62 protein-coding genes (2 of these 62 running past the window's edge) are annotated in these 54157 nt (G+C 67.9%); 25 read left to right on the forward strand and 37 right to left on the reverse strand.

The features are described from left to right. The 6 genes from ACSG06_RS06230 to ACSG06_RS06255 all read right to left on the reverse strand — a co-directional run. A protein-coding gene (locus tag ACSG06_RS06230) for an acyl-CoA dehydrogenase family protein (protein ID WP_440989401.1) crosses the window boundary here: on the reverse strand, positions 1 to 80 show its start. Its footprint begins 1063 nt before the window's first position; the window shows 80 of its 1143 coding nt (coding positions 1-80); it begins with the start codon at positions 78 to 80; its stop codon lies beyond the left edge, outside the window. A gap of 78 nt (positions 81 to 158) precedes the next feature. Next, positions 159 to 950 (reverse strand): helix-turn-helix transcriptional regulator, encoded by a 792-nt coding sequence (locus ACSG06_RS06235; RefSeq protein WP_440989402.1) that lies wholly within the window; start codon positions 948 to 950, stop codon positions 159 to 161. Positions 951 to 1176: 226 nt separating this feature from the next. Continuing rightward, positions 1177 to 2412, reverse strand: a complete 1236-nt coding sequence (locus tag ACSG06_RS06240; protein ID WP_440989403.1) for an alanyl-tRNA editing protein — start codon at positions 2410 to 2412, stop codon at positions 1177 to 1179. Positions 2413 to 2513: 101 nt separating this feature from the next. Further along, complete coding sequence (locus tag ACSG06_RS06245) at positions 2514 to 4688, reverse strand: DHH family phosphoesterase (RefSeq protein WP_440989404.1); 2175 nt, start codon at positions 4686 to 4688, stop codon at positions 2514 to 2516. A gap of 47 nt (positions 4689 to 4735) precedes the next feature. Further along, the gene (locus ACSG06_RS06250; RefSeq protein ID WP_440990293.1) at positions 4736 to 4996 is read right to left on the reverse strand and encodes a DUF7521 family protein; all 261 of its coding nucleotides are present in this window, start codon (positions 4994 to 4996) and stop codon (positions 4736 to 4738) included. A gap of 87 nt (positions 4997 to 5083) precedes the next feature. Then, entirely contained in the window at positions 5084 to 5431 is a 348-nt protein-coding gene (locus ACSG06_RS06255; protein WP_440989405.1) for a winged helix-turn-helix domain-containing protein, read from the reverse strand. 151 nt (positions 5432 to 5582) lie between these two features. Between ACSG06_RS06255 and ACSG06_RS06260 the strand changes: the two genes are divergently transcribed. Further along, on the forward strand, positions 5583 to 5783 hold the full coding sequence (locus ACSG06_RS06260) for a DUF7835 family putative zinc beta-ribbon protein (protein ID WP_440989406.1): 201 nt from the start codon (positions 5583 to 5585) through the stop codon (positions 5781 to 5783). Positions 5784 to 5818: 35 nt separating this feature from the next. Here ACSG06_RS06260 and ACSG06_RS06265 read toward each other — a convergent pair whose 3' ends face one another. Then, positions 5819 to 6082, reverse strand: a complete 264-nt coding sequence (locus tag ACSG06_RS06265; protein ID WP_440989407.1) for a hypothetical protein — start codon at positions 6080 to 6082, stop codon at positions 5819 to 5821. Between the two features lie 118 nt (positions 6083 to 6200). On the opposite strand from ACSG06_RS06265, the gene ACSG06_RS06270 reads away from it, so the two are divergent. Beyond that, the gene (locus ACSG06_RS06270) at positions 6201 to 6938 is read left to right on the forward strand and encodes a metal-dependent hydrolase (protein WP_440989408.1); all 738 of its coding nucleotides are present in this window, start codon (positions 6201 to 6203) and stop codon (positions 6936 to 6938) included. Positions 6939 to 7138: 200 nt separating this feature from the next. On the opposite strand, the gene ACSG06_RS06275 is transcribed toward ACSG06_RS06270, so the two are convergent. Beyond that, positions 7139 to 8194 (reverse strand): PAS domain-containing sensor histidine kinase, encoded by a 1056-nt coding sequence (locus ACSG06_RS06275; protein WP_440989409.1) that lies wholly within the window; start codon positions 8192 to 8194, stop codon positions 7139 to 7141. A 72-nt stretch (positions 8195 to 8266) separates the two neighbouring features. After that, positions 8267 to 8974 carry a mechanosensitive ion channel family protein gene (locus ACSG06_RS06280; protein WP_440989410.1) on the reverse strand — a complete coding sequence of 236 codons (708 nt, stop codon included), beginning with the start codon at positions 8972 to 8974 and terminating at the stop codon, positions 8267 to 8269. A gap of 190 nt (positions 8975 to 9164) precedes the next feature. On the opposite strand from ACSG06_RS06280, the gene ACSG06_RS06285 reads away from it, so the two are divergent. Beyond that, a complete protein-coding gene (locus tag ACSG06_RS06285) occupies positions 9165 to 9557 on the forward strand; it encodes an OsmC family protein (protein ID WP_440989411.1) in 393 nt (130 codons plus the stop codon). A 33-nt stretch (positions 9558 to 9590) separates the two neighbouring features. On the opposite strand, the gene ACSG06_RS06290 is transcribed toward ACSG06_RS06285, so the two are convergent. Beyond that, positions 9591 to 10442 carry a ubiquinol-cytochrome c reductase iron-sulfur subunit gene (locus tag ACSG06_RS06290; protein WP_440989412.1) on the reverse strand — a complete coding sequence of 284 codons (852 nt, stop codon included), beginning with the start codon at positions 10440 to 10442 and terminating at the stop codon, positions 9591 to 9593. 148 nt (positions 10443 to 10590) lie between these two features. Here ACSG06_RS06290 and ACSG06_RS06295 point away from each other — a divergent pair, with 148 nt between their 5' ends. Further along, positions 10591 to 11076, forward strand: a complete 486-nt coding sequence (locus ACSG06_RS06295) for a DUF5799 family protein (protein ID WP_440989413.1) — start codon at positions 10591 to 10593, stop codon at positions 11074 to 11076. On the opposite strand, the gene ACSG06_RS06300 is transcribed toward ACSG06_RS06295, so the two are convergent. Continuing rightward, complete coding sequence (locus ACSG06_RS06300; protein WP_440989414.1) at positions 11073 to 11219, reverse strand: DUF7557 family protein; 147 nt, start codon at positions 11217 to 11219, stop codon at positions 11073 to 11075. The genes ACSG06_RS06295 and ACSG06_RS06300 overlap by 4 nt on opposite strands. 36 nt (positions 11220 to 11255) lie before the next feature. Beyond that, on the reverse strand, positions 11256 to 12233 hold the full coding sequence (gene leuB, locus ACSG06_RS06305; protein ID WP_440989415.1) for a 3-isopropylmalate dehydrogenase: 978 nt from the start codon (positions 12231 to 12233) through the stop codon (positions 11256 to 11258). A gap of 302 nt (positions 12234 to 12535) precedes the next feature. Here leuB and ACSG06_RS06310 point away from each other — a divergent pair, with 302 nt between their 5' ends. From ACSG06_RS06310 to ACSG06_RS06320, 3 genes are all read left to right on the forward strand, one after another. Next, the gene (locus ACSG06_RS06310) at positions 12536 to 13063 is read left to right on the forward strand and encodes a hypothetical protein (protein WP_440989416.1); all 528 of its coding nucleotides are present in this window, start codon (positions 12536 to 12538) and stop codon (positions 13061 to 13063) included. A gap of 73 nt (positions 13064 to 13136) precedes the next feature. Then, positions 13137 to 14384 (forward strand): acyl-CoA thioesterase/BAAT N-terminal domain-containing protein, encoded by a 1248-nt coding sequence (locus ACSG06_RS06315; RefSeq protein WP_440989417.1) that lies wholly within the window; start codon positions 13137 to 13139, stop codon positions 14382 to 14384. Further along, positions 14381 to 14818: a RidA family protein gene (locus ACSG06_RS06320; RefSeq protein WP_440989418.1), complete on the forward strand. Its 438-nt coding sequence runs from the start codon at positions 14381 to 14383 to the stop codon at positions 14816 to 14818. Before ACSG06_RS06315 ends, ACSG06_RS06320 begins: the two co-directional genes overlap by 4 nt. 4 nt (positions 14819 to 14822) lie before the next feature. Here ACSG06_RS06320 and leuD read toward each other — a convergent pair whose 3' ends face one another. The 7 genes from leuD to ACSG06_RS06355 all read right to left on the reverse strand — a co-directional run bounded on the left by leuD (position 14823) and on the right by ACSG06_RS06355 (position 22173). Beyond that, positions 14823 to 15437 carry a 3-isopropylmalate dehydratase small subunit gene (gene leuD, locus ACSG06_RS06325; protein ID WP_440989419.1) on the reverse strand — a complete coding sequence of 205 codons (615 nt, stop codon included), beginning with the start codon at positions 15435 to 15437 and terminating at the stop codon, positions 14823 to 14825. Beyond that, positions 15430 to 16860: a 3-isopropylmalate dehydratase large subunit gene (gene leuC / locus ACSG06_RS06330; protein WP_440989420.1), complete on the reverse strand. Its 1431-nt coding sequence runs from the start codon at positions 16858 to 16860 to the stop codon at positions 15430 to 15432. Before leuC ends, leuD begins: the two co-directional genes overlap by 8 nt. After that, positions 16860 to 17159 carry a DUF7989 family protein gene (locus tag ACSG06_RS06335; protein WP_440989421.1) on the reverse strand — a complete coding sequence of 100 codons (300 nt, stop codon included), beginning with the start codon at positions 17157 to 17159 and terminating at the stop codon, positions 16860 to 16862. The genes leuC and ACSG06_RS06335 overlap by 1 nt, the downstream gene beginning before the upstream one ends. Positions 17160 to 17161: 2 nt before the next feature. Continuing rightward, positions 17162 to 18226 carry a ketol-acid reductoisomerase gene (ilvC, locus tag ACSG06_RS06340; RefSeq protein ID WP_440989422.1) on the reverse strand — a complete coding sequence of 355 codons (1065 nt, stop codon included), beginning with the start codon at positions 18224 to 18226 and terminating at the stop codon, positions 17162 to 17164. Further along, positions 18223 to 18843: an acetolactate synthase small subunit gene (gene ilvN / locus ACSG06_RS06345; protein WP_440989423.1), complete on the reverse strand. Its 621-nt coding sequence runs from the start codon at positions 18841 to 18843 to the stop codon at positions 18223 to 18225. The genes ilvC and ilvN overlap by 4 nt, the downstream gene beginning before the upstream one ends. Continuing rightward, positions 18840 to 20618: a biosynthetic-type acetolactate synthase large subunit gene (ilvB, locus tag ACSG06_RS06350; RefSeq protein WP_440989424.1), complete on the reverse strand. Its 1779-nt coding sequence runs from the start codon at positions 20616 to 20618 to the stop codon at positions 18840 to 18842. The genes ilvN and ilvB overlap by 4 nt, the downstream gene beginning before the upstream one ends. Before the next feature lie 346 nt (positions 20619 to 20964). Next, positions 20965 to 22173 (reverse strand): LeuA family protein, encoded by a 1209-nt coding sequence (locus ACSG06_RS06355; RefSeq protein WP_440990294.1) that lies wholly within the window; start codon positions 22171 to 22173, stop codon positions 20965 to 20967. Positions 22174 to 22436: 263 nt separating this feature from the next. Between ACSG06_RS06355 and ACSG06_RS06360 the strand changes: the two genes are divergently transcribed. After that, the gene (locus tag ACSG06_RS06360) at positions 22437 to 22889 is read left to right on the forward strand and encodes a ferritin-like domain-containing protein (protein ID WP_440989425.1); all 453 of its coding nucleotides are present in this window, start codon (positions 22437 to 22439) and stop codon (positions 22887 to 22889) included. On the opposite strand, the gene ACSG06_RS06365 is transcribed toward ACSG06_RS06360, so the two are convergent. The 4 genes from ACSG06_RS06365 to ACSG06_RS06380 are packed head-to-tail and all read right to left on the reverse strand — an operon-like array spanning position 22886 to position 27227. After that, positions 22886 to 23881: an ABC transporter permease gene (locus ACSG06_RS06365; RefSeq protein ID WP_440989426.1), complete on the reverse strand. Its 996-nt coding sequence runs from the start codon at positions 23879 to 23881 to the stop codon at positions 22886 to 22888. The genes ACSG06_RS06360 and ACSG06_RS06365 overlap by 4 nt on opposite strands. Beyond that, entirely contained in the window at positions 23878 to 24690 is an 813-nt protein-coding gene (locus ACSG06_RS06370; protein WP_440989427.1) for an ABC transporter ATP-binding protein, read from the reverse strand. The genes ACSG06_RS06365 and ACSG06_RS06370 overlap by 4 nt, the downstream gene beginning before the upstream one ends. Further along, the gene (locus tag ACSG06_RS06375; protein ID WP_440989428.1) at positions 24687 to 26615 is read right to left on the reverse strand and encodes a NosD domain-containing protein; all 1929 of its coding nucleotides are present in this window, start codon (positions 26613 to 26615) and stop codon (positions 24687 to 24689) included. The genes ACSG06_RS06370 and ACSG06_RS06375 overlap by 4 nt, the downstream gene beginning before the upstream one ends. Positions 26616 to 26618: 3 nt before the next feature. Further along, positions 26619 to 27227 (reverse strand): nitrous oxide reductase accessory protein NosL, encoded by a 609-nt coding sequence (locus tag ACSG06_RS06380; protein WP_440989429.1) that lies wholly within the window; start codon positions 27225 to 27227, stop codon positions 26619 to 26621. Positions 27228 to 27527: 300 nt separating this feature from the next. On the opposite strand from ACSG06_RS06380, the gene ACSG06_RS06385 reads away from it, so the two are divergent. Both ACSG06_RS06385 and ACSG06_RS06390 read left to right on the forward strand, forming a co-directional pair. After that, positions 27528 to 27929 carry a type II toxin-antitoxin system death-on-curing family toxin gene (locus ACSG06_RS06385; RefSeq protein ID WP_440989430.1) on the forward strand — a complete coding sequence of 134 codons (402 nt, stop codon included), beginning with the start codon at positions 27528 to 27530 and terminating at the stop codon, positions 27927 to 27929. A 30-nt stretch (positions 27930 to 27959) separates the two neighbouring features. After that, positions 27960 to 28130, forward strand: a complete 171-nt coding sequence (locus tag ACSG06_RS06390) for a hypothetical protein (RefSeq protein WP_502306428.1) — start codon at positions 27960 to 27962, stop codon at positions 28128 to 28130. A 93-nt stretch (positions 28131 to 28223) separates the two neighbouring features. Here the strand turns inward: ACSG06_RS06390 and ACSG06_RS06395 are convergent, their stop codons facing one another. Continuing rightward, on the reverse strand, positions 28224 to 29351 hold the full coding sequence (locus tag ACSG06_RS06395; protein WP_440990295.1) for an oxidoreductase: 1128 nt from the start codon (positions 29349 to 29351) through the stop codon (positions 28224 to 28226). A gap of 309 nt (positions 29352 to 29660) precedes the next feature. On the opposite strand from ACSG06_RS06395, the gene ACSG06_RS06400 reads away from it, so the two are divergent. Beyond that, on the forward strand, positions 29661 to 29963 hold the full coding sequence (locus tag ACSG06_RS06400; RefSeq protein ID WP_440989431.1) for a DUF5779 family protein: 303 nt from the start codon (positions 29661 to 29663) through the stop codon (positions 29961 to 29963). Position 29964: 1 nt separating this feature from the next. On the opposite strand, the gene ACSG06_RS06405 is transcribed toward ACSG06_RS06400, so the two are convergent. From ACSG06_RS06405 to ACSG06_RS06415, 3 genes are all read right to left on the reverse strand, one after another. Beyond that, positions 29965 to 30645, reverse strand: coding sequence for a VOC family protein (locus tag ACSG06_RS06405; protein ID WP_440989432.1), 681 nt, complete (start codon positions 30643 to 30645; stop codon positions 29965 to 29967). A gap of 42 nt (positions 30646 to 30687) precedes the next feature. After that, a complete protein-coding gene (locus tag ACSG06_RS06410; protein WP_440989433.1) occupies positions 30688 to 31584 on the reverse strand; it encodes a right-handed parallel beta-helix repeat-containing protein in 897 nt (298 codons plus the stop codon). An 84-nt stretch (positions 31585 to 31668) separates the two neighbouring features. Beyond that, complete coding sequence (locus ACSG06_RS06415; RefSeq protein WP_440989434.1) at positions 31669 to 32517, reverse strand: class I SAM-dependent methyltransferase; 849 nt, start codon at positions 32515 to 32517, stop codon at positions 31669 to 31671. 113 nt (positions 32518 to 32630) lie between these two features. On the opposite strand from ACSG06_RS06415, the gene ACSG06_RS06420 reads away from it, so the two are divergent. After that, entirely contained in the window at positions 32631 to 33317 is a 687-nt protein-coding gene (locus ACSG06_RS06420; protein ID WP_440989435.1) for a hypothetical protein, read from the forward strand. Between the two features lie 6 nt (positions 33318 to 33323). On the opposite strand, the gene ACSG06_RS06425 is transcribed toward ACSG06_RS06420, so the two are convergent. Further along, positions 33324 to 33818 (reverse strand): hypothetical protein, encoded by a 495-nt coding sequence (locus tag ACSG06_RS06425; RefSeq protein WP_440989436.1) that lies wholly within the window; start codon positions 33816 to 33818, stop codon positions 33324 to 33326. 90 nt (positions 33819 to 33908) lie between these two features. Continuing rightward, positions 33909 to 35210, reverse strand: a complete 1302-nt coding sequence (gene aglM, locus ACSG06_RS06430) for a UDP-glucose 6-dehydrogenase AglM (RefSeq protein WP_440989437.1) — start codon at positions 35208 to 35210, stop codon at positions 33909 to 33911. A gap of 168 nt (positions 35211 to 35378) precedes the next feature. Between aglM and arcD the strand changes: the two genes are divergently transcribed. Further along, positions 35379 to 36863: an arginine/ornithine antiporter ArcD gene (gene arcD, locus ACSG06_RS06435; protein WP_440989438.1), complete on the forward strand. Its 1485-nt coding sequence runs from the start codon at positions 35379 to 35381 to the stop codon at positions 36861 to 36863. Positions 36864 to 36915: 52 nt separating this feature from the next. Beyond that, positions 36916 to 37329, forward strand: a complete 414-nt coding sequence (locus ACSG06_RS06440; protein ID WP_440989439.1) for a JAB/MPN domain protein-containing protein — start codon at positions 36916 to 36918, stop codon at positions 37327 to 37329. A 46-nt stretch (positions 37330 to 37375) separates the two neighbouring features. Here ACSG06_RS06440 and ACSG06_RS06445 read toward each other — a convergent pair whose 3' ends face one another. Beyond that, the gene (locus ACSG06_RS06445) at positions 37376 to 37585 is read right to left on the reverse strand and encodes a ribbon-helix-helix domain-containing protein (RefSeq protein WP_256297519.1); all 210 of its coding nucleotides are present in this window, start codon (positions 37583 to 37585) and stop codon (positions 37376 to 37378) included. A gap of 95 nt (positions 37586 to 37680) precedes the next feature. On the opposite strand from ACSG06_RS06445, the gene ACSG06_RS06450 reads away from it, so the two are divergent. Continuing rightward, positions 37681 to 38001, forward strand: a complete 321-nt coding sequence (locus ACSG06_RS06450) for a hypothetical protein (RefSeq protein WP_440989440.1) — start codon at positions 37681 to 37683, stop codon at positions 37999 to 38001. 21 nt (positions 38002 to 38022) lie between these two features. Here ACSG06_RS06450 and aglJ read toward each other — a convergent pair whose 3' ends face one another. After that, positions 38023 to 38994 (reverse strand): S-layer glycoprotein N-glycosyltransferase AglJ, encoded by a 972-nt coding sequence (gene aglJ / locus ACSG06_RS06455; protein ID WP_440989441.1) that lies wholly within the window; start codon positions 38992 to 38994, stop codon positions 38023 to 38025. 97 nt (positions 38995 to 39091) lie between these two features. On the opposite strand from aglJ, the gene aglF reads away from it, so the two are divergent. The 8 genes from aglF to rfbB all read left to right on the forward strand — a co-directional run bounded on the left by aglF (position 39092) and on the right by rfbB (position 46053). Next, positions 39092 to 39868 carry a UTP--glucose-1-phosphate uridylyltransferase AglF gene (gene aglF, locus ACSG06_RS06460; RefSeq protein ID WP_440989442.1) on the forward strand — a complete coding sequence of 259 codons (777 nt, stop codon included), beginning with the start codon at positions 39092 to 39094 and terminating at the stop codon, positions 39866 to 39868. Next, the gene (glmU, locus tag ACSG06_RS06465) at positions 39869 to 41059 is read left to right on the forward strand and encodes a bifunctional sugar-1-phosphate nucleotidylyltransferase/acetyltransferase (RefSeq protein ID WP_440989443.1); all 1191 of its coding nucleotides are present in this window, start codon (positions 39869 to 39871) and stop codon (positions 41057 to 41059) included. A gap of 125 nt (positions 41060 to 41184) precedes the next feature. Then, positions 41185 to 42246, forward strand: coding sequence for a GDP-mannose 4,6-dehydratase (locus tag ACSG06_RS06470; RefSeq protein ID WP_440989444.1), 1062 nt, complete (start codon positions 41185 to 41187; stop codon positions 42244 to 42246). Continuing rightward, on the forward strand, positions 42243 to 43190 hold the full coding sequence (locus ACSG06_RS06475) for a GDP-L-fucose synthase family protein (protein WP_440989445.1): 948 nt from the start codon (positions 42243 to 42245) through the stop codon (positions 43188 to 43190). The genes ACSG06_RS06470 and ACSG06_RS06475 overlap by 4 nt, the downstream gene beginning before the upstream one ends. Further along, the gene (locus ACSG06_RS06480; RefSeq protein WP_440989446.1) at positions 43183 to 43683 is read left to right on the forward strand and encodes an NUDIX domain-containing protein; all 501 of its coding nucleotides are present in this window, start codon (positions 43183 to 43185) and stop codon (positions 43681 to 43683) included. The genes ACSG06_RS06475 and ACSG06_RS06480 overlap by 8 nt, the downstream gene beginning before the upstream one ends. Positions 43684 to 43786: 103 nt before the next feature. Next, complete coding sequence (locus ACSG06_RS06485) at positions 43787 to 44860, forward strand: glucose-1-phosphate thymidylyltransferase (protein ID WP_440989447.1); 1074 nt, start codon at positions 43787 to 43789, stop codon at positions 44858 to 44860. Then, positions 44857 to 45036: a hypothetical protein gene (locus tag ACSG06_RS06490; protein ID WP_440989448.1), complete on the forward strand. Its 180-nt coding sequence runs from the start codon at positions 44857 to 44859 to the stop codon at positions 45034 to 45036. Before ACSG06_RS06485 ends, ACSG06_RS06490 begins: the two co-directional genes overlap by 4 nt. Positions 45037 to 45129: 93 nt before the next feature. Then, positions 45130 to 46053: a dTDP-glucose 4,6-dehydratase gene (rfbB, locus tag ACSG06_RS06495; protein WP_440989449.1), complete on the forward strand. Its 924-nt coding sequence runs from the start codon at positions 45130 to 45132 to the stop codon at positions 46051 to 46053. Positions 46054 to 46059: 6 nt separating this feature from the next. On the opposite strand, the gene ACSG06_RS06500 is transcribed toward rfbB, so the two are convergent. The 6 genes from ACSG06_RS06500 to ACSG06_RS06525 form a co-directional block, all read right to left on the reverse strand. After that, on the reverse strand, positions 46060 to 47145 hold the full coding sequence (locus tag ACSG06_RS06500; RefSeq protein WP_440989450.1) for a glycosyltransferase family 61 protein: 1086 nt from the start codon (positions 47143 to 47145) through the stop codon (positions 46060 to 46062). 165 nt (positions 47146 to 47310) lie between these two features. Further along, positions 47311 to 48036 carry a GNAT family N-acetyltransferase gene (locus tag ACSG06_RS06505; RefSeq protein WP_440989451.1) on the reverse strand — a complete coding sequence of 242 codons (726 nt, stop codon included), beginning with the start codon at positions 48034 to 48036 and terminating at the stop codon, positions 47311 to 47313. 49 nt (positions 48037 to 48085) lie between these two features. Beyond that, entirely contained in the window at positions 48086 to 49048 is a 963-nt protein-coding gene (locus ACSG06_RS06510; protein WP_440989452.1) for a glycosyltransferase family 2 protein, read from the reverse strand. A gap of 97 nt (positions 49049 to 49145) precedes the next feature. Then, entirely contained in the window at positions 49146 to 50276 is a 1131-nt protein-coding gene (locus tag ACSG06_RS06515; protein ID WP_440989453.1) for a DegT/DnrJ/EryC1/StrS family aminotransferase, read from the reverse strand. A 56-nt stretch (positions 50277 to 50332) separates the two neighbouring features. Beyond that, positions 50333 to 51301, reverse strand: a complete 969-nt coding sequence (locus ACSG06_RS06520) for an NAD-dependent epimerase/dehydratase family protein (RefSeq protein ID WP_440989454.1) — start codon at positions 51299 to 51301, stop codon at positions 50333 to 50335. Positions 51302 to 51384: 83 nt separating this feature from the next. Continuing rightward, positions 51385 to 52356 (reverse strand): GDP-mannose 4,6-dehydratase, encoded by a 972-nt coding sequence (locus tag ACSG06_RS06525; protein WP_440990296.1) that lies wholly within the window; start codon positions 52354 to 52356, stop codon positions 51385 to 51387. Positions 52357 to 52459: 103 nt separating this feature from the next. Here ACSG06_RS06525 and ACSG06_RS06530 point away from each other — a divergent pair, with 103 nt between their 5' ends. Both ACSG06_RS06530 and ACSG06_RS06535 read left to right on the forward strand, forming a co-directional pair. Then, the gene (locus tag ACSG06_RS06530; RefSeq protein ID WP_440989455.1) at positions 52460 to 53422 is read left to right on the forward strand and encodes a glycosyltransferase family 2 protein; all 963 of its coding nucleotides are present in this window, start codon (positions 52460 to 52462) and stop codon (positions 53420 to 53422) included. A gap of 2 nt (positions 53423 to 53424) precedes the next feature. Beyond that, positions 53425 to 54157 carry the 5' portion of a class I SAM-dependent methyltransferase gene (locus tag ACSG06_RS06535; protein WP_440989456.1) on the forward strand. Its footprint extends 29 nt past the window's final position, so 733 of the gene's 762 nt are visible here — the first part of the coding sequence; it begins with the start codon at positions 53425 to 53427; its stop codon lies beyond the right edge, outside the window.

Genomic DNA, 54157 nt, shown 5'->3' on the forward strand with positions numbered 1-54157 from the left:
CGGGCCACCGGCCGTAGCTCCTCGGCCGCGAACTCGCGGACGACGTCGCGGACGGCGGCCTGCTCCGAACTCAGATTCATACCCCTGCCTTCGGGGGCGAGTGGAAAAAGTTGCCCCATTCCCGCGGCCGTCACGTGGGCCGGCCGACGGGTGCGGGCTCAGTCGTCGACGAGCGCCTCGGCGGGTGTGGCCCGGTCCCAGACCCGTTCGAACACCGTCGCCCCCCAGTCCGCGGCAGCGTCGGACTCCCTGACGAGCTCGGTCTGTGGGTCGTACGTGCCGTCGAGTCGCGGGAGCGAGAGGTAGACGCCGGACTCGGTGACGGTCATCGCGAACCCGACCTCGGCGACGCGGATGTCGACCAGCTCCGCGAACGGCGGTGGCTCCTCCGCGTTCGCGTCGTCCTCGGGCGTGAGCTCGAGGATCTCGGGGTCGAGCACCAGTCGGGCGGAGTCCGGGTCGCCCTCGAGCAGGGCGTCGGCGAAGCGGTCGTCGTAGACGGGCGCCAGCACCGAGACGTGGTCGGCGTCGGCGATGGCGGTGCGCACCCGCCGCGCAGCACGGAACGGGTCCGTCTCGGGCGAGTCGACCACCTCACAGCCGGCGAGGTGGTGGAGTTCGCGTCGGTCAGGTTCGGGCAGGACGTCGAGGTCGTGCTCGTCGAAGTAGGGCCGGGTCCCGTCGACGACGGACTCGACCGTCCCGACGCGCTCCAGCAGGTCCGCGACGGCCCGACCCGTTCCGGTGAGCGCCCAGCGGCCGTCGTCGCGCTCGTAGCAGAAGCCGCGGTCCGAGAGACGGCTCATCGCGTCGTACACCGCCGACTCGCTGGCCGTGGTCGAACACACGACAGCCTGTCGCTCGCGCGGCTCGCTGGCGAGCGAGATGAGCACCTCCTGACGGGAGCGCGAGCCACAGACGAACTCGACGCGTTCGGTCGGACCGACCATACCGGGACTCACGTCGCGGCGGGCATATGTGTTTTCTTCTCGGCTAGATTACCAAACTTTCCAGGGGCGTCGGAACGTTCCAGCCCTGCCCGGACGTTGGCCGCAGGCCGGAATGATAACCTTTAGACAGCAGCTTACGGTACTCTCCAGTGCTGTCTGTCGGTGCTTCCGGCGTACGTCCCCTCGTCGTACGCCTTCGACACCAACTCGTGCCGAGCCGGGGGGCTCAGGCACCCTCGTTCCGGAGTCCCTCGGCGACCGTCGCCGGCGAGGCGTCGATCCCGCCACCCTGTGCGAACGCCCCGCTGCCGCCACCCCCACCGCCGTAGTCGGCCGTCACCGACTCCACCACGGCCGACGCGTCGTGGTCCGGCCCCGCCGCGACCGCGACGAACGTCCCTCCCGACTCGCCGACCGAGACCACGACATCTGCATCCCGCCCCGCTGACGCCTGCAGTGGTTCCCGGCAGTCGTTCGCCTCGACGCCAGCGACCGTCGCGACCAGCCAGGTACCTCCATCCCGCTCGAACGGTTCTGCCCCCGCGAGTGCCGACTCCACCAGACGACGCCGGGCCGACGCGAGCGCCGACTCCAGTTCCTCGACCTGCCCCGAGAGCCGGGTCGCCGCTTCGGCGAGGTCTGCCGGTGCAGCGTCGAGCGCCCGGCCCGCGTCGAGCACCGCCCGCTTCTCCGCCGCACGGTGCTGGATGCCGCGTTCGCCGACCGCGAACTCGATCCGCGTCATCCCCTCGCCGGGGTTCGACCGCGAGAGCAACGTCACCGGGCCGATCTCGCGCGTGTTCCGGACGTGCGTCCCGCCGCAGGCCGCCACGTCCCAGGGCCGTTCGCGTGGCTCGCCCGGCACCACGTCGCGCTCGCCGACGCTGACGACGCGCACCTCGTCGGCCCCCTCGAACACGCCCTCCTCGGTCTTCGTGTTGAACGCGACGAACTCGTCTGCGCGCAGCTCCGACAGCGGGACCGACTTCCAGCCCACCTCGCGGGACTCCCACACCGCCAGGTTCGCCAGCCGCTCCAGCTCGACCAGCGTCTCGTCGGTCACGTCGGTCGATGTCGTCAGGTCGACCCGGACCTTCTCTTCGTCGATGCCGAACCCACCGTAGCCCAGGTCGTCACAGAGGCGTCGCGCCGCCCCGTACAGCACGTGGCTGGCGGTGTGGGCCCGCATGCAGTACATCCGGAACGTCCAGTCCACCTCGCAGAGCACCGACGACCCCTCCCGGAACCCGGGCTCCTCGGCCAGCGTGTGGACGTGCTCGCCGTCCCGGTGCTGGACGTCCACGACCGGCACGTCGCCGACGGTGCCCCGGTCGCTCGGCTGCCCCCCGCTCTCGGCGTAGAAGTAGCTCGTCTCCAGTCGGACCTCGCGCCCGTCGACGCCCGTGACCGTGGTCTCGAAGCGCGTCGTGTACGGCTGGCTCGCGGCGAGTTGCCCTGTCATCACGGGGTTTCACACGGTCGGGCGAGAAAAGCGTGCCGCCGGTCGGGGGTCACCGGTTGCTCACGGTTCAGCACACGAAACGACGGTGGAGAACGCCGTTCTCAGGCGAAGGTGTTCGCGATGGCAGCAACGCCCGCGTTCAGCACGCGGTCGCGCTCGCCGGTCAGGAACTCGACGTGACCGTCGCGGCCGCCGACGACGCTGACGCCGCCGTCTTCGACCTGTTCGGCGATCTCGTCGCCGACGGTCCGGACGTCGATGGGCGCGGTGCTCCGGACGTGGAGCTCGTCCTCGCCGAGGCCGATGGTGACGAGTTCCTCGTCGGTGTCGGCGGCCTCCGCGCGGTGGAGGGCGTCGAGCAGGAGCTCCGTCGGCGGGAAGTCGAACCGGTGGCTGAAGGCGTCGGTGTCGAGGATGGCGAACTCGACGCCCTCGGCCGAGCGCGTCGAGAGGTTGCGCCGAGCGGTCCGGAGCTCGCGGTCGAGCTTGGTGCGGAACTGCTCGCTGACGTGGCCGGCGAGCCCGTCGGCCTCCTCGAACAGGATGTCGGTGATGAGCTCGCGCTTGTCCTTGTAGGACTGGTAGTAGGCCTCGAGCCCGACGGCCTCGCGGAGCTCGTCGGTCTCCTCGGCGGTGTAGCCGGCCTCGTCGGCGAGGTCGGTGTAGGCCTCGGGGGTGTCCTGCCAGTAGCTCACCGCGGGGAGGTGCGCGAGGTCGTCGCGCACGTCGTCGTTGACGTGGACGGCGACGTTCGCCGCGAGCGTGGTCGTCGTCACGTCGGTGACGTCGCCCGCGAGGTGGGGGTCGACGATGCCGCCGAGGTCGCCGACGACGTCCTCGTCGGGGTAGCCGGAGTCGACGACCAGGCACTCGGCACCGTACACGTCGAGCAGCTCGTAGCCCTCGCGGGACTCGAGCGTGCTGCCCAGGTCGACGAGGACGACGAGCGGGAGCTGCTCGCCGTGGCGCTCGCGTGCGTCGAGCATGTTCGTGACGTCGTCGGTGGCGGCGTCCATGCCGTAGACGGTGTCGTCGAGCGGGCGGCGCTCGCAGAAGTGGTACTGGGCGTCCTGGCGCTCGTGCTCCGCGGCGACGAGCGGGAGGACGGCGCGCTCGATGGCGGCGCCGGCGACGTAGCCGTCGGCGGTGGCGGTGTGACGGACGACGACCGGGCGGCCCTGGATGACCGCGCGGCGGATCTCGGTCGCGACCTCGCGGATCTCGTCGGCGACGGCGGCGACGGCGTCGTGGTCGGCGAGCAGGTCGACGCTGCCGGGGTCGGCCTGCTCGTCCAGCGCGGCGTCCATGCGCTCGGCGACGGCGGCGGCCTCGTCGCCCTCGAGGGTCGTCAGGACCTCCGTCTCGAGCTGGACCTCGTCGTGGTGGCGCTCGACCTCGCCCTCGAGACGGACGACGTCGTCGACCTCCACGTCGGGGTAGGCGCGGACGCCGGCCTCCTCGAAGGCGGCGACCTCGACGACGCCGGTCTCGTCGCGGATCTCGAAGACGGTCGGGCCGGAGGTCTGGCGGACGCTGACGATCTCGCCCTCGATCCGGACGACCTGTCCGATGAGGTCCGAGACGTTGTCGACCGTGCTCCGGGCGAGCTCGGAGTGCTCGTCGACGTCCTCGCTCTCGTCTGCACCGTCTGTCCCGGTCTCGGTGTCTTGCGCGTCGGTCTCTTGCGCGTCGGTCTCTTGCGCGTCGGTCTCGGTTGCCGGGGTCGTCTCGCCGGTCTCGTCGCTCCCTTCGGCCTCGCCCTCGGAGGGCGCCTCCTCGGTGGCGTCCGATTCGGTGGACGCGGGACTCGCGTCACTCTCGTCCGGCGTCCGGACCTTCTGCTTCGCGGCCGCGTTTCCCCCCGCTGTGACCGGTTCGGCCTCCTCCTCGTCCGGCTCCTCGGGGAGCTCGTCGCCCTCCGGGGTCTGGACGAGCTTGCCGCGGAAGTCGGACTCGCGCTGGCGGATGGACCAGCCGAGGTCGACGTTGCCGTTGTCGCGGATGTCGGTGACCTGCACGTAGACCGTGTCGCCGGAGTCCCAGTCGAGACTGTCCAGTCGGCGGTCGAGTTCGCTCCGGTGCAGCAGGCCGGTGACGGAGGTGCCGATGTCGACGAAGACGCCGAACTCGGCGAACCCGTCGACCGACCCCTCGTAGTAGCGGCCGGGCTTCAGCTGGTTGGCTCGGTTGCCTTCGAACGTGAAGACGACGTCCTCCTCGTGACTCGAACAGATGTGCCCGTCGACGGAGGCACCACAGATGATACAGTTACCCATTTGACCGAGTAGAGTAGACCCGGCCTAAAACGGTTGTCGAATCTGTGTCAGCGATAGAGCGAGAGGTACAGCATGCTGAACCCGACGATGAACGGGATCGTCTCCGCGACCTGGAAGTAGGTGGCGGTCTGCGCCGTGGCCGCGCGCGTGATCTGCGTGCTGATGGTCGTGAGGGCGACGCCCATGCTGATGAAGGCGAAGCCGATGAACGCCGATTCGAGCCGCTTGCCGCCCTTCTGGTTGTACGCCTGGAAACTGATGAACGTCAGTCCGAGCGCCAGCGCGAAGAGCACGAGGCGCAGGGCCATCAGCAGCACGTCCGCTACGGCACTCAGCTCGACCACCGGCGCTCACCTCCGGCTGGTCGTCGACGCTGGCGGTCCCGACGTGGTGGCTCACCGACCGAGCTCGTCCCAGAGGCTGGAGAAGCGGTCCGGCAGGTTCTCCTTCCGGTAGATGCGGATGTCGTACTCATCTTCTTTGAGCCGAATGACAGTCGCGTCGAAGTTCGACTTGAACGCGTCGTAGTGGTTCCCGTCGCGGGCTACGAGCGTCTCCGACGTGATCAGATCGTGTTCTTTGAGCATCTCGATGCGACGGTAGACGGTCGGTAACGAGAGGTCACAGAAGTCGGAGACCTCCTTCGCCGAACGTGGCTCCTCGCTCACCGCTGCGAGGACTTCTCGCGCCGTCTCGTCCCCGATCGTATCGAGTATCTCTTCGATTGGCCGCTCGTCGTCCACGAGTCTACGTGACCCGTTCGTGACTAAAAGGTTATGTCCGATACGTTGTCGTGACCGAACGGCCCGTAGATAACTGCCTCCGATAACTCGGTTATTACAACCGATGAAAACACTAACTGGACGTTATATGGGTAGCCGATAAGGGACATGTATGGCAACGACTGACGACTCAATAGACGGGTTGACCGAACACTGCGAACACTGCGGTAGCGAGACGCTCCACAAGGTCTCCGTCCAGATCATCACGGAGAGCACCAAGAAGGAGAACGCCCAGTTCTCCCGCGAGCCGTACCGCGTGAAGGAGTGCCAGACCTGCGGCGAGCGCTCCAGCCAGCGGATGAACAACGCCTGACCCCTTCGGCCAATCCCACACCGGAGCCGTGGCGGTCACTCGAAGACCGGGGAGTCGGCCGCCAGCGACTCCACGTCTGCTGCCATCTCCTCTGCTTCCTCGGGGAAGAGGGACACCTGCACCTCGTTCCCCGAGTCGTCCTCGAAGACGAACTTGAGTCGTTTGTCGCCGAACTCCCGTACCTCGACGGACTCGACGTCGAACAGCTTCGCCGAGGCGGACTTGTTCGTCGGACCCACGTTCTTGATGCTTCCGTCCTTCAGTTCGACCATGAACTCGTCGAGTTCGAGAGCGAGCATGGGTGACGGTTCTCGACACCGCCCCATAGTCGTAGGTGGTCGAACCGGCTCCTGCCGTCGATTCCCGACGACCCTCGCGCGTACCTTGAAGTAGCCGCCGGACGAACTCTGGAGTGCCATGGAACTCACCTGGTACGGACACTCGACGTTCGGTGTGACGGTCGGAGAGACGGAACTGCTCATCGACCCGTTCTTCGACAACCCGAAGACCGACACCGACCCGGAGGAGCTCGATCCGGACTACGTGCTGCTCACACACGGGCACGCCGACCACATCGGCGACGTGGACCGCTACGAGGGCACGGAGCTCGTCGCCACGCCGGAGGTCGTGGAGTACTGCCGGGACGAGTTCGGCGACTACGAGGCCGTCGGCGGCATGGGCATGAACATCGGCGGCACCGTCGAGTGCGGTGACGCCTACATCACGATGCACCGTGCCGACCACACCAACGGGATGGAGACGGGCTACGGCACCTCCGGCGGGATGCCGGCGGGCTTCGTCATCTCCGACACGAAGCCGACGCAGGTGGCCGACGAGGAGAGCGAGACGTTCTACCACGCGGGCGACACAGGGCTGATGACCGAGATGCGCGACGTCATCGCGCCGTACCTCGAACCAGACGTGGCCGCGGTCCCCATCGGCGACCACTTCACGATGGGCCCGTGGCAGGCCGCCATCGCGGTCGACTGGCTCGACGTGGACTACGCCATCCCCATCCACTACGACACCTTCCCGCCCATCGAGCAGGACCCCGACGACTTCGCCCGCGAGGTCCGGGGCACCGGCACCGACGCCGAGGTCGTCGTGCTGGAGGGTGACGAGAGCTGGAACCTGAGCGAGAACCTGCTGGACTGAGCCGCGGACGACCTCGTTTTCCGACCTCGTTCGACTATCTACCGCAAACGGATGAGCACCGCGATGGCCGCGACACGACCAGGACGACCGTGAACGGTCTCGGGGAGGAGAGCGGTACGCGGTAGCGGGACCGCGTTCGAAGCCGGTCGAGCAACGGTGAGGCACAGGTTCACCGCACGGACGCGGCCGGTGCTGGTGTGCTACTGCTCGAACTCGATGCCGGTGAACTCGAAGGCGAGGCCTCCCTCGGGAGGCTCCTCGACGGTCACCGTCCAGTCGTGGGCCGAGGCGATCTCCTCGACGATGCCGAGGCCGAGACCGGTGCCGTCTGGTTTCGTCGAGAACCCGGTCTCGAACAGCTGCGCCGGCTCCAGTTCCGGGTCCGTCAGCCCAACGCCGTCGTCCCGGACGGCGATAGTGTCACCGGACGACGCGACGGTGACGGTGAGGTCGTCGGTGGTCCCGGCCGGCTCGTCCGGGGCTCCGTGCTCCACCGCGTTCCGGAACAGGTTCTCGAACAGCTGTCCCAGTCGGCTCCAGTCGGCCAGCACGATGCCGGAGGTTTCGTTCTCGAGCGACGCCCCGTCCGTCTCGACGTTGTTCCACGACTGCGAGACGAGCGTCGATAGCGGCGTCGGCTCCAGCGCCTCGGTCCGTTCGCCCTCGCGGGCGAGCGTGAGCAGCTGCGTCGTGAGGCGGTCCATCCGGTCGAGACTGCGCTCGATCTCCTCGAGATGGTCGCAGTCGCAGTCCTCTCGGGCGAGCTGCAGGCTTGTGGCGGCGACGCTGAGCGGGTTCCGCAGGTCGTGGGAGACGACCGAGGCGAACTCCGCGAGCCGTTCGTTCTGCCGTTCCAGTTCGGCCTCGTGGGAGGTGCGCTCGGTCACGTCCCGGTAGACCCAGATGTTCGCCTTGCCCTCCGGGAGGTCGTACGGGATGTAGGTCCGTTCGAGCGTCCGTCCGTCCGCCAGCACCAGCTCCTCGCCGTGGACCGGTTCGCGCTCTTCGAGCAGTTCTGCGAGCCGCGGGACGAACGCGTCGGGCTCGGCGAACCGGTCGACGAGGCGCTCGCCCGCCGCCTCGCAGTCGGTCCCGACCAGCTCCTCGGGTTCCCGCGGGATGTCGAGCAGTTCGCAGAGGCGGTCGTTGACGAGCAGGATCTCCCTGGACGCATCCTCGATGAGCACGCCCTCCGGTAGGTTCTCCACCAGCGTCTCGAGGACGAGGTCCGAGGACTCCAGGGAACCGTCGGTCATGAGACACTGATTCGACACGAAACGGAATAACCGTTCTGCCCGTACGAGCGGGGCGACCCGCCCTCGTGGCGGCTACTCGTCCGCGTCGTCCTGGTCCGTGTCGCCGTCGACCGCGCCGGCGAGGTGGTCCTTGCTCACCCAGCCGACCGCGAGGCCGAGCGCGATGGCGAAGCCGAGCGCGAACGCCTGGATGATGGGGAACGCGATGCCGCCCGCACCGGTCGAGGACGCCAGCGCGCCGAAGCCCACCGCGATGGCGATGAGGTAGACGAACACCTGGACGGCCGCACCGAACAGCGCGCCGACCTGTCCGTCGCCCAGTTCGGAGTCGCTCATGCGGTCCTCCACGAGGTCGGCCAGCCAGAACCCGAGGACCACGACGAGGACCGCGATGATTGCCGTCGGGAGGAACTCGACGGCCCCGTTGAACGCCGCGGCGACCCGCCCGATTCCAAGCTCCTCCATCACCAGCAGGCCGACGAGCAGGTAGATGTACAGCGAGGCGAACTGGCCGAGCAACCGGCTCAGGTCCCGCCCTGGCAGGAACTCGCCGATGGGCGAGTCCTCGGCCAGCTCGTCCAGCCCCATCCGTCGGGTGACCCGCACGACGGTGCGCGAGACCAACATCGCGGCGAGGAAGCCGACGACGAGGTAGATGAGCGCGTACAGGAGGTTCGGCGCGATACCCTGGAAGTCGGTGACGATGCGGGAGAACACGTTGTCCAGCCACCTGACGATCGCATCCGGCGTGATCTGGAGGGGGAGCCGGGTCGGAATCACGCCGACCACCCCACCGTCTTCGATACGTCGTGACCGTCGTCACACCACGTCTTGACTTGAGCTATCATGGCCCGTCATGGTTGTATTCGGTTCTGTAATTAAAGTTTTCGAACACGATGGCGCTGAGACAGAGGTGCCGTCACCCGCAAGAACAACTATCAAGGCGCTGCCGGGCAACGTCACTAACGCAATGTCCAAAGAAGTCCACAGCGTCTCCGAGGAGGGCTACAGCACCGAGAACACGATCCGCGACTTCGAGACGACGGTCGACGCGACCGGCGAGGCCGCGCCCGACACACTCGAGGCGCTGCTCGCCGCCTACGCCTCCTGCTACGTCCCGGCGCTCCGCGTCGGCGCTGAGCAGCGCCAGGCAGGCGACCTCGGCCGCATCGAGATCGACTCGACGGGCGAGCTCAACGACGACGACAAGCTCGCGTCGGTCCACTTCGACATCAAGGTCGCCGGCGACATCGGCGACAAGGGCGACGCCATCGTCGAGCGTGCCCACGAGCTCTGCAAGGTCGGCGACGCGGTGAAGGCCGAGCTGGTGGCCGAGGTCGACATCGAAGGCGACGCGTTCTGAGACCGGTTCCACTCGGAACTCCCACGGTCCGTCTCAGCCGTCCGTGTCGGGGCGCGGGAGGGCGGTGAACGACCGTTCGACGATGTCGAACGGGTCGTAGACGGACTGGTGGCAGCCGCAGTAGCTCTTGTTCGCGGCCCCGAACTTCGGCGCGTCGGAGCTGTCCTTGAACCCCGGGATACAGCAGAAGTGGGTGCACTTGTTCAGGAAGGCGATGAAGCCGTCGACGGTGCTCTCGGCGAGCCACTCGTCCTCAGCAGCAGCCTCCTCGACCCGCGTGCTACGGACAATCTGGATGGGGAGCGTCTCCTCGCTGTCGACCTCCTGTGAGCGCCAGGTGCAGTTCGCGGGCTTGCCGTAGCCGTCCTCGCCGATGCCGTTGCCCCACTCCGCGTAGTCCTCGAACTGGTCGACGTGGACGCGCTCGCCGATGCTCGTCTGCTCGCTCTGCCAGTCGAGACGGGTGTTCGCGCTGTAGCGCATGTAGTTGTCGTACTCCCCGTCGGGCTGGACGTTCTGGAATGTCTGGCAGCCGCAGTACTGGAACCACTGGGTGGAGTAGGTCACGCCGCCGAGCTCCATCTCGGCGATGGTGACGGTCGTTCCGTCGTCGAGCTCGCGCTCCTCGGACTCGGGCCAGACGCCCTTCAAGTAGCCCTCGTCGTCGAGTTCCAGCGGTATCTGTGGGAGCCCGCGCGGGGCGGGGCCGTCGGTGTTCTTCGCCGCGCGGTAGGTGACCGTCCCACCGCCGGAGCCGACGCCGGTCGTGGTTCCCTCGACGGCGGCACCGGCAGCGGTCGTGATGGCGGCCATCGTCGCGCCGCCGGCGACGCCCTTGACGAATCGTCGTCTGTCGCTCTCTGTCGGATACTTGTCGGAATCCATGGGGACCACTCGAAGACGAGTCGGCACGGGGACAAGTATCGTGGCGAGGGTTCCCAGCTGCTGTCAACCGGGGGAACTTTCTTGGCCGACGTCGCCGAGAATGCGCGCGAGCGCAACCCTGATACGGATGCTCACGAAAGGTCGTGACATGCACAACCGCTGGACGGACCAGGTGGTCGGCGAGCGGATGACGGTCGACAAGGAGTTCACGCAGGACGTGGTGAACTCGGAGTTCTCCAACCAGGAGTGGGACCTCATCATGAGCGCTGTCGAGTTCGAGATCGAGAACCCGGAGTCACCGGCGGATGCCCGCATCGTCGCGAACACGGAGAAGGTGGCGACCATCGTGCCCGAGCTCGACGACATCAACGCCCAGATGCAGGCGATGGGCGGGGCGCCCGGCGGTGGCTCTCGCGACCGCGGTTCGGGCGGCAGCGGTCTCGTCGACTCCGTGAAGTCCGCGCTCGGGATGGGTGGTGGCGGGGACGACGAACCCGACCAGGAGCGCATCGACGCCGCGAGCGAGCTGGCGGGCCGCTACGGCGAGGAGCTCCAGGCGCACCTGGAGTCGAAAGGCCGCTGGGAGGAGATCTGTGCGGTCGCGGCGCAGACACCGTCCGGGGACGAGTCCTAGCCGTCGCCCGACCGGAACATCGTCAGCTCCTCCGCCTCGTAGATGTTCATCAGCTCGGTGACGAGCTCGTCGTAGCTCTCGTCGTCGACGCGGAGGCTATCGAGTCGCTCTACGGTCTTCTGGCGGAGTTCGATCTCTGGCATACGATAGCATACGTCGCCCCGGGTGAAAACGCTTCCTCAGAGCCGGGCGAGCACGGCATCGGCGACGTCCGCCGTGGTCGCGTCACCGCCGAGGTCCGGTGTCCTGGGGCCGTCGGCGAGCACGTCCTCGACGGCGGTGCGGACGCGGTCGCCCTCGTCGTCGTAGCCGAGGTGCGAGAGGAGCATCGCCGCGGAGAGCAGCGTCGCGGCCGGGTTCGCGACGCCCTCGCCGGCGATGTCCGGGGCGCTCCCGTGGACCGGCTCGAACAGCCCGTTCTCCGGGCCGACGTTGGCCGAGGGGAGCAGGCCGAGCCCGCCGACGAGGCCGGCGGCGAGGTCCGAGAGCACGTCGCCCGCGAGGTTCGGGCAGACGACCACGTCGAACTGTTCGGGGTCGAGGCAGACGTGGGTCGCGAAGGCGTCCATCAGCACCTCCTCGGTCTCGACGCCGTGCTCGTCGGCGACGGAGACGACTGCGTCGCGGAACCGGCCGTCGGTCTCGCGCATCACGTTCGCCTTGTGCGCGACGTGGAAACCGTCGATGCCGCGTTCCGCGACGTAGTCGCAGGCGAACTCGGCGAGTCGCTCGGATGCCGAGGTCGTGACGACGCGCGTGAGCGTCGAGAGGTCGTCGGAGAGGCGGTCCTCGTGGCCCGCGTAGACGCCCTCGGTGTTCTCGCGCAGGAACACGAGGTCTGTCTCCGGGCGCAGTGCGTCGACGCCGGGATATGCCCGTGCCGGCCGGACGTTGACGAAGGAGTCCACGGCCTCGCGGAGCGGTAGCACGACGTCGGCGGCCGTCTCGCCCGCCGCGCCGAAGATGGTCGCGTCGGCGTCGGCGACGAGGTCGTACGTCTCCGCTGGGAGTGCGGTGCCGGTCTCGGCTTTCGTCGCGTCGCCGGCCTCGCCGTGGACGAACTCGAACTCGCCCACCGCGTCGAGCACGTCGACGGCGGCCGGGACGACCTCCTGGCCGATGCCGTCGCCGGGGACGACGGCGATCTTGTCTGTCATGGCGATAGGGACTCGCCCTGCTCAAATCAGGATTCCGGAAGGGGCCACATCATCCAGTGGGGCACCTGGGGCTGTCCGACCCCAAGCTTTTTATCCCTGGGCGGGAAATAATTACATGCAGGAGCGGTGCGAATAGAAATCGGTGGTTTCTTGTATCAGTCTCCAGTAGCAACTGTTCCCGGTAGCGAGCCGGGGGCGAAGACAGGCACTCTCCCCCGCTGACGACGGTGTACCGCCCGCTACCGAGCGACAGCCACGTCGCTCGCCGACGAAGCAACGAGACCGCAGCGCCCACATCACACATGTACGACACGACACAGGACACGGTAACCGTTCCGAGCGACCCGACCGAACTCGCCGCCCGCGACGACGTCGACGAGGTCACGGACAGATTCCCGCACGGCGACGAGGACCACTGCGAGGCCGACTACGCCGGTCGAACCATCGTCGGCGTCACGAACGACGACGGCGAGGTGCTGCTCGTCACCGACCGCGACGCCAGCCACGCGGTGCTCCCGAGTCCGAAGGTAGCGCACGACGGCGACTGGACCGGGACGGCCCGCGAGGAGCTCGCGGAGATCGCCGAGATGGACATCCGGGTCACGTCCGTCGAGCGCGTCCGACACGCCGAACACGTCCTCGAGGGCGACGACGAGGTCTTCGACGAGACCACGCACCTCGTCCTCGCCGCCGAACCCGTCGCCGACGACCCCGAGCTCCCCGACCTCGAGGCCGAGCACTGGTCGCTCGAGTGGCACGACAGCTACCCCGACGAGCTGCTCGAGGACGGTAGACCCGAGACCGAGGACGTTCGACTGTTCGTCGACTGACCGTCGGCAGCACCATCCCGGCCGCGGTGCGGCGCCAGCACAGCCCACGATCGCCACCCGACCAGCCACAGCTATGTCAGAACTCCCACCACAGGACGACCGCACAGCCGACGACCAATCTGGCACCGAAACCGACGGTGCGCTCAGCATCCACGCCCCGCCGGAGAGCGCGAACGACGAGGCCATCCCGGTCGAGGTGACCGGCCTCGAACCCGGTGAGTCGGTCGAGTTCCGGGCCGAACTCCACGCCCACGATGGCGTCACCTGGCGCTCCGAGTCGACGTTCACCGCCGACGAGGACGGGACCGTCGCCCTCGCCGCCCACGCGCCCGAGGACGGGAGCTACGACGGGGTCGAACCGATGGGCTGGTACTGGTCCATGGCCGCCACCGACGGCGAGACGCGATTCCCGGCCATCAGCGACGAACCGACCATCGAGATCGACCTGCGAGCGACCGCGGGCGACCGACGCGCGACCCGGACCATCACCCGCCGCGTCTACGACGACGGCGTGACTGGTCGACCCGTCGACCACGACGACGTCGTCGGCACGCTCTACGAACCGCCGGGTGAGGGGCCGCATCCGGCCGTGCTCGACCTGCACGGCTCCGCCGGCCGGCTCTCTGACTCGACCGCGAAGGCCCTCGCGAACGAGGGCTACGCCACGCTCGCCATCGACTACTTCGGCGACGGCGAGCCCATCCCCGACGACCACCGACGCGTGCCACTCTCCTACTTCGACACCGCGGTCGACTGGCTGGGCGATCAGCCCGGGGTCTGTTCGGGCCCGGTCGGCCTCGTCGGCGCGTCCCGGGGAGCCGAGCTCGCACTCCTGCTCGGTGCCCGCCGGGACTGGGTCGGCGCGGTTGTCTCCTACGCCGGCAGCGCCATCATGTGGGACACGCCCTCGGGCGAGCCCGCCTGGACCGACGACGGCGAGCCGGTCCCGCACGTCGTCGCCGACCCGGTGCCCGGCGCGTCCGTCGAGCAGGGCCTCACCGACGAGCAGGTCGAGCGTGCGACGCCCCACGTCGAGGAGACGGACGGCCCCGTCCTGCTGCTCTCCGGCGGCGCAGACCAGGTCTGGCAGTCGCGGTACCTCTCGGACCTCGCGATGGAGCGACTGGAGCGGGCCGACTTCCCGCACCGGTACGCACACCACACCTACGACGGCGTCGGCCACTTCATCGGCCGGCCGTACTGCCCGATGACCGGTGTCGGTCCCGCCGACCGGGCGAAGGCGACGGCCCACGCCGCAGCCGACTCCTGGCCGCGCGTGAAGGCGTTCCTCGCGGATGGACTCCGGAGGATGGACGAGTGAAGAAGACGGTCATCGCGCCCGGGCAGGGCGTCGTCGAGTCCGACGAGCTCGACGAACCACAGACCTCACTCGCCGTCGCGACCCACCGCAGCGACTGCGTCCACGTCGAGTGCAACGGGCTCGTCTACCCCGAGGGCGACGTGCGCGAGCAGACCCGCGAGCTGTTCGGCCTCGTCGAGAAGCTGCTCGGCGAGTTCGACGGCACCCCGAACGACCTCGTCATGCTCCGCTGGTACGTCGAATCGGGCGAGTACACGCCCGCGACCCGTGGCACGGTCCAGGAGGTGCAGTCGGCGTTCGTCGACCGGCCGCACTACCCGGCCGGCTGTGTCGTCACGACGCCGGAGATACCGGTCGACGGCGCGCTGCTCGAACTCGACGCGACCGCGACGATTCCGGACGACGGCTGGACCGTCGAGACGATAGAAGAGTAGCCGGTCAGGCGCTGTCGACGTACGGCAGGCTCGCTGCGGTCTTCTCGACCTCACCTGCGTTCGCCTTCATCAGCGCCGTGGTGTCCCAGACGCCCTCGACGAGCGCCTTGCGCTGGGCGTCGTCCACGGTCACGTCGACCGTGGTGTCTCCGTAGGTGACCGTCTCCGCGGCGACGTCGACGTCGATGTCGCCGTCGGGGTTCTCGTCGACCCAGTCCTGGATGGCCTGGATCGTCTCGGCGTCGGCGGTCACGGTCGGCACGCCGAGCGCGAGGCAGTTGCCCGCGAAGATCTCCGCGAACGACTCGCCGATGATGGCGTCGATGCCCCAGCGCACGAGCGCCTGCGGGGCGTGCTCGCGCGAGGAGCCACAGCCGAAGTTCGCGTTGACGACCATCACCGAGGCGTCGCGGAACCGGTCCTCGTTCATCGGGTGGTCCTTCTCCTCGTCGTCCTCCGTGAACCGCTGGTCGAAGAACGAGAACTGGCCGAGGCCGTCGAACGTGACGACCTTCATGAACCGCGCCGGGATGATCTGGTCGGTGTCGATGTCGTTCCCGGGCACCGGGATGCCGGTGCCGGAGACGTGCTCGACCGTTTCGGCGGGTCCGTCAGTCATTCCTGACCACCTCCGCCGTCTCGAGGTCGCGGACGTCGGTCACTTCGCCCTCGATGGCGGCGGCGGCGACCATCCGGGGGTTCATCAGGACGGTGCGGCCGTCCTTGCTCCCCTGGCGGCCGACGAAGTTCCGGTTGGAGGAGGAGGCACAGGCCTCGTCGCCCTCCAGCTGGTCCTCGTTCATGCCGAGGCACATCGAGCAGCCGGCGTTGCGCCAGTCGAAGCCGGCGTCCTCGAACACCTCGCGCAGGCCCTCCGCCTCGGCGGCGCGCGCGACGCGCTGGCTGCCCGGGACGACCATCGCGCGGACGTCCGGGTGGACCTCGCGGCCCTCGACGACGCCGGCCGCACGGCGCAGGTCGGGCAGGCGGGCGTTCGTACACGAGCCGAGGAACGCGACGTCGATGGGGTAGCCGGCCATCGTCTCGCCGGGTTCGACGCGCATGTGCTCCTGGGCGCGTCGGGCGGTGTCGACCTTGTCCTCGGGCAGGTCCGCCGGGGCCGGGATGGGCTGGGTGACGCCGACGCCCTGGCCAGGCGTGGTGCCCCAGGTGACCACCGGCTCCAGCTCGCTGCCGTCGATGGTGACGACGTCGTCGTACTCCGCGTCGTCGTCGCTGGCGATGGACTCCCAGTACGGCTTGAGCTCCTCGAACTTTTCGGGGTTCTCCTGGAAGTACTCGGTCTCCTGCAGCCACTCGAAGGTGGTCTCGTCCGGGTTGACGTAGCCCGCGCGGGCGCCGCCCTCGATGCTCATGTTGCAGATGGACATCCGGCCCTCCATGTCGAGGTTCTCGATGGCCTCGCCGGCGTACTCGTAGACGTAGCCGACGCCGCCGTCGGTGCCGAGCCGGCGGATTATCTCGAGGATGACGTCCTTCGCGCCGACGCCGTCGGGCAGCTCGCCCGTGACCTCGATCTTCCGCACGTCCTTCTTCTCCATGGCGACGGTGCCCGTCGCGAGCACGTCGCGGATCTGGCTGGTGCCGATACCGAACGCGAGCGCGCCGAACGCGCCGTGGGTCGAGGTGTGGCTGTCGCCGCAGACGATGGTCTTGCCGGGCTGGGTGAGCCCCTGCTCCGGCCCGATGACGTGGACGATGCCCTGGTTCCCGGAGTTCGGGTCGGAGAACTCGATGCCCGCCTCGCGGACGTTCTCCTCGAGCTCGGACATCATCCGCTCGGCGGCGTCGTCGGGGTAGGGCCGCGACTGGTCGGCCGTCGGGACGATGTGGTCGACCGTGGCGTGGGTCAGCTCGGGGTACGCGACCGCCATGTCGCGCTCCCTGAGCATGCCGAACGCCTGCGGGCTCGTCACCTCGTGGATGAGGTGCAGGCCGACGAACAGCTGCGTCTGGCCGGTCGGGAGCTCCGTGACGGTGTGGCGGTCCCAGACCGTGTCGTAGAGCGTGCCCTCGGACATCAGTACTCCTGCCGTCCGGTGCCGCGCTCGCCACCGCGCTCGAACACGCGGTTGGCGGCGTCGTCGTCTGTCGTGTGGCGTACGTCGGCCATGACCTCGCTGTCGCCGTCGTCCGGCTCGCCCGCGTCGAAGGGCCTGGCGTCCTCGCGCACCGGGTCGCGGCCGCCGTCGGCCACGATGGTGACGCCGTGCTCGAACACCTGCCCCATGCTCTCGCCGGTGAACGGGTTGGTGTGGCTCACGTCCGCCATCGTTCGGTTGTCGGTGCGGCTCTCTCGGTCGGTGGTGCGTTCGGTCATTGTCAGTCGTCCGCCTGTGGCGGGGTCGCGTCCTCTTCTTGCTCGTTCGGTGCGTCGTCGGCCCACGCGAACAGCCCGCGCAGCTCCTCGCCGACGGCCTCGATGTCGTGGGCCTTCTCGGCCTGCCGGAGCTGGTCGTAGCTCGGGCGGCCGGCCTGGTTCTCGGTGATCCACTCGCGGGCGAAGGTGCCGTCCTGGACCGCCTCCAGCACCTCCTCCATGTTCTCGCGAGCGTGCTCGTCGACGATGACGTCGCCGCGGGTCAGGCCGCCGTACTCGGCGGTGTCGGAGACCGAATCCCACATCTCGCCGAGCCCGCCCTCGTACATGAGGTCGACGATGAGCTTCATCTCGTTCATGCACTCGAAGTACGCCATCTCGGGGCTGTAGCCCGCGTCGACGAGCGTCTCGTAGCCCTGCTTGATGAGCGAGGTGACGCCGCCACAGAGGACGGCCTGCTCGCCGAACAGGTCGGTCTCGGTCTCCTCGCGGAACGTCGTCTCGACGACGCCGGCGCGGGTGCAGCCGATGGCCTGTGCGTAGGCGAGTGCCTCCTGTGTCGCCTCGCCCGTCGCGTTCTGGTACACCGCCAGCAGTCCGGGCGTGCCCTCGCCGGCCTCGTAGTTCCGGCGGACGAGGTGGCCCGGCGACTTCGGCGCGATCATCGTCACGTCGACGTCCTCGGGGGGCCGGATCTGGTTGTAGTGGACGTTGAAGCCGTGCGCGAACTGGAGCGTGTCGCCCGCGTCGAGGACGGGTTCGATCTCCTCGTACACGGCGGGCTGGACGGTGTCGGGGACGAGCACGGACACGATGTCGGCGGCCTCGGCCGCGTCACGTGGCGTCTCGACCTGCAGGCCGTCGGCCTCGGCGGCCGTGCGGGAACTGGAGTCCTCGCGCAGGCCCACGACCACGTCGACCCCGCTGTCGGCGAGGTTCTGTGCGTGGGCGTGGCCCTGGCTGCCGTAGCCGAGTACGGCGACGGTCTTCCCGTCGATGTAGGTCGCGTCGGCGTCGTCGTCGGTGAACACTGTCGTCGTCGGCGTCGTGGAGTCGTCTGTCGTCATTGGTTGGTGGATCGCGGGGTGGTGTCGTCGGTTGTCGATTCGGTGCCGCGGGCGAGTGCGGCCGTGCCGGTCCGGGTGACCTCGCGGACGCCGAAGCGCTCGAACGTCTCGACGGCCGCGCGGATCTTCTGTCGGCTCCCGGTGATCTCGACGGTGACCGTCTCCGGACACGCGTCGACGGTCTTCGCGTCGTACATCTCGGCGACGGCGGAGACCTGGTCGGGATGTTCGGCCTCGACCTTCACGAGCGCGAGCTCGCGGTTGATGGCGTTCTGGGGCAACTCCTTCACGGAGATGACCGGGACCTGCTTCCTGAGCTGCTTCTCGATCTGGTCGATGCCGGGGTCGGACTCCTCGGTCACGACCGTGATGCGGGCGCGGGAGTCGTCCTCGGTGGGGCCGACGGTCAGGCTCTCGATGTTGAACTGGCGCCGGCTGAACAGCCCGGAGACCTTCGAGAGGACGCCGGGCTCGTGCTCGACGAGCACCGAGATGACCGCGCGGCGCGTCGCCGGCTCGGCTTCGACCTCGGGGTCGATGCGGATGCCCTGTGCGTTCCGTCGTCCCTCGGGGGTGGGTCGCTCGTCGGGAGCGGGCCCGGGCAGTCCGGAGCTCACAGGTGACCCTCCTCCAGCGCGAACTGGCCGTTGTCGCCGCCGCTGGGAACCATCGGGTAGACGTTCTCCTCGGGGTCGACGTAGCAGTCGAGCACCGCGGGGCCGTCGTACTCCAGCGCCTCGGTGATGGCGTCGGCGACGTCGTCGTAGTCGGCGACGGTGATGCCCTTCGCGCCGAAGCCCTCCGCGAGCGTAGCGAAGTCGGGGCACCAGTGGTACTCCGAGGCCATCCGCCGGCGGTCGTAGAACGCGTCCTGCCACTGGCGGACCATCCCGATGTGCTCGTTGTTCAGCACGACGACGGTGATGTCGAGGTTCTCGCGGACCGCGACGGACAGCTCCTGCATCGTCATCAGGAACGAGCCGTCCCCCTCGAAGGAGACGACCTGCCTGTCGGGTGCGGCGATCTTCGCGCCGATGGCGGCGGGCACGCCGTAGCCCATCGTCCCCAGCCCGTGGCTGGAGACCCAGGTGCGCGGCTCGGTGTACTGCCAGTACTGGACCGCCCACATCTGGTGCTGGCCGACGCCGGTCGTGACGATGGCGTCGTCCTCGGTCGCCTCGTCGAACGCCTCGACGACGAACTGCGGCTTCAGCGGCTCGTCGTCGGGCGTCGCATAGTCCATCGGGTACTCGGACTTCCACTGCTGGCAGGTCGCGCGCCACTTCTTCGTCTCGGGGGCGGCGCGCATCGCCTCGTCCAGCTGGGTGACGACCGTGCCGGCGTCGCCGACGAGCGGGTAGTCCGCCTCGATGTTCTTGCTGATCTCGGCCGGGTCGATGTCGACGTGGACGACCTCGGCGTCGGGCGCGAACGTCTCGATGCCGCCGGTGAGGCGGTCGTCGAAGCGACAGCCGACCGCGACGAGGCAGTCGGTGTGGGTGATGGCCATGTTGGCGTAGCCGGTGCCGTGCATGCCGGCCATCTCCAGCGCCAGCTCGTGGTCCTCGGGGAACGCGCCGACGGCCGGCATCGTCGTCGTCACCGGCACGTCGTACGTCGTCGCGAACTGTCGGACCTCCTCGCTGGCGTCGCCCTTGATGACGCCGCCGCCGACGAGCAGCAGCGGGCGGTTCGCGGACTCGATGACGTCGGCGGCCTCGCGGACCGCGGACGGGTCGGCGCGCTCGGTCACCTGGTAGGTGTCCGGCGTGGTCGGCGGCCCGGGCTCGCGGTCGGTCTCGGCCTGCGTGACGTCCTTCGGCAGGTCGACGAGCGTCGGCCCGGGGCGACCGGATCGGGCGAGGCCGAACGCCTCGCTGACGTCGTCGCCGACGGTGTCGGCCCCGCTGGCGAAGTAGTTGTTCTTCGTGATGGGCGCGGTGACGCCGGTGGTGTCGGTCTCCTGGAACGCGTCGTTGCCCACGAAGTCTGTCGGGACCTGCCCGGTCAGCGCGACGACCGGGTCGGAGTCCATCGAGGCGTCCGCGATGCCGGTGACGAGGTTCGTCGCGCCGGGGCCGGACGTGGCCATGCAGACGCCGGGCTCGCCGGAGACGATGCCGTAGGCGTCGGCCGCATGGGCCGCGCCCTGCTCGTGGGCCATCGTCACGTGGCGGACCGTCTCGGAGTCGTACAGCGCGTCGTAGACGGGCATGATGGCGCCGCCCTGGACGCCGAAGCAGTACTCGACGCCGGCGTTCTCCAGCGCCTCGACGACCGATGAGGCGCCGGTTCGCGGTCGCGCCGGCGCGTCGTCGGTGGACTCGCCGTCGGCCGGTGTCGTCTCACCTGTCGCTCCGTCCGTGGGTGCGGTGCTCGCTCGTTCGCTCATGGGTTCGGGCCGTCGAACGGTGTGGTGGTCGTGGGTCGATACCGGTGGTCACCCGCGACTGGCGGGTGACGCGTGACTTTGGATCGGGGCTGTGTGCGTGTGTCTGCGGTGTGCATCTGTGTCGGACGGACGCTCGGCTGTGGGTCGGAAGTCGGTGCAGAAACGGTCGGTGGAGGGGTTGGTGTAGGGGCTAGGCGGCCCCTACAATACCGAGAATCCGTGCGACGACGCGACCGCTGTCGAGGGGCAGCCCCCGGACAGTCGGTCGGCGTCTCATTACCAGACACGTAGGGCGACCCCGATATATAAACGTTGGCGGTCGTGCAGTCCTTGCCGCCGGACCGCATCAGGCTGACACCTCCTCGCGCTCCTCGACCTGCTCGACGCCGACGTCGCGTGCGAACTGTTGGACCGTGGCTGCGGTGACCCGTTCCTTCTCGGCACCGCGGTCCTTGACCATTCGCGTGACCTCGCGGACCTCACTCTCGGTCGGGTCGTAGCCCGCTTCGACCAGGTGCTCGCGGACGGCGTTGACGCCGGTGTGCTTGCCGAGCACCAGTTTGCGGGTCGCGCCGACCATCTCGGGGGTCATCACGCCGGGCTCGAACGTGTCGCTGTTCTCGATGACGCCCGCGGCGTGGATGCCGGACTCGTGACTGAAGGCGTTGTCGCCGACGACGGGCTTGTTCGCCGGGACCGGCATGTCCGAGCGCGCCTCGACCAGCTTGCTCAGCTCGGTGATGCGCGTCGTGTCGATGCCGGTGTCCGTCTGGTAGACCGACTCGACGGCCATGACGAACTCCTCGTAGGCGGCGTTGCCGGCGCGCTCGCCGATACCGTTCACGGAGACCTGTGCCTGCTCGGCACCGGCCTCGATACCGGACAGCGCGTTCGCCGTCGCCAGTCCGAAGTCGTCGTGCGTGTGCACGTCGATGCGGGCGTCGGTGTGGTCCGTGACCGTGTCGATGAGGTCGTAGAACCGACGTGGGGTGGCGACGCCGCAGGTGTCCGGCACGTTGATCCAGTCGGTGCCCGCCTCGGTGACGGCCTCGACCATCTCGATCAGGAACGCCTCGTCGGTGCGGGTGGCGTCCATGGGCGAGAACATGCAGGTGACACCGGCGTCTTTGACCTGCCGGACGGAGTCGATCGCTCGTTCTTTGACCTGTTCCCTCGTGGCGTGCATCGAGTCCTCGATCTGGACGTCGGAGGTGCTGACGAAGACGTGGACCATGTCCACGCCGGCGTCCAGTGCGGCCTCCACGTCCTTGTCGACGACGCGGGCCAGCCCGCAGGTCGTCGCGTCGGTGTGGCGAGCGATGTCGGAGACGGCCTCGAACTCCGCGTCGGAGTTGACGGGGAACCCGGCCTCGATGACGTGGGTGCCCATCTCGTCCAGCGCGGCGGCTATCTCGCGTTTGTCCTCGTAGGAGAACGATGTACGTGGGGACTGCTCGCCGTCCCGCAGTGTGGTGTCGAAAACTCGTGCTGCGTCGAACTCGTCAGTTACGTCCAGGGTGCCCTGGAAGAACTCGACCGCCCTGACGGGTGTCAGAGCGAGTGTCGTTGTGAGACATCGTACCCAATCGGAGGTCCGAACTCGTATTTAAATCTGGTGCTGTGACAGACGACCGCTCCGCTGAAATCTCGGGTTATAGACCGTGACGTTCGGGAAAACCCACACCGGGCGTCGGCTACTGTCGGATATGCATTCCTAATATTCCTTGTATCACGGTTCGAGCGGGTCGGCTCGCGGGGCCGGTCGAGCTGGTGGCCGGCGACCCCAGCGTTAAGCGGCTGGTCGGCGTACATCTAGGTATGGCAGACGAAGTGATCCGGCTCCTCGAGAAGGCGTACGGCGACGAGATCGAGACCGTCATGAACTACATGTCGAACTCCATCGTGCTCGACGGCGTGCGGGCCGAGGAGATCAAGGCGAGTCTCGACCAGGACATCCAGGAGGAGATCACCCACGCGCGCCAGCTCGGTGAGCGACTGAAGCAGCTCGACGCCGCCCCGCCGGGGTCGATGGCGTTCGAGCCCACCCAGGAGAGCCTCCAGCCCCCCGCGGACACGACGGACGTCCTCGCGGTCATCGAGGGCGTCATCGAGGCCGAGGAGGACGCCATCGAGACGTACCGCTCGCTCATCCACGCGGCCGAGGAGGCCGACGACCCGGTGACCGAGGACCTCGCAGTGACCATCCTCGCCGACGAGGAGGCCCACCGCACGGAGTTCCGCGGCTACCGGAAGGAGTACCGCAACGACTAGTCCTCCGGCGAGCCCTCGGCACTCCCGGGGCCCGTCGGCCTGTCCTCGCTGCCGTCCGTCGACGACTCGACAGCGTCCGCAGTCGTGGGCTCGCTCGATTCGTCGGGCGTCTCGGCCGACCGAGCGGTCGACTCAGCGGCGTCGTCGAGCGTCTCGACGACCTGCCAGCGCTCCGTCGGGGGCTCCGACCAGACAGTCAGTGACGCCAGCACGAGCGAGCCCACCAGCCAGAGCGTCAGCCCGACAACGTTCGCGAGCACGGCCGAGAGCGGGAGCGTCGCGGCCTCGACGGTTCGGATCGAGAGCGCGAGCGTCAGCCCCCGGAACGCGCTGTTCGGGCTGAGCGCGAGCAGGTACCGGAGCCCGTCCGGGCCCACCAGGCCGGACGACAGCGCCGCGACCAGCCCGAGGTCGAGCCCGACCGTCAGCAGCACGACAACACCCACTGCCGCTGCGATGGCGGTCCGACCCTGGGTCGCGACCGTCGAGACGGCGACGACCGCCGCTAGCACGACCGCGGCGTACAGCGTCGCGAGCAGCACGAACCGGAGGTAGGTGCCGAACGGGCCGTCGCCGCCGTGGGTCGCGATGACCGGGTTCGCGGGCGGGCCGAACGCCGGGACGAACAGCCCGGCGACGAGCAGGGTGGCGAACACGAGCGAGAGCACGGCGGTCGCCCGCCCCACGAACACGCCGAGGACGTACGTCCGCGGCCTGAGGGGGTACGTCCGCAGCACGTCGAGCTCCTTCGAGGCCGCGTCGGCCTGGATGGCCCGGTAGCCGAACGCGACGGCGAGCAGCGGCACGAGCACCTCGACGGGCGTCAGCAGGTCGGCGACGAGCGGGACGTAGCCGGTCAGGCTGCTGGCGAACGCGAGCCACCAGACGATGGCTGCGAACCCGACCGCGCTCGCGACGTAGGCGGGCGTCCGGGCGACGATGGTGAGTTCGCGTTCGACCACGGCGAACAGGTCGTCGATCTCGCGGGTCATGCGTCACCCTCCGTCCCGGACCGTTCGTCGGTCCCGTTCGTACTCTCGCCACCGGTCCGTCCGGCCCGCACCGTGAGTTCGTCGCCGACCAGTCCGCGGAACGCCTCCTCCAGCGTCTCCGCGTCAGCCTCCTCGATGACCGACCGCGGGGAGCCGTCGGCGATGATGTCGCCGTGGTCGAGGACGAGCAGCCGGTCGGCGGTCTCGGCGCCCACGAGGTGGTGGGTCGCGAGGACGACCGCGACGCCGCGGTCGGCGAAGGCGTCGACCGTCTCGAAGATGTGCCGGCGCATCGCCGGGTCCAGCCCGCTCGCGGGTTCGTCGAGCACGAGCAGCGGCGGATCGCCGAGCACGGCGCCGGCCATCCCGAGCAGCCGTTTCATGCCGCCCGAGAGCGCGCCGACGCGACGGTCCGCGACACCCTCCAGGCCGACGAGTTCGATGGCGTCGTCGACGTCGGCCCCGCCGTCGAGCAGGTCGGCGTAGAACGACAGCGTCTCGCGCACCGTGAAGCCCGACCGGAACGCGGGCTCCTGCGGACAGAAGCCGATGGGTCGGTCACCGGTCGCCGCGACCGCGACCGAGCCCTCGGTGGCCGGCAGGAGTCCGGCGAGCACCCGCAGGAGGGTGGACTTGCCGGAGCCGTTCGGGCCCACGACGGCGGTGACGGTCCCCGCGTCGAGCGTGTAGGACACGTCGTCGAAGACGGTCACGTCGCCGAACGAGAGCGTCACCGAGTCGACGCTGGCGACGGGGTGGCGCCCGCGCGACTGCTGGTCGGCCGCTGGCGCCTGCTCGCTCTCGCTCATGCCGACACCTCCGTGGACTGCGCCGCGGTGGCGTTCAGCGCGGCCGCGACCGCGTCCGGCCTGACCGGGCGGACGCGCGGTGCCTCGTCGACGACACCGCGGCTCCGGAGCCCGGGCAGCGAACCCTCCTGCGAGCGGAGCAGCTGGACCGCGGGCGAGGTGGCGAGGACGTGTGCGTCGGGCGACGAGGCGGCGTATCGGTCGACCGCGCCGGTCGGCTGGAACGGCCGGTCGATGAAGCCGTCGCGGTCGCTGTCGACGCCGGGCGCGCCGCCCCAGTAGTTGCCCGCGCCGTCGTCGGTCCAGATGCGGACCGGACCGAGCGACGTGGAGACGTAGCGGTCGTTGCCGACGACGTCGTTCGCCGTCACGACGTTCGTCGGGATGAGCGTCGACGCGCGGATGCCCACGTCGTTGCCGACGACGACGTTCCTGGCGAACAGGGACCGGTCCGAGCCCACGTCCAGCCCCTCCTCGTTGCCGACGACCGTGTTCCCGACGACGTAGGAGGCACGGCCGGCCACGTCGAGGCCGATGCTGCTGTCGGTGACGTAGTTGTCCGCGACGACGTTGTCCTCGGGCAGCGTCATCACGACCACGCCGGTCCGGGTCCGCGTCGCGGTGTTGTTCGCGACCAGCGTCCCCGAGGTGTACATCTCGTGGACGCCGAAGCGGAGGTCCGCGAAGCTGTTGTTCCGGACGACGGTGCCGTCGCCGAGATGCATGTAGACGCCGTCGCGCCCGCCGACGAACGTCGAGTCCTGGACGAGCATGCGCGAGTGGATGGTGATGGTGCTCATGAATCCCTCGCTCCAGGGCGTCTCGCCGTCGACGCGGACCTCCTCTATGACCACGCCGTCGCTGTAGCGCACCGTCACGCCGTTCGTTGGGGTGTCGACGTAGACGTCGGCGACGTACGAGCCGGCCGCGTCGTCGAACTCGACCCCGGAGGCGGCGTAGCCGTACGCCCGGAGCACCTGTGCGTCCCAGGCGTCGGTGTCGAGGTCCAGCTCCGGCCGGGCCTGCTGCTGGCCGATGCCCCGGATCGAGAGGTCGGTGACGGCGACCTGGGCGCCGACCGCGCGGAGGACGCTGCCGTTCCCGTCGCCGACGAGCCACGTCTCGTTCACGCCGGCCCCGCGGATGGTCACGGGCTTGCGGACCGTGACGTTCACGTCCCGGTACTCGCCTGCGGGGAGGACGACGGTCGTGTTCGCCGGCGCCTGCTCGACCGCCGCCGCGAGCGTGGGTACATCCTCGCCGACGACGACGGAGACGGGCCGCTCGCGGAGCTCGCGGGCGTCGGCCGCGGCGGCGTCGGCCCAGGCGTGTCGGTCCGCGGCGCGGCGTTCGGCAGCGGCGACCGACAGCTCGGAACGCTCGAAGCGGTGCGCGCGGAGGCCCTCCCAGTCGACGACGGTGCCGCCGAAGCTGTCGGTGAACGAGTCGGCGGCTGCGCGCTCGGAGAACGGGACGACGGCGCCCCCACCGGGGTGTCTCGCGTCGGAGTCGACGACGAACACGGCGTCCTCGACGGCGATCCAGTCGGTGTCGCCGCCGGTCACGCGCAGGAAGCCGTCGTCGCCGGTCGCGAGTTCGGCGTCCGCGTAGTCGGTGACGTAGATGGAGAGCGGGACGCCGAACTGGCGCTCGTGACCGTCGCGGTCGAGCTCGGTGACGAGCGAGGAGAGTCCCTCGTGGCCGACGACGTAGCGGTACCGCGAGTAGAACACCTCGGCCCGCGGGACCGCGAGCGAGCGCTCCCTGACGACGCGCTGTTCGGCCTGGGTCAGGTCGGTCATCCTGATGGTGTCGCCGAAGTCGACGACGGAGGGGCCCTCACCGGGGTCGACGTCGACGAGGAAGATGCCGCTGGTCACCAGCAGGATGGCGGCGAGCGCGGTGACGAGGTAGCGGGCGTACACGGCTCAGCGACCGACCAGTGCGGGGGTGATGTCGTCGAACGAGACCACGTCGCCGCCGTACTCGTCGGCGAACGCGTCGGCGTCTCCCGAATCGGAGAACGGGACGAAGTCGGCGCCCATCGCCCCGTTGACGTCGCTCCCGACGACGTAGGAGAGGTCCTGTGCGGGTGCGAACGACCCGGCCTCGGGATGCGAGCTGATGTACGGGGCGTCCTCGGACGTCGAGACGGTGTACTCGACGGCCGAGTAGTCCGTGACGTAGACGGCCGCCGTGGTCCGGCCCTTGTCACGGTTGTCGAAGAGGTGCGGGAACAGGCACTGTTTGAGGGCGTCGAACCGGAACGGCGCGTCGTGCTCGTCCGGGGTGTAGTCCTGCCAGAAGATCTGCCCGTTCGGACCGGGGTGGTTCGCGATGACCATCCCGCAGTTGTCGCAGGCGTCGTTGCTCCCGATGCTGATGGCTGCGGGGGCATCCCCACCGCCGTCGCCGCCCAGACAGCCAGCCAGCGCGGTGGCCGCGAGCGCGCCGCTCGCGCCGAGGACCGTCCGTCTCGAGACGCCGTGGTCGTCTGCGTCCGCTCTGCTCGGTTGGTGGTGGTCGTGGTGGCACATGGTGGAACACGTCCGAGCGGGAACCGCTCACATTAATATTGTGCTCCAGGGACAATATCAATGCCGCCGGTGCTGGGCAACTGGTAATCGGCGCAAACTACTTGTGTGGCTCTGTTGCAATCCGCAGTCGCTAACAGGACTTGTAGGTATCACGGGGTGGGCGACTGTCCACGAGGAGCGAACACGCTACGGACGTGCCCGCCAACAACGCGCCAGTACCGACCGCCAAGAGATACAACATACAACGAGCGACGCTGCAAGGAAGAAACGACTATTGGCTATCGTGAGAGAGTTGCAAATGTGACTGACGACGTCGCCTATCCTTCGGACGAGCTCATTATCGATCTCCACGAGCAGATCGTCGACGAGGGTGACGCCACAGAACCCGGAATTCGATCGAAGGACCCAATCGAATCTGCAGTGCAGTACGTCTCTGAAGGATACTTTGGGGAGGTTCCACAGACACTGCATGAAAAAGCGGTACATCTGATGCGTCTTCTCGTTGCAGACCATCCCTTCGTCGACGGAAACAAGCGGACTGCACTCCGAACGGTGGTTGTCTTCTACATGCTGAACGAACACACGTTCGACTACGGCGACGAAATTCGGGCCTTACTGCACCGCTTTGCGACCGATGAAGCCGCCGTCGACACTGAGACCGCAGTAATTTACTTCCGAGCGTGTGCTCGTCACAACTCATAAAGGGACCCAATGAGTACGTTCTATACAGAGATGGCGTCCAGCACTGATTCCTCGGCGACGGTCGATGAGGAAGTCCGCCGACTATACGAGCGGTATCAGGCGGCCGAGAGCGAAGCCGAACGCCACAAAATCGCTCTCAAGATGGGGAAGCTTGACGGACGCCGTCACGCAGAGATCTACGCCGCGCTCGAAGACGAGTGAGTCAACATGTTCTCAGCGCCTCCGTAGCTATCGTGGCGACGACACTGAATCTGGGTTCTTCACCCCCTGTGCCGGGTACTCCGCACCGACGGCTCAGTTCTCGAACGGTGAGGCGCCGACAGACAGTTCCTCGTCGCCGATACTCGCCTTCGGTTCCAGCAACGTCGCCCGGTCGAACTGTGCGAGCGCTTCGCCCGCGGCGACTCGCGACGGCCAGTCGGGGTTCGCAAGGGCACTCGTCCCGAGCGTCAGGAGGTCTGCGCCATCATCGAGTACCTGGCGTGCTGCCTCGGGCGTGCCCAGGTTCCCGTTGGCGATGACGACGGTGTCGTCGGTGACGTACTCGACGGCGGCTTCTGCAAGCGACGGTCCGTCGTCCCCGAACGTCGGTTCCGTGGCGTAGCGTTCGGTCGTGTGGATGTAGTCCGCGCCCGCAGACGAGAGCGCTTCGAAGAACACAGCTGCTGCCGCTTCGCCCTCGGGCCACTCGTAGCGATAGTCGGTCACCATCGACTGTGAGACCCTGACCCCGACGACGAAGTCCTCGGGCACTGCCGTAGCGACTGCCTCGACGACTTCGGCAGGATACCGGACGCGTGCTTCCGGGTCACCGCCGTACTCGTCGTCACGCTGGTTCATCGTGTCCGAGAGGAACTCGTTGAGGAGGTAGCCGTTCGCTGCGTGCAACTCCACGCCGTCGAAGCCAGCGTCGTGAGCGTTCATGGCCGACGCGACGAACCCTTCGCGCGCAGTTTCGAGGTCCTCCGTGGTGGCCTTCTTCGGTTCGGGATACGGACCGGCACCCCCGTACGCTGGGTTCTTCTCGCCGTCCGGCTGGACTGCCGACGGTGCGATGGTCTCCCGGTCGGTGTCCTGCGGCATCCCCTGGTTCTGGGCACCGCAGTGCATCAGTTGCGCGAAGATCACCCCGTCGGCGTCGTGCACGGCGTCAGTGACCTGTGTCCACGCGTCGACGTGGTCGTCGGTGACGAGGCCGGGCTGGTTCTGATAGCCCTTGCTGTAGGCACCGTCGGTGTAGGTGCCTTCAGTCACGAGGAACGAGAACCCGCCCTTGGCGAACTTCGCGTAGTACTGGGCCATCCTGTCGTTCGCACGCCCGTCGTCCGTCGCACTGACCCGTGTCATGGGCGCCAGGCCAACGCGGCCGTCCAGAGTCTGCCCGCCTATCGACAGCGAATCGAATAGCATCTTGCGAGTGATTCGGGGCCGAGCCCGAATAATCAATCGGGGTCGACTCACCAGCGGAAGTTGCCATCCTCCCCGCGCGAAAGCGCGAGGAGTCCTCCGTTGGGGGGTCGGCTACCGACCCACAGAGGCAACTTGCGGGTTTGTGCGCACTTCTGTGGGACTTTCGTGAGGGTATGGTTCCCCCGACCAATCGTGGTCGTCCCCACACCCACCTCACAGCTGTGTCAGCTGAGAGGGCGTCGAATAAATTGTGCTTCGACAGAGCCACCTGTGTGGGTCGGGAGGCGAGGATTTTTCTCGTGGCGATTCGAGTACTCCCCCATGAGCAACTTCGACCTGGACCTGAACGCGGTCGAGGACCACCTCCCCGACGAGGCGGCGGACGGTGAGGACCTCGCCGGCGCGGTGGAACTCGGGCACCTCGACGGCTCCACGCCCGACGAGGAGTGGGTGGAGACAGTGCTGAGCGGGCGCATCCTCGTCCTCAACGTCGAGGGCGACGTGAACGAACTCGCCGCCGGCTTCGCCCGGAAGATCAAGAACGAGGGCGGCGGGCTCGTCCACTTCCGTGGCTTCCTCATCGTCTCGCCGCCGGGTATCGAGATCGACAGCGACCGGGTCTGAGTCAGCCGTCGGTCACGGTCAGGTAGTGTCCGTCCGGGTCGCGGATTCTGACGCCACCGTCCATCGATTCGACAGCGCAGGCAGCGTCGCCGACGGCCTCCCTGGCGGCGGCGGGGTCGCCCGTGAACCCGAGGTCGACGTGCAGCCCGCCGCGCGCGTCGGCCAGCCCGAGGTGTGGCTCCCAGAGCTCGAGGGCCATCGGCCCCTGGAGCCGGGTCCGGACGCGGTCCTCGCCGCGGTCCACCGGCTCGAAGCCGAGGCTCGTGTAGAACGCCTCCGCCCGCGGCAGGTCCTCGACCTCCAGCACCACCTCGAAGACGCCGTCGATTCCGGGGCCGGAGACGTCGGTCTGCCCGAGTTCGACGCAGTTGCCGTCGGGGTCGTAGCAGTACAGCGAGCGTGCGTCCCCGAAGACGTGCTCGTCGAGGTCGAGGTCGGGGTCGAGGCGGTCCCACCAGTCGTCGTACTCGGCCGCCGGGATGGAGAACGCGAAGTGGGTGTGGACGCCGCCGCGGGGGACCGTCGACGGGCGCCGCAGGACGAGTTCCGTGTCGCCGGCGGCGTAGGTGACTGCCCCGTCGTCGCGTCGTACCTCGGTCATGTCGAGGGTGTCGCCGTAGAAGGCGGTGGCCGGGTCGAGGTACTTCACCTCGAGTCCGAGCCGGGAGAGCACGTCGAGCATACCGCCGGGTTCGACGGCCGGCGGGATAAACGTGCCCGCGCCTCAGCAGGTGAGGTCGTTGTCGCGGGTCGAGATGTCGCTCGAACTCTCGCGGACGACGATCTGCACGTCGTCGTTGTCGCAGATGGTGTTGTCCCGGATGCTGATGTCCGTGGACGTCTTGACGTCGACGCCGTCGTCGCCGTTGTCTCGGATGGTGCTGTCGACGACGTCGGAGTCCGCGAGCGAGCTGTCACGGAAGAGGATGCCGTCGTCGGCGTTGTCCTCGATGGTGGTCCGCTCGATGTAGATGTTGCCCGAGGCCTGGTGGTCGATACCGTCGTCGCCGTTGTCCTCGATGACGCTGTTGTCGACCCCGCCGTCGCCGACGTCGTCGAAGTAGACGCCGTCCTCGGCGTTGTCGTGGCTGTGCACGTCGCGCATGTAGCCCTCGGTGAGCTGCTTGAGGTGGATGCCGTCGTCGCTGTTGTGGTGGGCCTCGACGTCCTCCAGCCCGAACTCGAAGAAGTCCCGGGCCTTCACGCCGTCCTTGTTGTGGTGCGCCTCGACGTCCTCGACGAAGGCGTAGTCCCCGCCGCTGCTGCCGGGTGCGGTCGCGAGGATGCCCTCGTCCCAGTGCGAGACCTCGAGGTCGTTGACGAGCGTCTCGCTGGTCTCGCCGATGTACACCCCGATGGTGTTGTCGTCGCCGACGCCGTCGATGGCGTGGCCGTTCCCGTCGAAGGTCACGTCGTCGGCCTCGATGACGATACACCGGTCTCGGGTGCTGTCCTCGATGTCCTCGGTGAGCTCGTACGTCCCGGGCTGGTCGATGGTTCGACAGGAGTCGATCTGTACTGCTGTGGTCGTCTCCGACGGGATGGCACCGGCGCTCCCGACCGCCGAGAGCGCCAGCACGCCCGCCAGAGTGAGGGCGAACAGTGCCTGCTTGGAGACCATGCAGCTACCGAAAAATGGAGATTTCCGGATTGTAACGAGATGGTTACCGAGGTAACAGGCTGCTTCGGGTCCTGAGAATGCAGGTCACTCGACGCGTGCGACGCCGAGCATGTGACTCGACAGGTCGACGACGCTGCGGTCCTCGCGCAGGGCGTCGACCACCTCGCGGACGACGGCGCGCCGGTCCTCGTCCAGCCCGTCGAACTCGTCGCGTCGTGTGGAGGCCACGCCCTCCAGCGCGGCGAGCGTCTCGACCGCGAGTCCGACCGATTCGAGCAGTTCCGCCAGCTCGTCGGCGCGGAAGAAGTGGCAGTCCGCCATCACGGGCTCGACGTCGTGCTCGGCACACAGGTCGCCGGTGTAGTCGCCCGTCTCGACGAGGTCGGGCAGGACGGGGTAGTCGGCGGCCGCGCCGTCGAAGCGCTCCCGGCCGGTGTGGTCGACCGTGTTGACTACCGCGGAGAGCAGGCCCATCACCGAGACGAAGACGGGCCCGCCGGGGCGGGTGACCCGTTCGAGCTCCGAGACGGCAGTCTCGCGCTCGCCCTCGTCGACCACGTGCGAGACGGGGCCGCCGAGACAGAGCGTCGCGTCGAAGCTGTCCGCGTCGAACGCGAGGTCGCGCACGTCGCCCTTCTCGACCGTCACGCGGTCGTCGAGGCCCCGCTCGCCGACCTGCTCGCGGGCGAGCTCGAGCTGGCCCTCGCTCAGGTCGACCAGCGTCACCTCGTAGCCCTGCTCCGCGAGCCAGACCGTGTACCGGCCAGCCGCCCCGCCCACGTCGAGCACGTGGCCGGACTCGAGCAGGTAGCGGTCGAGGTACTCGACGGTCCCCTCCCACTCCAGCCGGTGGAAGAAGTCCCGGTCCAGTCGCTCCCACTCGCGCTCGCCGTACTCGTCGTAGAACGCCTCGGGGTCCGTGGTGTGTGTCATATGCGATCTGGACGGGAGCCGACGGAAAAGGCTTGCCGAAGGTGTGACTCGGTCTGTCGGACCGCCCTGCCGCGAGCCCTCTACTTATCCGAAACCGGACCTATCTAACAGGTATGGCAATGAAAGGCTCCGGCACGGCCGAGGACTACCGGGTCGTCGACGAGGGCGACCACGGCTTCGGCTGGATCGCCTATCCGGACGAGGAGATGCAGCGCGCGTCGGCCGCGCTGGTCGACGACGACGAACGGGTGTGGGTGGTCGACCCGGTCGACGTCCCCGGGCTGGACGACCTGCTCGCAGAGCACGGCGAGGTCGCTGGCGTCGTGGTCACGCTGGACCGCCACAAGCGCGACGCGGCCGACGTGGCGAACCGCCACGACGTGCCCGTCTTCCTGCCGACGTGGTTCACCGGCGTCGCGGACGAGCTCGACGCACCGGTCGAGCGCTTCGGGAACACCCTCGACGACTCGGGCTTCCGGACCATCCGCCTCCGGGACAGTCGGTTCTGGCAGGAGGCAGGGCTCTACAACGAGGAGACGGGGACGCTCTGGGTGCCCGAGTCCGTCGGCGCGGCGAGCTACTTCCTCGCGTCCGGCGAGCGCCTCGGCGTGCACCCGGCGCTGCGGGCGTTCCCGCCGAAACGCGCACTCGGGAGCCTGACCCCCGAGCGCATCCTCGTCGGCCACGGTGAGGGCGTCGACGAGGACGCGAGTGCGGCGCTGGCGGACGCGCTGGCCGGCTCGAGAAAGCGGATGTTGGGCGTGTACGCGAAGACGGCGCGGAACGCGCTGCCGTTCTGAGCGTTCTCAGGACTGTTTCGCCGTTATCGTCTCGGCGAGGAAGAGGTAGCCGATCGCCAGTGGAAGGAGCTGGACCCGGTGAGGACAGAGATGCGCACACCGGTCCGCGGCGAACGAGACGCCGATAGCTGGCCCGAGAAGCGACGAGTCGAAGAACACGTGGAACGTCCTGGTGCCGCTGCAGCCGGCGCCGAAACAGGCCGTCAGCGGAATCGGCAGTGCCGCGACCCCGAAACAGACCACGCCGAGCAGTGCAGACTCCCGGTTCTCCGACATCATCTCCTCAACACGGTCGCCGACACCGAGCCTGAAGCATCCGATGAGGAACACACAAAGGAGCGCGAGGCCCGTGGCCCCGACGTGGGTGAATTCCGGAGCGACCGCGACGTACGCGAAAACGACGACGAGCACGGTGAGCGCACTCCAGAGCACCAGCACACGGAGCGACAGGTAGCGTCTGACTCGCTCACGGAGTGCGGCGACTGCGTCTGTGGAGGACATCAGCCGGGAACTCAAACGCAACTGGCATAAAACGTTCCCCGCGCAGCGCGACTGGCAAGAAGCGCAGTGGACCGTCCGGAGACGGACGTCTTACCAGGTCAGCCCTTCGTACGTGATGCCGTCACGTCGCTCGATTACGTGTCGGCCGTCCACGACGACGGGCGTCGCCATAGCGTCGAACTCGGAATCGAGCGCGGCGAACTCGTCCCAGTCGGTGACGACGGCACAGGCGTCCGCGCCGTCGAGTGCGTCGGCGGCGGAGTCGGCGAACGCGACGTCGATGTCGGGGTGCTTCTCGCGGAACTTCGCGGTGGCGACGGGGTCGTAGGCGACGACCGTCGCGCCGCGTTCGCGCAGGCCCTCGACGACCGGAATCGCCCGGCTTCCCCGCACGTCGTCGGTGCCCGGCTTGAACGAGAGGCCGAGGACGGCGACGCGCGCGCCGTCGAGGTCGGTGTGCGCGGCGAGCAGGTCGAGGAGGCGCTCGGGCTGGAGGTCGTTCACCTCGACGGCGGCGGTGAGCATCGGGGGCTCGTAGCCGGCGTTCTCCGCGGCCGCGATGATGGCGGCGACGTCCTTCGGGAAGCAGGAGCCGCCCCAGCCCAGTCCGGAGCGGAGGAAGCGCTCGCCGATGCGGTCGTCGAGCCCGATGGCGTCGGCGACCTCGTAGGCGTCGACGTCGAACTCCTTGCAGACGTTGCCGATGTCGTTGATGAGGCTGACCTTGCTCGCGAGGAAGGCGTTGTTGGCGTACTTTATCATCTCGCCCTCGCGCAGCCCCGTCTCGACGACGGCGGGGTCGGCGTCCTCGATGACCCCGGCGTAGAGCTCGTGGAGCCGGTCGAGCGCCCACTCGTCGCCCGTCGTGCCGAAGACGATCTTCTGGGGGGTACGGAAGTTCTCGACGGCGGAGCCCATCTGGAGGAACTCGGGGTTGACCGCGACGTGGACCGACTCGCCGACCGGTTCGTCGAGTTCCTCTTCGAGCGTCGGAATCACGAGCTTGTCGGTCGTTCCCGGGACGACGGTGCTCTTGACGACGACGAGGTGCTCGCCATCTTTCGCAGCGAGCTGTTCGCCGAGCGAGCGCGTGGCCGCCTCGACGACGCTCGTGTCGATGCTGCCGTCGTCCCGCGAGGGCGTCCCGACGGCGACGAACGTCACGTCCGTGTCGCGGACGGCCTCGTAGTCGGTCGTCGCGCGGAGCCGACCACCGGCGTGCTCCGCGAGCAGCTCGTCCAGCCCGGGCTCGTGGATGGGCGAGTGGCCGTCGTTGATGGCGGCGACGATCTCCTCGTCGATGTCGACGTTGACCACGTCGTGCCCGTCGTCGGCCAGACAGGCCGCGACCGTGGTGCCGACGTAGCCGCTCCCGATGATGCTGACGTCCATTGCCAGTCAGTTCAGCCGGGCGGCTAATGACGGTGATGGTCTGTGGCGGTTCCGGGAACCCCGTCAGATGGCGGTACGACGTGCCACGGGTCGTGAGACCAACGAACATGCCTTTGGCGAATAAAATCGCCTAGTTTAATTACTGTCAGTAGTTAGCCCCGGGCAACCGTGACCGACCAGAGTTTCGACCCACGAACCTACGCGGACCTCGACCCGGACCGGCGACCGAGCCTCGCGCAGGCGCTCGTCCCCGTGCTCGGCGTCGTGGTCTTCCTCGGCATCGGCTCGGGCTACCTCGGGCTGGCACCGCACGCACCGTTGCTGTGGAGCATCGTCCTGACCGCCGCGGTCGGCAAGTACTGGCTCGGCTACAGCTGGGATGACCTCTACGAGGGCATCGCCGAGAGCCTCCTGATGGGCCTGCAGTCCATCCTCATCCTGTTCGTCATCTACGCGCTCATCGCCACGTGGATCAGCGCGGGGACGATCCCCGGGCTGATGTACTACGGGCTCTCGGTGCTGACGCCCGCGGTGTTCCTCCCGGTGACGGCCATCCTCGCGGCGCTGGTCGCCTTCGCCATCGGCTCCTCGTGGACCACCGCGGGCACGCTCGGCGTCGCGTTCATCGGCATCGGCTCCGGGCTGGGCATCCCCGCCCCCATGACCGCGGGGGCCATCCTCTCCGGCGCGTACGCCGGCGACAAGCAGTCGCCGCTCTCGGACACGACGAACCTCGCGGCCGCGGTGACCGACACCGACCTGTACGACCACATCCACGCGATGCGGAACGGCACCGTCGTCGCCTTCGGGCTGGCCGTGCTCGGCTACGCCGTCCTCGGACTCCGAGCCGGCGGTGCGATTCCGGCCGGTCGGGTCGGCGAGATACAGGGCGCGCTCGCCGGCAGCTACGAGCTCTCGGTGCTCGTCGTCCTCCCGCTCGTCGTCACCTTCGGGCTCGCGCTCGCCGGCAGGCCAGCGCTCCCGACGCTCGTCGCCGGGGTGTTCGCGGGCGTGGCGACGACCGTCTTCGTCCAGGGCGTCGGCTTCACCGCCGCCTGGGACGTGTTCCTGAACGGCACCGGGCCGGAGACGGGCGTCCCGGTCGTCACCGACCTGCTCGCCAGTGGCGGGCTCGCGGGCTCGGCGTGGACCATCTCGGTCGTCGTCGCCGCACTCGCACTCGGTGGCCTCCTCGAACGCATCGGGGTGCTGGCCGTGCTCGCCTACCGGCTCGCCGACGCCGTCCGGGGGCCGCGCGGGCTGGTCGCCGGCACCGGCGTCTCGGCCATCGCCGTGAACGCGTTCTCCGCCCAGCAGTACATGAGCATCGTCGTCCCCGGGATGACCCTGCGGAACCTCTACGACGAGTACGGGCTCGACAGCGACGACCTCTCGCAGGCCGTCGAGGCGGCCGGCACCCCGACGGGCGCGCTCTTCCCGTGGCACGCCGGGAGCGTCTACATGGCCGGCGTGTTCGGCGTCCTCCCGTGGGCCGGCGAGTTCGGGCTGGCAGGCTTCGCGCCGTACTACTTCTTCGCGTACCTCTCGCCGCTGGTGCTGTTCGCGAGTGCGGTGCTCGGGCTCGGGTTCGACACCGGGACAGGCACCGACGGGGCAGGTCCGTCGAGCACCGCCGCGACGGCCGACGACTGACCGCTCGACAGCGACCAAATCCCTTTAACGCGTCGACCTGCTACGCACTGACGTGGTACATCTCACCCAGGGGCTTCTGGAGACGTTGCTCGACTTCGCTCGAGAGGCCGACCCCGAGGACGTGACGGTCTCGCTCGCCGCGACGGCCGCCGGCGACCTCGACGGTGCCGAGGACATCCCGCCGGAGACGCCGGTGTTCACGGACTTCTACCTGCCCGACGCGGGCGGCTCGGTGTCGGCGGTGTTCGGAGTCGACCTCGGGACCCCGCCCGGGCAGACCCACGGCCGGTTCGTCTCGCACGCGACCGGCGAGCTGGCCGTCTCCCGCGAGGACGACCTCCACGCGGTCGTGTTCGTCGCAATCCCTCCGTGGGAGCCCGGGAACGTCGGGGCGTTCGACCGGTCGGGTCGGCGCCAGGAGATGCACGTCGTCGACGCGGTCCCGCCTGAGGGCTCCATCGACTGATCACTCGAGAGAGCCCAGGTCCCTCACTCGAAATAACCCAGGTCGTTCACTCCAGATAGCCCAGGTCCCGCAGCTGCTCCGTTATCTCCTCGAACTCCGCCTCGGTGAGCTCGCCCTGTCGCTGATGCTGGATGACGATGCTGCGGAGCAGGAACCGCACGAGGTCCGACGTCGAGGAGAAGCTCGTGCCCTCGATGGTCTCCTCGACGCGGTCCGCGAGGTCCTTCGGGATGGAGACGGTGGTGTAGTCGGTCACGTCCGGTCTGTGCCGGTGCGCGGTATTGTGCCTTGCGGACCGACGAGTTCGTGGCCGAAGGATTTTGCCCCGCGAGCCCCAACACCCGACCAACGATGGGAATGCGCCCGCCGTCGAACGACACGGACGAGCCGTCCTCGATCGAGTTCGGCATCGCGGCGGTCGACGCCAGGCTCGACGAGTACGACATCTCGTATCCGGTGACGAAACGGGACCTCGAGCGACGTGTCGGCCACCTCGACATCGCCTACGACATGAAGGGCAACACACTGTCGATGCGCGACGCGCTCGGGAAGGTCGACCGGGACGAGTTCGCTGACGAACAGGCACTCCTGAACGCACTCCACCCTGTCTTCGAGCGTCGCCGCGAGAGGGGCACCGTCTTCGACCGCATCCGGTCCAGCCTGCCGTTCTAGCCGTCACCACCGCGTCGCCGTTCAGTCCTCGCCCGACTCGGACGAGAGGTCGGTCCCGGTCTCCTCTGCGAGCCGCTCGATCCGCGCCCGCTGCTCGCGGTGGAGGACGACCATCGTGTCCGCGAGCACGCCGAACATGGCGAGCTGGACCCCGACGAGCAACAGGACGCCCGCGAGCATCGCGAGCACGTCGTGGGGGACCCTGTTGACGAACCAGTCGTAGGCTACGAACCCGGCGACGAACACCCCGGTGAGCCCGAGCACGCCGCCGACGGTCCCGAAGTAAAAGAGCGGGTTGTGCGTCTTCGAGCGCAGGTAGAGAGTCAGCAGTATCGCGCCGCCGTCGCGGAACGGCCGGAGGTTCGTCTCCGAGCCGTCAGGGCGCGCGAGGTAGGTGATGTCGACGACCTCCGTCGTGATGTTGTGGCGTGCGCACTCGACGGCGAGTTCGGTCTCGATGCCGAAGCCCTCCGCACTGAGCGACATCAGTTCGAACGACTCGCGCGTGAACGCACGGTAGCCCGAGAGGATGTCGCCGAAGTCCTGCCGGTGGACGAGTCGGAACCCGGCGTTGATTACGCGGTTGCCGAACTGGTTGAGCCGCGTCATCGCGCCCGACTCCATGTCGGCGAAGCGGTCGCCGACGACGTGCTCCGCGCGGCCGGCCCGGAGCGGTTCGAGCATCGCGTGGGCGTCTTCCGGCTTGTACGTGCCGTCACCGTCGAGCATCAGCACGTACTCTGCGTCGATGTGCTCGACGCCCTCGCGGACGGCCTCGCCCTTGCCCGAGCCGCGCCCGGTGCCGGTCTGCAGGACGACGCGTGCGCCGTGCTCGTCCGCGATCTCGCGCGTGTCGTCCGTCGAGTGTCCGTCGATGACGAGCACGTTCTCGAAGCCCTCGTCGCGCAGGCCCGAGACGACCTCGCCGATGGTCGCCGCCTCGTTGTACGTCGGCACCAGCACGCAGACGTCGTCATCGTCCGTCTCGGCCATCGCACGGAGTTCGACGTGGTGGCCGCAAAAGAGTTGCTGTCGGAGGCGGCCCGTGAGGACTAAAAGTATTTACAGCCGGAGCGGCCGATATGGTGGTATGAAAGCTGTCGTACTCGCCGCCGGGAAGGGCACACGTCTCCGCCCCCTGACCGACGACAAACCGAAGGGAATGGTCGAGGTCGACGACAAGCCCATCATCACGCACTGCCTCGAACAGCTCCGTGACCTCGGCGCCGACGAGTTCGTCATCGTCGTCGGCTACCTCAAGGAGAAGATCATCAGTCACTACGGCGACGAGTTCGAGGGCATCCCCATCACGTACGCCCACCAGCGCGAGCAGAAGGGCCTCGCCCACGCCCTGCTCACCGTCGAGGAGCACATCGACGACGACTTCATGCTCATCCTCGGCGACAACATCTTCCGCGCGAACCTCCAGGACGTCGTCCGCCGCCAGCGCGAGGACCGTGCCGACGCCGCGTTCCTCGTCGAGGAGGTGCCCTGGGAGGAGGCGAGCCGCTACGGCGTCTGTGACACCAACAAGTACGGCGAGATCGTCGACGTCGTCGAGAAGCCCGAGGAACCGCCGTCGAACCTCGTGATGACCGGCTTCTACACGTTCTCGCCCGCCATCTTCCACGCCTGCCACCTCGTCCAGCCGTCGAACCGCGACGAGTACGAGATCAGCGACGCGGTCGACCTGCTCATCAAGAGCGGCCGGACCATCGACGCCATCCGTATCGACGGCTGGCGAACCGACATCGGCTACCCGGAGGACCGCGACGAGGCCGAGCGCAAGCTCCAGGCGGCGGACGAGGACGCGGGCGTCGCCGAGGAGGAGGCCGAGGAAGCAACCGCAGAGGGCGGGTCCGAATAGATGCAGGCGGTCGTCGTCGCCGCCGGCGAGGGCACCCGTATGCGGCCCCTGACAGCCAACCGCCCGAAGCCGACGCTCCCGGTCGCCGGGACGCCGCTCGTCCAGCGCGTGCTGGATGCGGCCGAACCGTACGTCGACGGCTACGTCCTCGTCGTCGGCTACCGCGACGAGGTCATCCGCGACCTCGTCGGCGAGGAGTACCGAGGCCTCCCCGTCGAGTACGTCGAGCAGCGCGAGCAGCTCGGGACCGCCCACGCCGTCGGACGCGCCGCCGACGTGGTCGACGGTCGCTTCCTCGTGCTGAACGGCGACGTGGTCGTCACCGAGGAGCTGGTGGCCGGGCTTGTCGAAGCCGGCGGGACCGCCATTGCGACGAAATCCGTTCCCGATCCGTCGAACTACGGCGTCGTCAGTCACGACCAGGGCCGGCTCACAGAGCTGGTCGAGAAGCCCGCCGACCCGCCGTCGAACCTCGCGAACCTCGGGCTCTACGCGTTCGAAGCGTCCGTCTTCGACGCCATCGACCGGACCGAGCTGAGCGAGCGCGGCGAGTACGAGATCACGGACTCCATCGGGCACTTGCTCGACGACGGCGAGGAGGTTTCGGTGGTGGAGTACGATGGTCCATGGTTGGATGTCGGTCGACCGTGGGAGCTGCTCTCTGCGACCGAGACCATCCTCGCGGACCTCGAGGGTCGCATCGATGGCACCGTCGAGGACGGTGCGACCCTCTCGGGTCCGGTCGTCGTCGAAGACGGTGCCCGTGTCCGGGACGGTGCGTACATCGAGGGCCCGGTGGTTGTGCAGTCCGGCGCCGACGTCGGCCCGAACTGCTTCGTCCGGGGCGCGACGGTCGTCGGGCCCGACGTGCGCGTCGGCAACGCCGTCGAGGTGAAGAACTCGGTGCTGATGCGCGGGACGAACGTGGCGCACCACGCATACGTCGGTGATTCGGTGCTTGGTCAGGATGTGAACTTCGGGGCTGGCACGAAGGTGGCTAACCTCAGGCACGACGACGAGAACGTCCGGATGACCGTGAAGGGCGAGCGAGTCGACACCGGCCGACGGAAGTTCGGCGTCGTCTGCGGTGACGGAGCGAAGACCGGTATCAACTCGAGTCTGAACGCCGGCGTCGTCCTCGATTCGGGGGCGACGAGCACGCCCGGCGAGGCGGTCATGCGGGACCGGTGACCTCACGCGGGCGACCGTCGAAACGGCCGAATCGCTGAATCGGCCGGAAAGCTCTTCTATCGGCCCTCAGGGGCGGTTCTGGGAGATATGAAAGCATATATGGGATGGCCATCGAGAGGTTGACAATGGACCTATCCTCGAAACTCGCCGAACGCACGGTGTTCGTCACCGGCGCGGACGGGTTCGTCGGCAGTCATCTGGTCGATACACTCGTCGAGTACGACGCGAACGTCCACGTGTTCGTCCGTGCGACGTCGAGCGGCGAACTCAACAACATCCGTCACCTCTCGGAGGACATCACCGTCCACCGGGGGGACCTGCGGGACAAGCACTCCGTCGAACGTGCTCTCTCCGCGCTCGAGGGCCACTCCGACTCGCTCATCTTCCACCTCGGAGCGCAGGCTCACGTCGGCGAATCCTGGGAACGCCCGTACGAGACGGTCGACTCGAACGTCGTAGGGACGCTCAACCTCCTCCAGTCCGTGGTCGACCTCGACCTCGACATCGCGAAGTTCGACACCGCCGGCACCTCCGAGGAGTACGGCAACGTCAAAGAGGAGGTCCGCGACCACCACGACTTCGTCGACGACGGCCGCGTCCTGCTCTCCGAGCGCTCGCCCGTCAACCCGACGAGCATCTACGCCACGTCGAAGCTGGCGGCCGACTTCCTGACGATGAACTACCACGACGCCTACGACGTGCCCACCGTCACCACGCGGATGTTCAACAACTACGGGCCGCGGCAGAACCCGCGCTACATCACGGGCACCATCATCTCGCAGGCGCTCAAGCGCGACCACGTCGAACTCGGCAACCTCACGCCGAAACGCGACATGTGCTACGTCGAGGACGGCGTCCGCGGTCACCTGCACGTGGCACTCGGCGGCAACCCCGGCGAACAGTACGTCTACGGCTACGGGGAGAACGTCTCGATGCAGGAGTGGGCGGACACCATCCTCCGTGTCGGGACCGAGGAGGGTTACTGGGACAATCCCGAGATCGTCCAGGACGAGGACCGCTATCGGCCGGGCGACAGCGACGTCGAGGAGTTGCTCGTCGGTCACGAGAAGCTGACCGAGGAGACCGGCTGGGAGCCGCAGGTGAGCTGGGAGGAGGGGATCCGCCGCACCATCGAGTGGTACGCCGAACACGAGCAGCGGTGGCTCGGTCGGGTGGACTGGCGATGAGCTACTGGGACGGCAGGTCGGTGATGGTCACCGGGGGTGCGGGCTTCCTCGGCAGTCACCTCGTCGACGACCTCGAGTCGCGCTCCGAGAGCGTCGACGTGTTCGTCCCGCGGAGCGACGAGTACGACCTCCGGAACCGCGACGACATCCGGCGTGCACTCGAGGAGGCCGACCCCGACGTCGTCATCCACCTCGCGGCGACGGTCGGTGGCATCGGTGCCAACCGCGAGAATCCCGGCCGGTACTTCTACGACAACGCCGTGATGGGCATCGAACTCATCGAACAGGCACGCCAGTTCGGCGTCGAGAAGTTCACCATCCTCGGCACCATCTGTGCGTACCCGGAGGAGACACCTGTCCCCTTCTCCGAGGACGACCTGTTCGACGGCTACCCGGAGCCGACGAACGCGCCCTACGGCATCGCGAAGAAGGCCCTGCTCACGCAGTCGAAGGCCTACCGCAAGCAGTACGACTTCGACAGCATCTACCTGATGCCGGTGAACCTCTACGGTCCCCGCGACGACTTCGACCTGGAGAGCTCGCACGTCATCCCCGCCATCATCCGGAAGTGCGTGGAGGCGCGTGAACGCGGCGACGACAGCATCACCGCCTGGGGGACCGGCGAACCGACCCGCGAGTTCCTCTACGTGAAGGACGCCGCCGAGGGTATCCTCGACGCGACCGAGGAGTACGACCGGAGCGAACCGGTCAACCTGGGGAGCGGGATGGAGATCAGCATCCGCGAGCTGATCGAGACCATCGCCGACGTGACCGACTTCGAGGGCGAGGTCGAGTGGGACACGTCCAAGCCCGACGGGCAGATGCGGCGCTGTCTCGACACCTCCCGTGCGAAGGAGTACTTCGACTGGGAGGCGACCACCGACTTCGAGACGGGGCTGGAGCACACCGTCGAGTGGTTCGAGAACGAGTCCGAGTATGTCTGAGTTCACGCCGAAGCACGACCGTATCCCCGACGAGGAGTGGGAGACCGTCGTCCGGAACGTCCCCATCGTCTCGATCGACCTCGTCGTGCGCTCGCCCGACGGAATCGTCCTCGGGAAGCGGACGAACCAGCCGGCGAAGGGCGAGTGGTTCGTCCCCGGCGGCCGCGTCCACAAGCACGAACGGCTCGTCGACGCCGCCCGCCGCGTCGCGAGCGAGGAGCTCGGCGTCGAGGTCGAGGTCGTCGAGGCACTCGGCGCGTACGAGCACCTGTACCACGAGGCCGAACTGGACGGCGTCGGCGGCAAGCACTACCTCGCCAACGGGTTCGTCGTCGAGACCGACGTGGGTATCGACGAGATGGAGCTCGACGACCAGCACGGCGGGCTGCGTGCCTTCGTGCCGGCCGAGCTCCCGACCGATCTCCACGAGTACACTGCGGCGTACCTGCAGGACGCCGACGCCGTCGCGTACCCGACCGACGAACACCTATAAGTCGGCGTGGGGCACTACCGGTAGGTGTGACAGCCTCCTTCGTCCCGTCCGTCCGAACGAATCGCATCGCCGGCCGACCGACGAGCCAGTCGTCAGTCCATCGATGAAGGGGCTGATACTCTCCGGCGGCCGGGGGACGCGCCTGCGTCCGATCACGCACACCGGCCCGAAGCAGCTCGTCCCGGTTGCCAACAAGCCCGTCATCCAGTACGCCATCGAGGACCTCCGCGAGGCCGGCGTCACCGACATCGGCGTCGTCCTGGGCAACGTCGGCCGCGAGGCCATCCAGGCGTTCCTCGGCGACGGCAGCCAGTTCGGCGTGGACATCACCTACATCGTGCAGGGGAACCCGCTCGGGCTGGCCCACGCCGTCGGTTGCGCCGAGGAGTTCGTCGACGGCGACGACTTCGTGATGTACCTCGGCGACAACATCCTCAACGACGGCATCACCGAACTCGTCGACAGCTTCCGTGACGGCGACTACGCGGCCGGGCTGGCGCTCCAGCACGTCGACACCCCGAGCCAGTTCGGCATCGCGACCGTCGACGAGGACGGCGACATCGTCTCGCTCGTCGAGAAGCCGGACGACCCGCCGAGCGACCTCGCCATCATCGGCGTCTACGTCTTCTCGCCGGCCATCTTCCACGCCGTCGAGGCGATCGAGCCGTCTGACCGCGGCGAGCTCGAGATCACCGACGCCATCCACCTCCTGCTGGAGGAGGGCGGCGCGATCGACTCCCACGTCGTCCAGGGCTGGTGGAAGGACACCGGCAAACCGGAGGACATCCTCTCGGCGAACCGGCTCGTCCTCGACGACCTCGACGCCTCGCGCGACGGCACCGTCGAGGACGGTGCGGAGGTCGTCGGGCAGGTCGATATGCACGAGACGTCGGTCATCGAGTCCGGCGCGGTCGTCCGCGGCCCGACCAGCCTCGCCGCCGACGTCACCGTCGAGTCCGGCACCTACGTCGGTCCCTACACCTCTGTCGGGGAGCATAGCCGTCTCGCAAACGTCCAGATCGGCAACAGCGTCGTCATCGGCGAGAGCGAGATCACGACGGACGAATCCATCGTCGACAGCCTGCTCGGCCGGGGGACGACGATCGGCTCCTCCGCCGAGATGCTCCCCGAGGGCCGTCGCCTCGTCGTCGGCGAGAACTCCAAGCTCCGACTATGAAGGTCTACACGCTCACCTGTCCGGACTGTGGCACCGTCGTCGCCGCGAACGAGCTCGAGTCCAACCGGGTCCAGAAGTGCCCCGGGCTGGACTGCGAGAACGTGCTGCGGTTCGAGGACCTGCCCGAGGAGGCACAGGAGCACGTCCTGAGCCACGCCGAGAAGTACGACATCTGAGCTCGACCGTCCCCGTCGCTCGGTTCGTCGTGGCCGTGACGGCCGTCCCTCCCGACCAGAATACTGATTACTCGCGCTGGATTCGGGTCAGGTATGCGGCTACTGGTCACCGGCGGCGCCGGGTTCATCGGGTCGAACTTCGTCCAGCACTGTATCGCCGAGACCGACCACGAGGTCGTCACGCTCGACGCACTCACCTACGCGGGTAACAGGGACAACCTGGCCGGCGTGCTCGACCACGACCGCCACCGGTTCGTCGAGGGCGACGTGCGCGACGCGGACCTCGTCTCCGAGCTGGTGGCCGAGACCGACGCGGTGGTCAACTTCGCAGCGGAATCGCACGTCGACCGGTCGATCGACGGCGCGGCAGAGTTCGTGGACACGAACGTCGGCGGCACGCAGACCCTGCTCGCGGCGGCGACCGAGCACGGCGTCGACCGCTTCCTCCAGGTCTCGACCGACGAGGTGTACGGTCACATCCTCGAGGGCGAGTTCGACGAGGACGACTGCCTCGACCCGCGGAACCCCTACGCGGCGACGAAGGCCGGCGCGGACCTTCTCTGCCGGAGCTACGAGCGTACCCACGACCTGCCGGTCGTCATCGTGCGGTCCTCGAACAACTACGGCCCGCGCCAGCACGAGGAGAAGCTCATCCCGAAGTTCGTCCAGCTCGCCGCCGACGGCGAGGACCTCCCGGTGTACGGCGACGGCACGAACGTCCGCGAGTGGACCTACGTCGCGGACACCTGTCGGGCGTTCGAACTCGTCCTGCGGGAGGGCGAGGTCGGCGAGATCTACAACGTCGGTAGCGGCGAGGAACGCCAGAACATCGCGGTCACGCGGACCATCGTCGACCTCGTCGACGCGGACGAGGAGCAGATAACCTTCGTCGAGGACCGCCCCGGACACGACCAGCGCTACGCGCTGAACACCGAGAAGGTCGAGAATCTCGGCTGGGAGGCTGAGTGGACCTTCGAGGAAGGCATCGAGGCGACGGTCGAGTACTACCTGGACTGACCGCCGTCACAGTCCGACTGCGTCGAACAGCTCACGGAGCCTGTCGGGGTCGACACGGAGGTCCTCGCCGTCGGCCTCGCAGACGAGACAGGCGAACTCGTGGTCCAGCTGTTCTGCCATCGCGTAGTACACCGGATGGTGGTCGTCACCGAACAGGGAGACGACGGTGAGCTCCGAGCCGAAGACGAGGTTCGTGAGGCCGGCGCCGTGTGGTGCGACGACGACCTCGGCGTCGCGGAACAGGCGAACCTGCTCGGTGACCGAGCGTTCCTCCGGTTTGACGACCCTGACGCCGTACTCGTCGAGGACCATCTCGAGCGCGTTGCGGTTCACGACGCGACGCATCGGCGTGTTCTCCCGCGAGACGTAGAGCCGGTCTGGACGGTCGTAGCTCGGGTCCGGGTCGGTCGCCGCGGCCGCCGCCAGTCCCCCCTCGCCGAGCCAGCGCAGCGCCGAGGGTGCAGCCGTGTAGGTGAGGTCCTGCACGTCGGGTGCGGTCTCCTCGACGTCCCGCCTGAGTGTCGGGACGAGGAGCCGGTCCACGTGGAGACGGCCACCACCGAACTCGACCCAGTCCGATTCGTCGTAACCGAAGAAGGAGAGCGCCTCCGCCCGCCAGCCGCCGAACTCCGGTGGGACGATGAGCGTCGGGCGGCGATCGGTCTCCTCGCTGTAGCGCTCGACGGTCTGGAGTCTGCTCAGGTAGTCGACGAACCAGTGGTAGTAGTTGTCCGTCCACGCGCCGACGAGCGAGACGGCCTCGTCGAGTCGTCTATCTGCCATCCCCGACCGGTACGTCGGTCGCGTTCGTTCCTTCGCTGCCCGTCCCGCGCCGAGGAGCACCCGGAGCGACCAGCCGAGGGAGTTCTCCATGACGACCGTGCCGTCGGGCAGCAGGGTCAGGCCGTCGGGCCCGACGAGCTGTGCGTCGGTCACTGCACAGATCGCGGCGTCTGCGCTCGTCCACTCCACGGGACGGTCGGCGATCGTCTCGGGGAGGACACCGACGTGGACGGGTTCTTCGAACCGCGTGGTCTCCTGTGTTCCGTAGGAGGAGGACGCTGTGACGGCAGGGTGAGCGCCTGCGAGCATGTCTCGTCGACCGATACTCCGCCGTCTGACGGCACTATCGACGAGTGACGAGCTCAGCACGCGTTTCGCGACGAACCAGAGCCGTCGCCGCATCTGTGGATGCACGGACTGTTTCGAGGGTGGTGAGCGCACGATAAAGAGCTTTTCAGTCGAGCAGGCTGCCGGCTAGCGGAACCACTTGTGGAACCAGAGCTTCGAGTCGGCGGTCCGGTAGCCGAGCTTCTGGTAGATCCGCTGTGCCGGGATGTTCCGGCCCTGTGTGACGACGGCGGCCGAGTCACAGCCCTCCTCGCGGAACCACTGCAGCGCGGCGACCGTGAGGCCGGACCCGACGTTCTCGCCCTGCGCGAACTCGTCGACGCCGGTCAGGACGATCTTCCCGACGCCATCGTCGAGTTCGAGGGCGATGAAGCCACCGACGCGACCGTCGATATCGGCGACGATGACCCTGTCACCGAGGTCGCCGCACATGTTCTCGGTCCACGTCGCCCGCATCTCGTCGGCCTGCTCGTCGTCGAATCCGGGGTCGGCGTGGAAGCGGTCGTATCGGAACACGTCGCCGGCGATCTTCCGGAGAGCCGGGATGTCCGCGTCCGTCGCCGTCCGGAACGTCGCCGGAGTGTCGACGCTCTCCGGGAGCTCGTCGAGGTCCCGGTCGAGGGTGATCCTGTCGTCGACGAACCGATAGCCGGCGTCCTCCGCGTGGTGTGCGCTCTCCATGTCGTCCGCGTCGGCGAGGTAGAACACGACCTCGATGTCGTGCTCGTGGCAGAACTCGTCGACCGCGGCCAGCGTCTCGGGGTCGACGCGCTCGGCGGTCACCTTCCCGACGCCGAAACCGAAGAAGTCGGTGTCCCACGCCAGCTTCTCGCAGGGGATCTCCGCGGGCATACGGTGGAGTGATGCGGCAGGGGTAAAGAGTCACCCGGTACGGTCGAACTCAGTCGAAGTCGAACGGGATGAACCGGCGGTACTTCTTCGCGGTCTGCCGGTAGCGGAACTCGGGATCGAAGAAGAAGGTGTAGACACGGTGACCCAGGGACGCCAGCACGAGTCGCAGGACGAGGGTCGCTGCGATACCGCTCTCACGCAGTGCGCGCTTGAAACAGCGCCGCCCTTCGGCCATGTCACCGACGACGCAGTAGAGGTTGCCGAGCCGTTCGTACTCCCGGCGGAACGCGGAGGGAACCTGCTTCAGGTCGTCGCCGAGGTCGGAGATCTTGCGCTGGTGGATGCGGATCGACTCGCGGATCTCCTCTTCGGAGCGCATGGTCGTGACCCGCTCCTCGTGGATGTAGTAGTCGACACAGAGCTGGTCGGTGTAGGCGATCTTGTACTCCTTCGCGATGGTCCGGAACAGGGTCTGACCCGCACCACGGGTGAGCTCCTCGTCGAAGTATCCGAGGTCCTGGAGCACCCTCGTCCGTAGCATCACGCCCGACGGTGGCCCGAACACGTTGCCCGAGCCGCGCCGCAACACCTCGTAGTAGATGTCGCCTTCGAGCCCGGGGTCGGAGATGGTGATGGTCTCCTCGGTCTCGAGCTTCTTGTGGCGGGTCGCGCCGTAGACCATCGCGTACTCCTCCGGGAGCTCCTCCAGCCGGGCGACCTGTGCGGCCAGCTTCTCGGGCAGCCACACGTCGTCGTCGTCGAGGAAGGCGACGTACTCGCCGGTCGCCTCCCGACACGCGATGTTCAGCGTCGTCACGTGGCCCCTGTTCTCCTCGTTGCGGATGTAGCGCAGGCGCTCGTCCTGGGCCTCGTACTCGCGGACGATCTCGGGCGTCTCGTCCGGCGAGTGGTCGTCGATCACCAGCAGCTCGAAGTTCTCGTACGTCTGTTCGAGGACGCTCTCGATGGCTCGACCGACTATGTCGGGCCGTTTGTACGTCCGTAGGACCACGGAAACCAGCGGTGACTCCGACATTCTACTGTCCGTAGCCGGGCGACTAGTTTTACCGTTTCGATGCCACGGAGCCCGGAGCCGTCCCGGACCGGTCTCAGCGGAGGTCGTCGACCGTCTCGACGAGCGTGTCGACGACGTACTCGCGCTCCTCCGCCGTCATCGTCGGGTACATCGGCAGGGTGACGATGTCGCGGGCGACCTGCTCCGTCGTCGAGAGGTCGTGGCGCTGGTACTCCGCCCCCTCGTAGCGGGGCTGTTCGTGCACCGGCGGGTAGAAGTGTGCAGACGCACCCACGCCGGCGTCGTTCATGCGGTCGAGCAGTTCGCCGCGGTCGATGCCGTCGCCGGTGAGCACGGTGTACATCTGGTAGACGTGCTCGCGGCCGTCGGGGACCGTCGGCGTCTCGATGCCGTCGACGTCCGCGAGCGCCTCGTCGAAGTAGGCAGCGTGCTCCCGGCGGGCCTCGTTCATCTCGTCGAGGCGCTCCATCTGCTCGACGCCGAGGGCGGCGTGGACGTTGCTCATGCGGAAGTTGTAGCCGGCCTTCGTCGCAGCACGGAACCAGGACTTGTCGGCGTCCTCGCGGTCGAACGTCGTCGAGGGGACGCCGTGGCCGAGCAGGGTCCGGACCTCCTCGGCGAGCTCCTCGTCGTCGGTGGTGAGGACGCCACCCTCGGCGGTCGTGATGTTCTTGGTCGGGTAGAAGGAGTAGCAGCCGGTCGCGAACGTCCCGGCGACCTGACCGTCGTAGGTCCCCCCGATGGTCTCGGCGGAATCCTCGATGACGTGCAGGTCGTGCTCGTCGGCGATGGCCATGATGCGGTCCATGTCGCAGGCGAGCCCGCCGTAGTGGACGACCATGATGGCCTCCGTCTCGTCGGTGATCGCCTCCTCGACCGCTTCGGGGTCGATGTTGCGGGTCTCGCGGTCGATGTCGACGAAGACGGGCTCGGCCCCGCCGGTGACGATGGCGTTGGCGGACGCGACCCACGTGAAACTCGGCAGGATGACCTCGCCAGTGATGTCGTTCGCCTCGACCGCCAGGTGCAGCGCGGACGTACAGGAGTTCAGCGAGACGGCGTGCTCGGCGCCGACGTACTCGGCGAACGCCTCCTCGAACTCGTCGTTCTTCGGGCCGTGGGCGAGCCAGCCCGACCGGAGGACCTCCTCGACGGCGTCTACCTCTGCGTCGCGAATATCGGGGTCACACAGCGGAACTTCCATCTCGACTGTGCGCTCGGACCCGAACAGAAAGACGCTTTTGGTCTCTCCCCCCGCGCCTACCCGACGAGGCCCATCGAGCGGACGAACTCGACGTACCGCTCCATCCCCTCCTCCAGCGAGAACCGCGGCTCGAAGCCGAGCTCCTCGCGTGCCTTCGAATTGTCCAGGGCGCCGCGCTTCGGCCGGAAGTCGCCGACAGGTTTGGTCTCGGTCTCCACGCCGTCGACGTACTCCGAGATGACCTCGGCGAGCTCCTTCACGGTCCGTCCCTCCCCGTAGGTGACGTTGTACGTCTCGTTCGCGGCGGCGTCCTCGGTGAGCGCGAGGTCGAACCCCTGTGCGGTGTCCTCGACGTAAGTGAAGTCGAGCACCTGCTGGCCACCGTCGTGGAGGGCGAGCGGCTTCCCCTCGAGCGCCCGCTCGACGAAGATCTGCGAGACGCGTCGGTTCACGTCGGTCGGTCCGTACACCGCCGACGGCCGGACGACGGTGTAGTCGAGGTCGCTGTTCCGACAGAACGACTTCGTCAGCGTCTCGCCGGCATGCTTGGCGCCGCCGTATACCCCCTTCGGGTTTCTCGGGTGCTCCTCGTCGGCGGGCCGGTACTGGAACGCCCCGTACACCATGCTGGAGGAGGTGTAGAGGAACCGCTCGACCGAGTCGGTCGCCTTCGCCGCCTCGAGCAGGTTCACCGTCCCCTGGACGATCGAGTCGACGGCGGCCTCGGGATGGTCCTCGCAGGTGCCCGTGATCGGGAGGTGCGCGAGGTGTGCGATGCGGTCGGGCTGGACGCGTTCGACCGTCCGTGCCACCTCGATGGGGTTGCGGGTGTCGCCCTCGACGAACTCGACCTCGTCCTCGAGTCCCGCGATCCGGTGGTCGAGGTACGGTCGGTACTGACGCGACGACGGCGAGAGGTAGCTCTCGTAGGCGTCGAACGAGACGACGTCGTGGCCGGCGTCGACGAGCCGGTGGAGGAGGTGCGAGCCGACGAACCCGGCCCCACCAGTCACGAGCAGTTTCATTGTAACTATGCGACGGTAGGGCAACCCGGGCAATCAATGTTGTCTGTTGAGGAACCGGCGTGCGGGATGCTCGCTCCGCGAGGTCAGCCGAGGACGAGCGGCTCGTACCAGTCGCGGTTCGTCTCGTACCAGTCGATGAACTCCGAGACACCGTCGCGGATGGTCGTCGTCGCCTCGTAGCCGATGTGCTCGGTGGCCTTCTCGATGTTCGCGTGGGTGTGTTCGGCGTCTGCCGCGAACCGCTCGTCGTACTCCAGCTCCGTGTCCGGTGCGAGCTGGTCGCGGACCGTCTCGGCGAGCTCCTTGATACTGATGTTGTCCGTGCTCCCGATGTTCATCACCTCGCCGTCGGCCGCGTCGGTGTCGAGGAGCACGCGGTTCGCCGCGACGATGTCCTCGACGAAGGTGAAATCGCGCGTCTGGCTCCCGTCACCGTAGATGACAGGCGCCTCGCCGTTGTAACACCGGGAGACGAAGTTGCTGATCGCCATGTTCGGTCGCATCCGTGGGCCGTACACGGTGAAGTACCGCAATGCGACGGTCGGGAGGTCGTACACCTCGGCGTACATACGGACGTACTGCTCCGAGGCGAGCTTCGAGACGCCGTACGGACTCACCGGGGTCGTCTGATGGTCCTCGTCGTACGGGAGGTACTCGGGTTTCCCGTAGACGGAGGAGGAGCTCGCGAAGACGAACCGTTCGAGCTCCGTCTCGCGGGCCGCTTCGAGCAGGTTCAGCGTCCCGCTCACGTTGACCTCGTTGTACGTCTGCGGGCGGTCGACGCTGTCCCTGACACCGACTCGTGCGGCGTGGTGATACACGACGTCGGCCCACTCGACGTGTTCCGCGACCGTCTCCTCGTCCCTGATGTCCCCCTCGACGAACTCGTATCCGTCTCCGGCCTCGCGGGCCGCCTCGATGTTGTGACGCTTGATGGCCTGTGGGTAGTTGTCGAACAGGGAGTCGAGGGCAACGACGTCGTGTCCGTCGGCGGCGAACCCCTCGGAGAGGTGCCCACCGATGAACCCGGCGCCGCCCGTGACCAGTATCTTCATCGTCTCCCTGAGGTTCACCCTGCCTCTCACAAGTACTTATCGTGATACTCTCGCCCGGGACTCCGTAACTCCTATCACCGCGATAGGGGCTACCTACCGAGTGATGAGGGAGCCGCTGATCAGCGTCGTCCTGACGACCCACAACCGTGCTGAACTGGTCGGTGACGCCATCGAGAGCGTGCTCTCACAGACGTACCGGAACATCGAACTGTTCGTCGTCGACGATGCATCGACGGACGAGACGGCGTCGGTCGTCGAATCGTACGACGACGACCGCCTGACGTACGTCCGACACGAGACGAACCGCCATCTTTCGGCCGCCCGGAACACCGGCATCGAGCTGGCGGACGGCGAGTACGTCGCGTTTCTCGACGACGACGACCGCTGGACCGAGCGTAAGCTCGAACGACAGGTCGAACGGTTCGAGCGCGCACCCGAGACCGACCGACCGGGACTGGTCTACTGCTGGATGGACTACTGCGAGGACGGTTCGGTCGTCGAGGCGTACCGGCCGACGCTCCGCGGCGACGTCTACCGCGAGACGCTCGGCGGGCAGCCGCTCGGGAGTGGTTCGACCTGGCTGGTCCTTGCCGAGGCGTTCGACGAGGTCGGTGGCTTCGACGAGGCCGTCCACCGGGGCGTGGACGGTGACTTCGTCCGGCGGCTCGCTCGCGAGTACCACGTCGACTTCGTCCCGGCCGTCCTCACGAAGTACACCGTCGGGCACGGCTCGGGTCGGATCACCGACGAGGACGAGGCGAGCATCCGGGAGGCGATCGAGTGCCACCGGCGAACGCTACAGAAACACGGGGACGCATTCCGGACGTACCCCGACCAGGAGGCGACGCTCCGTGCGAAGGTCGGCTGGCGACGGACCCAGCTCGGGAGCTGGGCCGACGGCATCGCCGAGTTCGACCGGGCGGTCAGACTCGCGCCGACGTGCCGGTCGGTGTACTTCTACATGGGTGTCGCCGTCTTCCACGCGTTCGAACGACTGTGGCGGCGGTTCGAAGGAAGCGACCGGCCGAGCGTACTGCGGACCCGACACGAGGGAGCCACTGATTGACGATGCCGGATGACTACGACGAGGAACAACAGATACAGGAACAGCAGTACGAACACCCCTACCACTACCTGCCACGGGTGGAGGACGGTCGATACACCCAGACGCAGTACTGGTCGTGGGGGATGCACTACCTCGGTGGGATGCGCGTCGTCCTCGACCAGCTCGCGGACTGGTCGTTCGACTCGGTCGTCGACATCGGCTGTGGCGACGGACGGTTCCTCCGGGAGCTCCACGACGCGTACCCGGCCGTGGAGTCCCTCGGGGTCGACTACTCGGAGCGGTCCATCGCGATGGCGGAGGGGATGAACCCACATCTGGACTACGAGGCCAGAAACATCCTCGAGGAGGAGCTGGACCGGGAGTACGACGTGGCGACCTGCATCGAGGTGCTGGAGCACATCCCGCCGGACGACTGTCCGGCGTTCGTGGCGGCCATCGTGGACACGCTCGCGCCGGACGGCAGGCTCGTCCTGACGGTCCCGCACGTGAACAAGGCGGTGGCGGACAAGCACTACCAGCACTTCGACGCCGAGAGACTCCGCTCGTTGCTCGACCCCCACTTCTCGGACATCGAGTTCGTGCCGTTCGACCGACAGTCGAAGCTGTTCACGGTCCTCGAACTCGCCCTGGGTGGCCGTGGCAACCACGTCATCGTCAACTCGCCCCCGATAACGAGCCGCCTCTGGCGGCTGTACCGGGACCGGTACCTCTACGCATCGACGGAGGACGACTGCC

It is taken from the genome of Haloarchaeobius baliensis, from assembly GCF_052060055.1.
Taxonomy (GTDB): domain Archaea; phylum Halobacteriota; class Halobacteria; order Halobacteriales; family Natrialbaceae; genus Haloarchaeobius; species Haloarchaeobius baliensis.

Bases quoted from the DNA above. Each gene is read 5' to 3' on its own strand.
- ACSG06_RS06235 (WP_440989402.1), bottom strand. From the start codon at position 950: ATGGTCGGTCCGACCGAACGCGTCGAGTTCGTCTGTGGCTCGCGCTCC.
- ACSG06_RS06240 (WP_440989403.1), bottom strand. From the start codon at position 2,412: ATGACAGGGCAACTCGCCGCGAGCCAGCCGTACACGACGCGCTTCGAG.
- ACSG06_RS06245 (WP_440989404.1), bottom strand. From the start codon at position 4,688: ATGGGTAACTGTATCATCTGTGGTGCCTCCGTCGACGGGCACATCTGT.
- ACSG06_RS06250 (WP_440990293.1), bottom strand. From the start codon at position 4,996: ATGGCCCTGCGCCTCGTGCTCTTCGCGCTGGCGCTCGGACTGACGTTC.
- ACSG06_RS06260 (WP_440989406.1), top strand. From the start codon at position 5,583: ATGGCAACGACTGACGACTCAATAGACGGGTTGACCGAACACTGCGAA.
- ACSG06_RS06265 (WP_440989407.1), bottom strand. From the start codon at position 6,082: ATGCTCGCTCTCGAACTCGACGAGTTCATGGTCGAACTGAAGGACGGA.
- ACSG06_RS06270 (WP_440989408.1), top strand. From the start codon at position 6,201: ATGGAACTCACCTGGTACGGACACTCGACGTTCGGTGTGACGGTCGGA.
- ACSG06_RS06275 (WP_440989409.1), bottom strand. From the start codon at position 8,194: ATGACCGACGGTTCCCTGGAGTCCTCGGACCTCGTCCTCGAGACGCTG.
- ACSG06_RS06285 (WP_440989411.1), top strand. From the start codon at position 9,165: ATGTCCAAAGAAGTCCACAGCGTCTCCGAGGAGGGCTACAGCACCGAG.
- ACSG06_RS06290 (WP_440989412.1), bottom strand. From the start codon at position 10,442: ATGGATTCCGACAAGTATCCGACAGAGAGCGACAGACGACGATTCGTC.
- ACSG06_RS06295 (WP_440989413.1), top strand. From the start codon at position 10,591: ATGCACAACCGCTGGACGGACCAGGTGGTCGGCGAGCGGATGACGGTC.
- ACSG06_RS06300 (WP_440989414.1), bottom strand. From the start codon at position 11,219: ATGCCAGAGATCGAACTCCGCCAGAAGACCGTAGAGCGACTCGATAGC.
- leuB (WP_440989415.1), bottom strand. From the start codon at position 12,233: ATGACAGACAAGATCGCCGTCGTCCCCGGCGACGGCATCGGCCAGGAG.
- ACSG06_RS06310 (WP_440989416.1), top strand. From the start codon at position 12,536: ATGTACGACACGACACAGGACACGGTAACCGTTCCGAGCGACCCGACC.
- ACSG06_RS06315 (WP_440989417.1), top strand. From the start codon at position 13,137: ATGTCAGAACTCCCACCACAGGACGACCGCACAGCCGACGACCAATCT.
- leuD (WP_440989419.1), bottom strand. From the start codon at position 15,437: ATGACTGACGGACCCGCCGAAACGGTCGAGCACGTCTCCGGCACCGGC.
- leuC (WP_440989420.1), bottom strand. From the start codon at position 16,860: ATGTCCGAGGGCACGCTCTACGACACGGTCTGGGACCGCCACACCGTC.
- ACSG06_RS06335 (WP_440989421.1), bottom strand. From the start codon at position 17,159: ATGACCGAACGCACCACCGACCGAGAGAGCCGCACCGACAACCGAACG.
- ilvC (WP_440989422.1), bottom strand. From the start codon at position 18,226: ATGACGACAGACGACTCCACGACGCCGACGACGACAGTGTTCACCGAC.
- ilvB (WP_440989424.1), bottom strand. From the start codon at position 20,618: ATGAGCGAACGAGCGAGCACCGCACCCACGGACGGAGCGACAGGTGAG.
- ACSG06_RS06360 (WP_440989425.1), top strand. From the start codon at position 22,437: ATGGCAGACGAAGTGATCCGGCTCCTCGAGAAGGCGTACGGCGACGAG.
- ACSG06_RS06365 (WP_440989426.1), bottom strand. From the start codon at position 23,881: ATGACCCGCGAGATCGACGACCTGTTCGCCGTGGTCGAACGCGAACTC.
- ACSG06_RS06370 (WP_440989427.1), bottom strand. From the start codon at position 24,690: ATGAGCGAGAGCGAGCAGGCGCCAGCGGCCGACCAGCAGTCGCGCGGG.
- ACSG06_RS06380 (WP_440989429.1), bottom strand. From the start codon at position 27,227: ATGTGCCACCACGACCACCACCAACCGAGCAGAGCGGACGCAGACGAC.
- ACSG06_RS06390 (WP_502306428.1), top strand. From the start codon at position 27,960: ATGGCGTCCAGCACTGATTCCTCGGCGACGGTCGATGAGGAAGTCCGC.
- ACSG06_RS06400 (WP_440989431.1), top strand. From the start codon at position 29,661: ATGAGCAACTTCGACCTGGACCTGAACGCGGTCGAGGACCACCTCCCC.
- ACSG06_RS06405 (WP_440989432.1), bottom strand. From the start codon at position 30,645: ATGCTCGACGTGCTCTCCCGGCTCGGACTCGAGGTGAAGTACCTCGAC.
- ACSG06_RS06410 (WP_440989433.1), bottom strand. From the start codon at position 31,584: ATGGTCTCCAAGCAGGCACTGTTCGCCCTCACTCTGGCGGGCGTGCTG.
- ACSG06_RS06415 (WP_440989434.1), bottom strand. From the start codon at position 32,517: ATGACACACACCACGGACCCCGAGGCGTTCTACGACGAGTACGGCGAG.
- ACSG06_RS06420 (WP_440989435.1), top strand. From the start codon at position 32,631: ATGGCAATGAAAGGCTCCGGCACGGCCGAGGACTACCGGGTCGTCGAC.
- ACSG06_RS06425 (WP_440989436.1), bottom strand. From the start codon at position 33,818: ATGTCCTCCACAGACGCAGTCGCCGCACTCCGTGAGCGAGTCAGACGC.
- aglM (WP_440989437.1), bottom strand. From the start codon at position 35,210: ATGGACGTCAGCATCATCGGGAGCGGCTACGTCGGCACCACGGTCGCG.
- ACSG06_RS06450 (WP_440989440.1), top strand. From the start codon at position 37,681: ATGGGAATGCGCCCGCCGTCGAACGACACGGACGAGCCGTCCTCGATC.
- aglJ (WP_440989441.1), bottom strand. From the start codon at position 38,994: ATGGCCGAGACGGACGATGACGACGTCTGCGTGCTGGTGCCGACGTAC.
- aglF (WP_440989442.1), top strand. From the start codon at position 39,092: ATGAAAGCTGTCGTACTCGCCGCCGGGAAGGGCACACGTCTCCGCCCC.
- glmU (WP_440989443.1), top strand. From the start codon at position 39,869: ATGCAGGCGGTCGTCGTCGCCGCCGGCGAGGGCACCCGTATGCGGCCC.
- ACSG06_RS06470 (WP_440989444.1), top strand. From the start codon at position 41,185: ATGGACCTATCCTCGAAACTCGCCGAACGCACGGTGTTCGTCACCGGC.
- ACSG06_RS06475 (WP_440989445.1), top strand. From the start codon at position 42,243: ATGAGCTACTGGGACGGCAGGTCGGTGATGGTCACCGGGGGTGCGGGC.
- ACSG06_RS06480 (WP_440989446.1), top strand. From the start codon at position 43,183: ATGTCTGAGTTCACGCCGAAGCACGACCGTATCCCCGACGAGGAGTGG.
- ACSG06_RS06485 (WP_440989447.1), top strand. From the start codon at position 43,787: ATGAAGGGGCTGATACTCTCCGGCGGCCGGGGGACGCGCCTGCGTCCG.
- ACSG06_RS06490 (WP_440989448.1), top strand. From the start codon at position 44,857: ATGAAGGTCTACACGCTCACCTGTCCGGACTGTGGCACCGTCGTCGCC.
- rfbB (WP_440989449.1), top strand. From the start codon at position 45,130: ATGCGGCTACTGGTCACCGGCGGCGCCGGGTTCATCGGGTCGAACTTC.
- ACSG06_RS06500 (WP_440989450.1), bottom strand. From the start codon at position 47,145: ATGCTCGCAGGCGCTCACCCTGCCGTCACAGCGTCCTCCTCCTACGGA.
- ACSG06_RS06505 (WP_440989451.1), bottom strand. From the start codon at position 48,036: ATGCCCGCGGAGATCCCCTGCGAGAAGCTGGCGTGGGACACCGACTTC.
- ACSG06_RS06515 (WP_440989453.1), bottom strand. From the start codon at position 50,276: ATGGAAGTTCCGCTGTGTGACCCCGATATTCGCGACGCAGAGGTAGAC.
- ACSG06_RS06520 (WP_440989454.1), bottom strand. From the start codon at position 51,301: ATGAAACTGCTCGTGACTGGTGGGGCCGGGTTCGTCGGCTCGCACCTC.
- ACSG06_RS06525 (WP_440990296.1), bottom strand. From the start codon at position 52,356: ATGAAGATACTGGTCACGGGCGGCGCCGGGTTCATCGGTGGGCACCTC.
- ACSG06_RS06530 (WP_440989455.1), top strand. From the start codon at position 52,460: ATGAGGGAGCCGCTGATCAGCGTCGTCCTGACGACCCACAACCGTGCT.